Source organism: Terribacillus sp. JSM ZJ617, from assembly GCF_044383785.1.
Lineage (GTDB): Bacteria > Bacillota > Bacilli > Bacillales > Amphibacillaceae > Terribacillus.
Map to the genome: position 1 here is coordinate 1 of NZ_JBISEQ010000010.1, position 50740 is coordinate 50740.

General features: G+C 42.6%; 83 protein-coding genes. 78 read left to right on the forward strand and 5 right to left on the reverse strand.

Annotated elements, in window-relative coordinates; all coding sequences use genetic code 11:
• Positions 1-102: 102 nt before the first annotated feature.
• The 4 genes from ACH6C1_RS19095 to ACH6C1_RS19110 form a co-directional block, all read right to left on the reverse strand.
• Positions 103-1248: a tyrosine-type recombinase/integrase gene (locus ACH6C1_RS19095; RefSeq protein WP_374079920.1), complete on the reverse strand. Its 1146-nt coding sequence runs from the start codon at positions 1246-1248 to the stop codon at positions 103-105.
• Positions 1249-1252: 4 nt separating this feature from the next.
• Positions 1253-1735, reverse strand: coding sequence for an ImmA/IrrE family metallo-endopeptidase (locus ACH6C1_RS19100; RefSeq protein WP_374079922.1), 483 nt, complete (start codon positions 1733-1735; stop codon positions 1253-1255).
• A gap of 160 nt (positions 1736-1895) precedes the next feature.
• Positions 1896-2744 (reverse strand): hypothetical protein, encoded by an 849-nt coding sequence (locus ACH6C1_RS19105; protein WP_374079925.1) that lies wholly within the window; start codon positions 2742-2744, stop codon positions 1896-1898.
• Between the two features lie 40 nt (positions 2745-2784).
• Positions 2785-3177, reverse strand: a complete 393-nt coding sequence (locus ACH6C1_RS19110; RefSeq protein ID WP_374079928.1) for a helix-turn-helix domain-containing protein — start codon at positions 3175-3177, stop codon at positions 2785-2787.
• 156 nt (positions 3178-3333) lie between these two features.
• On the opposite strand from ACH6C1_RS19110, the gene ACH6C1_RS19115 reads away from it, so the two are divergent.
• The 75 genes from ACH6C1_RS19115 to ACH6C1_RS19485 all read left to right on the forward strand — a co-directional run bounded on the left by ACH6C1_RS19115 (position 3334) and on the right by ACH6C1_RS19485 (position 47585).
• On the forward strand, positions 3334-3573 hold the full coding sequence (locus ACH6C1_RS19115) for a helix-turn-helix transcriptional regulator (protein WP_374079930.1): 240 nt from the start codon (positions 3334-3336) through the stop codon (positions 3571-3573).
• Between the two features lie 164 nt (positions 3574-3737).
• Positions 3738-4517: an antA/AntB antirepressor family protein gene (locus ACH6C1_RS19120; RefSeq protein ID WP_374079932.1), complete on the forward strand. Its 780-nt coding sequence runs from the start codon at positions 3738-3740 to the stop codon at positions 4515-4517.
• The gene (locus ACH6C1_RS19125) at positions 4518-4835 is read left to right on the forward strand and encodes a hypothetical protein (protein WP_374079935.1); all 318 of its coding nucleotides are present in this window, start codon (positions 4518-4520) and stop codon (positions 4833-4835) included.
• A 23-nt stretch (positions 4836-4858) separates the two neighbouring features.
• A complete protein-coding gene (locus ACH6C1_RS19130; protein ID WP_374079937.1) occupies positions 4859-5173 on the forward strand; it encodes a beta/alpha barrel domain-containing protein in 315 nt (104 codons plus the stop codon).
• A 71-nt stretch (positions 5174-5244) separates the two neighbouring features.
• Entirely contained in the window at positions 5245-5826 is a 582-nt protein-coding gene (locus tag ACH6C1_RS19135) for a calponin homology domain-containing protein (protein ID WP_374079940.1), read from the forward strand.
• A complete protein-coding gene (locus ACH6C1_RS19140; protein WP_374079943.1) occupies positions 5823-6113 on the forward strand; it encodes a hypothetical protein in 291 nt (96 codons plus the stop codon). The genes ACH6C1_RS19135 and ACH6C1_RS19140 overlap by 4 nt, the downstream gene beginning before the upstream one ends.
• Before the next feature lie 173 nt (positions 6114-6286).
• A complete protein-coding gene (locus ACH6C1_RS19145) occupies positions 6287-6571 on the forward strand; it encodes a hypothetical protein (protein ID WP_374079945.1) in 285 nt (94 codons plus the stop codon).
• Between the two features lie 34 nt (positions 6572-6605).
• Positions 6606-6869 (forward strand): DNA-entry nuclease, encoded by a 264-nt coding sequence (locus tag ACH6C1_RS19150; protein WP_374079948.1) that lies wholly within the window; start codon positions 6606-6608, stop codon positions 6867-6869.
• Between the two features lie 17 nt (positions 6870-6886).
• Positions 6887-7147, forward strand: coding sequence for a hypothetical protein (locus ACH6C1_RS19155; protein ID WP_374079950.1), 261 nt, complete (start codon positions 6887-6889; stop codon positions 7145-7147).
• Between the two features lie 149 nt (positions 7148-7296).
• Positions 7297-7476 (forward strand): hypothetical protein, encoded by a 180-nt coding sequence (locus ACH6C1_RS19160; protein ID WP_374079952.1) that lies wholly within the window; start codon positions 7297-7299, stop codon positions 7474-7476.
• Between the two features lie 93 nt (positions 7477-7569).
• Positions 7570-7809: a hypothetical protein gene (locus tag ACH6C1_RS19165; protein WP_374079955.1), complete on the forward strand. Its 240-nt coding sequence runs from the start codon at positions 7570-7572 to the stop codon at positions 7807-7809.
• Complete coding sequence (locus tag ACH6C1_RS19170; RefSeq protein WP_374079957.1) at positions 7772-9754, forward strand: coiled-coil domain-containing protein; 1983 nt, start codon at positions 7772-7774, stop codon at positions 9752-9754. The genes ACH6C1_RS19165 and ACH6C1_RS19170 overlap by 38 nt, the downstream gene beginning before the upstream one ends.
• Position 9755: 1 nt before the next feature.
• Entirely contained in the window at positions 9756-10007 is a 252-nt protein-coding gene (locus ACH6C1_RS19175) for a hypothetical protein (RefSeq protein ID WP_374079959.1), read from the forward strand.
• Positions 10008-10027: 20 nt separating this feature from the next.
• Positions 10028-10801: a phage recombination protein Bet gene (bet, locus tag ACH6C1_RS19180; RefSeq protein WP_374079961.1), complete on the forward strand. Its 774-nt coding sequence runs from the start codon at positions 10028-10030 to the stop codon at positions 10799-10801.
• Entirely contained in the window at positions 10798-11499 is a 702-nt protein-coding gene (locus tag ACH6C1_RS19185; protein ID WP_374079964.1) for an MBL fold metallo-hydrolase, read from the forward strand. The genes bet and ACH6C1_RS19185 overlap by 4 nt, the downstream gene beginning before the upstream one ends.
• 12 nt (positions 11500-11511) lie before the next feature.
• Positions 11512-11982 carry a single-stranded DNA-binding protein gene (ssb, locus tag ACH6C1_RS19190; RefSeq protein ID WP_374079967.1) on the forward strand — a complete coding sequence of 157 codons (471 nt, stop codon included), beginning with the start codon at positions 11512-11514 and terminating at the stop codon, positions 11980-11982.
• A gap of 56 nt (positions 11983-12038) precedes the next feature.
• Positions 12039-12191 carry a hypothetical protein gene (locus ACH6C1_RS19195; RefSeq protein WP_374079969.1) on the forward strand — a complete coding sequence of 51 codons (153 nt, stop codon included), beginning with the start codon at positions 12039-12041 and terminating at the stop codon, positions 12189-12191.
• A gap of 27 nt (positions 12192-12218) precedes the next feature.
• Complete coding sequence (locus ACH6C1_RS19200) at positions 12219-13022, forward strand: Lin1244/Lin1753 domain-containing protein (RefSeq protein WP_374079971.1); 804 nt, start codon at positions 12219-12221, stop codon at positions 13020-13022.
• An 11-nt stretch (positions 13023-13033) separates the two neighbouring features.
• Positions 13034-13846, forward strand: a complete 813-nt coding sequence (locus ACH6C1_RS19205) for an ATP-binding protein (protein WP_374079973.1) — start codon at positions 13034-13036, stop codon at positions 13844-13846.
• Positions 13846-14127 (forward strand): hypothetical protein, encoded by a 282-nt coding sequence (locus ACH6C1_RS19210; protein WP_374079976.1) that lies wholly within the window; start codon positions 13846-13848, stop codon positions 14125-14127. Before ACH6C1_RS19205 ends, ACH6C1_RS19210 begins: the two co-directional genes overlap by 1 nt.
• A 159-nt stretch (positions 14128-14286) precedes the next feature.
• Positions 14287-14442 (forward strand): hypothetical protein, encoded by a 156-nt coding sequence (locus ACH6C1_RS19215; RefSeq protein WP_374079979.1) that lies wholly within the window; start codon positions 14287-14289, stop codon positions 14440-14442.
• Positions 14426-14701: a hypothetical protein gene (locus tag ACH6C1_RS19220; RefSeq protein WP_374079982.1), complete on the forward strand. Its 276-nt coding sequence runs from the start codon at positions 14426-14428 to the stop codon at positions 14699-14701. The genes ACH6C1_RS19215 and ACH6C1_RS19220 overlap by 17 nt, the downstream gene beginning before the upstream one ends.
• Before the next feature lie 81 nt (positions 14702-14782).
• The gene (locus ACH6C1_RS19225) at positions 14783-14983 is read left to right on the forward strand and encodes a hypothetical protein (protein WP_374079984.1); all 201 of its coding nucleotides are present in this window, start codon (positions 14783-14785) and stop codon (positions 14981-14983) included.
• Positions 14984-14987: 4 nt separating this feature from the next.
• Complete coding sequence (locus ACH6C1_RS19230; protein ID WP_374079986.1) at positions 14988-15662, forward strand: dUTP diphosphatase; 675 nt, start codon at positions 14988-14990, stop codon at positions 15660-15662.
• Positions 15662-15997 (forward strand): hypothetical protein, encoded by a 336-nt coding sequence (locus ACH6C1_RS19235; RefSeq protein WP_374079989.1) that lies wholly within the window; start codon positions 15662-15664, stop codon positions 15995-15997. Before ACH6C1_RS19230 ends, ACH6C1_RS19235 begins: the two co-directional genes overlap by 1 nt.
• 13 nt (positions 15998-16010) lie before the next feature.
• Positions 16011-16409: a hypothetical protein gene (locus ACH6C1_RS19240; protein ID WP_374079992.1), complete on the forward strand. Its 399-nt coding sequence runs from the start codon at positions 16011-16013 to the stop codon at positions 16407-16409.
• 11 nt (positions 16410-16420) lie between these two features.
• Positions 16421-16606, forward strand: coding sequence for a hypothetical protein (locus tag ACH6C1_RS19245; protein WP_374079995.1), 186 nt, complete (start codon positions 16421-16423; stop codon positions 16604-16606).
• Between the two features lie 33 nt (positions 16607-16639).
• The gene (locus ACH6C1_RS19250; RefSeq protein WP_374079997.1) at positions 16640-16825 is read left to right on the forward strand and encodes a hypothetical protein; all 186 of its coding nucleotides are present in this window, start codon (positions 16640-16642) and stop codon (positions 16823-16825) included.
• A 22-nt stretch (positions 16826-16847) separates the two neighbouring features.
• Positions 16848-17276 carry a DUF1064 domain-containing protein gene (locus ACH6C1_RS19255; RefSeq protein ID WP_374080000.1) on the forward strand — a complete coding sequence of 143 codons (429 nt, stop codon included), beginning with the start codon at positions 16848-16850 and terminating at the stop codon, positions 17274-17276.
• A gap of 3 nt (positions 17277-17279) precedes the next feature.
• Positions 17280-17504 (forward strand): hypothetical protein, encoded by a 225-nt coding sequence (locus tag ACH6C1_RS19260; protein ID WP_374080003.1) that lies wholly within the window; start codon positions 17280-17282, stop codon positions 17502-17504.
• A gap of 13 nt (positions 17505-17517) precedes the next feature.
• The gene (locus ACH6C1_RS19265) at positions 17518-18111 is read left to right on the forward strand and encodes a hypothetical protein (RefSeq protein WP_374080006.1); all 594 of its coding nucleotides are present in this window, start codon (positions 17518-17520) and stop codon (positions 18109-18111) included.
• The gene (locus ACH6C1_RS19270; RefSeq protein WP_374080008.1) at positions 18101-18253 is read left to right on the forward strand and encodes a hypothetical protein; all 153 of its coding nucleotides are present in this window, start codon (positions 18101-18103) and stop codon (positions 18251-18253) included. Before ACH6C1_RS19265 ends, ACH6C1_RS19270 begins: the two co-directional genes overlap by 11 nt.
• A gap of 1 nt (position 18254) precedes the next feature.
• Entirely contained in the window at positions 18255-18473 is a 219-nt protein-coding gene (locus tag ACH6C1_RS19275; protein ID WP_374080011.1) for a hypothetical protein, read from the forward strand.
• Position 18474: 1 nt separating this feature from the next.
• Positions 18475-18837 carry a beta barrel domain-containing protein gene (locus ACH6C1_RS19280; protein WP_374080013.1) on the forward strand — a complete coding sequence of 121 codons (363 nt, stop codon included), beginning with the start codon at positions 18475-18477 and terminating at the stop codon, positions 18835-18837.
• Position 18838: 1 nt separating this feature from the next.
• Entirely contained in the window at positions 18839-19063 is a 225-nt protein-coding gene (locus ACH6C1_RS19285) for a hypothetical protein (RefSeq protein WP_374080016.1), read from the forward strand.
• Complete coding sequence (locus ACH6C1_RS19290; RefSeq protein ID WP_374080019.1) at positions 19063-19263, forward strand: hypothetical protein; 201 nt, start codon at positions 19063-19065, stop codon at positions 19261-19263. Before ACH6C1_RS19285 ends, ACH6C1_RS19290 begins: the two co-directional genes overlap by 1 nt.
• Positions 19264-19311: 48 nt before the next feature.
• Positions 19312-19548, forward strand: a complete 237-nt coding sequence (locus ACH6C1_RS19295; protein WP_374080022.1) for a DUF3954 domain-containing protein — start codon at positions 19312-19314, stop codon at positions 19546-19548.
• A 214-nt stretch (positions 19549-19762) separates the two neighbouring features.
• A complete protein-coding gene (locus tag ACH6C1_RS19300) occupies positions 19763-19948 on the forward strand; it encodes a hypothetical protein (protein ID WP_374080025.1) in 186 nt (61 codons plus the stop codon).
• Positions 19932-20435 carry a sigma-70 family RNA polymerase sigma factor gene (locus ACH6C1_RS19305; protein ID WP_374080028.1) on the forward strand — a complete coding sequence of 168 codons (504 nt, stop codon included), beginning with the start codon at positions 19932-19934 and terminating at the stop codon, positions 20433-20435. The genes ACH6C1_RS19300 and ACH6C1_RS19305 overlap by 17 nt, the downstream gene beginning before the upstream one ends.
• A gap of 190 nt (positions 20436-20625) precedes the next feature.
• Positions 20626-20757, forward strand: coding sequence for a hypothetical protein (locus tag ACH6C1_RS19310; RefSeq protein ID WP_374080030.1), 132 nt, complete (start codon positions 20626-20628; stop codon positions 20755-20757).
• Between the two features lie 91 nt (positions 20758-20848).
• Entirely contained in the window at positions 20849-21340 is a 492-nt protein-coding gene (locus ACH6C1_RS19315; protein ID WP_374080033.1) for a hypothetical protein, read from the forward strand.
• A 26-nt stretch (positions 21341-21366) separates the two neighbouring features.
• Positions 21367-21693 (forward strand): hypothetical protein, encoded by a 327-nt coding sequence (locus tag ACH6C1_RS19320; protein ID WP_374080034.1) that lies wholly within the window; start codon positions 21367-21369, stop codon positions 21691-21693.
• 36 nt (positions 21694-21729) lie between these two features.
• Positions 21730-22632 carry a terminase small subunit gene (locus ACH6C1_RS19325; RefSeq protein ID WP_374080036.1) on the forward strand — a complete coding sequence of 301 codons (903 nt, stop codon included), beginning with the start codon at positions 21730-21732 and terminating at the stop codon, positions 22630-22632.
• Positions 22589-23902 carry a PBSX family phage terminase large subunit gene (locus ACH6C1_RS19330; protein WP_374080038.1) on the forward strand — a complete coding sequence of 438 codons (1314 nt, stop codon included), beginning with the start codon at positions 22589-22591 and terminating at the stop codon, positions 23900-23902. The genes ACH6C1_RS19325 and ACH6C1_RS19330 overlap by 44 nt, the downstream gene beginning before the upstream one ends.
• A gap of 12 nt (positions 23903-23914) precedes the next feature.
• Positions 23915-24214, forward strand: a complete 300-nt coding sequence (locus ACH6C1_RS19335) for an ImmA/IrrE family metallo-endopeptidase (RefSeq protein WP_374080040.1) — start codon at positions 23915-23917, stop codon at positions 24212-24214.
• 33 nt (positions 24215-24247) lie between these two features.
• Positions 24248-25900 carry a hypothetical protein gene (locus ACH6C1_RS19340; protein WP_374080042.1) on the forward strand — a complete coding sequence of 551 codons (1653 nt, stop codon included), beginning with the start codon at positions 24248-24250 and terminating at the stop codon, positions 25898-25900.
• Entirely contained in the window at positions 25881-26159 is a 279-nt protein-coding gene (locus ACH6C1_RS19345) for a hypothetical protein (RefSeq protein ID WP_374080044.1), read from the forward strand. The genes ACH6C1_RS19340 and ACH6C1_RS19345 overlap by 20 nt, the downstream gene beginning before the upstream one ends.
• Positions 26143-26382, forward strand: coding sequence for a hypothetical protein (locus tag ACH6C1_RS19350; RefSeq protein WP_374080046.1), 240 nt, complete (start codon positions 26143-26145; stop codon positions 26380-26382). The genes ACH6C1_RS19345 and ACH6C1_RS19350 overlap by 17 nt, the downstream gene beginning before the upstream one ends.
• A complete protein-coding gene (locus ACH6C1_RS19355) occupies positions 26375-27820 on the forward strand; it encodes a phage minor capsid protein (RefSeq protein WP_374080048.1) in 1446 nt (481 codons plus the stop codon). Before ACH6C1_RS19350 ends, ACH6C1_RS19355 begins: the two co-directional genes overlap by 8 nt.
• Positions 27820-28038, forward strand: coding sequence for a hypothetical protein (locus ACH6C1_RS19360; protein ID WP_374080051.1), 219 nt, complete (start codon positions 27820-27822; stop codon positions 28036-28038). Before ACH6C1_RS19355 ends, ACH6C1_RS19360 begins: the two co-directional genes overlap by 1 nt.
• Positions 28039-28124: 86 nt before the next feature.
• The gene (locus ACH6C1_RS19365) at positions 28125-28382 is read left to right on the forward strand and encodes a hypothetical protein (RefSeq protein ID WP_374080054.1); all 258 of its coding nucleotides are present in this window, start codon (positions 28125-28127) and stop codon (positions 28380-28382) included.
• A 141-nt stretch (positions 28383-28523) separates the two neighbouring features.
• Entirely contained in the window at positions 28524-28703 is a 180-nt protein-coding gene (locus tag ACH6C1_RS19370; RefSeq protein ID WP_374080056.1) for a hypothetical protein, read from the forward strand.
• Between the two features lie 170 nt (positions 28704-28873).
• On the forward strand, positions 28874-29563 hold the full coding sequence (locus ACH6C1_RS19375; RefSeq protein WP_374080058.1) for a hypothetical protein: 690 nt from the start codon (positions 28874-28876) through the stop codon (positions 29561-29563).
• Between the two features lie 3 nt (positions 29564-29566).
• Entirely contained in the window at positions 29567-29926 is a 360-nt protein-coding gene (locus ACH6C1_RS19380) for a hypothetical protein (protein ID WP_374080060.1), read from the forward strand.
• A gap of 17 nt (positions 29927-29943) precedes the next feature.
• Entirely contained in the window at positions 29944-30930 is a 987-nt protein-coding gene (locus ACH6C1_RS19385; protein ID WP_374080063.1) for a major capsid protein, read from the forward strand.
• 59 nt (positions 30931-30989) lie between these two features.
• Positions 30990-31283 carry a hypothetical protein gene (locus ACH6C1_RS19390; RefSeq protein ID WP_374080065.1) on the forward strand — a complete coding sequence of 98 codons (294 nt, stop codon included), beginning with the start codon at positions 30990-30992 and terminating at the stop codon, positions 31281-31283.
• Between the two features lie 13 nt (positions 31284-31296).
• On the forward strand, positions 31297-31683 hold the full coding sequence (locus ACH6C1_RS19395) for a hypothetical protein (RefSeq protein ID WP_374080067.1): 387 nt from the start codon (positions 31297-31299) through the stop codon (positions 31681-31683).
• A complete protein-coding gene (locus ACH6C1_RS19400; RefSeq protein ID WP_374080069.1) occupies positions 31683-32039 on the forward strand; it encodes a hypothetical protein in 357 nt (118 codons plus the stop codon). The genes ACH6C1_RS19395 and ACH6C1_RS19400 overlap by 1 nt, the downstream gene beginning before the upstream one ends.
• Before the next feature lie 3 nt (positions 32040-32042).
• Entirely contained in the window at positions 32043-32534 is a 492-nt protein-coding gene (locus ACH6C1_RS19405) for an HK97 gp10 family phage protein (protein WP_374080072.1), read from the forward strand.
• Positions 32531-32965 (forward strand): hypothetical protein, encoded by a 435-nt coding sequence (locus tag ACH6C1_RS19410; RefSeq protein ID WP_374080074.1) that lies wholly within the window; start codon positions 32531-32533, stop codon positions 32963-32965. The genes ACH6C1_RS19405 and ACH6C1_RS19410 overlap by 4 nt, the downstream gene beginning before the upstream one ends.
• Complete coding sequence (locus ACH6C1_RS19415; protein ID WP_374080076.1) at positions 32952-33533, forward strand: hypothetical protein; 582 nt, start codon at positions 32952-32954, stop codon at positions 33531-33533. Before ACH6C1_RS19410 ends, ACH6C1_RS19415 begins: the two co-directional genes overlap by 14 nt.
• A 66-nt stretch (positions 33534-33599) precedes the next feature.
• A complete protein-coding gene (locus ACH6C1_RS19420) occupies positions 33600-34094 on the forward strand; it encodes a hypothetical protein (RefSeq protein WP_374080078.1) in 495 nt (164 codons plus the stop codon).
• Between the two features lie 74 nt (positions 34095-34168).
• Positions 34169-34426 carry a hypothetical protein gene (locus tag ACH6C1_RS19425; RefSeq protein WP_374080081.1) on the forward strand — a complete coding sequence of 86 codons (258 nt, stop codon included), beginning with the start codon at positions 34169-34171 and terminating at the stop codon, positions 34424-34426.
• A 14-nt stretch (positions 34427-34440) separates the two neighbouring features.
• Positions 34441-38808, forward strand: coding sequence for a transglycosylase SLT domain-containing protein (locus ACH6C1_RS19430; RefSeq protein WP_374080083.1), 4368 nt, complete (start codon positions 34441-34443; stop codon positions 38806-38808).
• Between the two features lie 16 nt (positions 38809-38824).
• Positions 38825-39670 carry a phage tail family protein gene (locus ACH6C1_RS19435; RefSeq protein ID WP_374080119.1) on the forward strand — a complete coding sequence of 282 codons (846 nt, stop codon included), beginning with the start codon at positions 38825-38827 and terminating at the stop codon, positions 39668-39670.
• Positions 39671-39678: 8 nt separating this feature from the next.
• Complete coding sequence (locus tag ACH6C1_RS19440; RefSeq protein WP_374080086.1) at positions 39679-42045, forward strand: phage tail protein; 2367 nt, start codon at positions 39679-39681, stop codon at positions 42043-42045.
• Positions 42045-42275, forward strand: a complete 231-nt coding sequence (locus ACH6C1_RS19445; protein WP_374080088.1) for a hypothetical protein — start codon at positions 42045-42047, stop codon at positions 42273-42275. The genes ACH6C1_RS19440 and ACH6C1_RS19445 overlap by 1 nt, the downstream gene beginning before the upstream one ends.
• Positions 42276-44114 (forward strand): pyocin knob domain-containing protein, encoded by a 1839-nt coding sequence (locus ACH6C1_RS19450; protein WP_374080091.1) that lies wholly within the window; start codon positions 42276-42278, stop codon positions 44112-44114.
• An 11-nt stretch (positions 44115-44125) separates the two neighbouring features.
• On the forward strand, positions 44126-44491 hold the full coding sequence (locus ACH6C1_RS19455) for a hypothetical protein (RefSeq protein ID WP_374080094.1): 366 nt from the start codon (positions 44126-44128) through the stop codon (positions 44489-44491).
• Positions 44492-44504: 13 nt separating this feature from the next.
• Positions 44505-45026, forward strand: coding sequence for an XkdX family protein (locus ACH6C1_RS19460; RefSeq protein WP_374080097.1), 522 nt, complete (start codon positions 44505-44507; stop codon positions 45024-45026).
• A 67-nt stretch (positions 45027-45093) separates the two neighbouring features.
• Positions 45094-45279 carry a hypothetical protein gene (locus ACH6C1_RS19465; protein ID WP_374080099.1) on the forward strand — a complete coding sequence of 62 codons (186 nt, stop codon included), beginning with the start codon at positions 45094-45096 and terminating at the stop codon, positions 45277-45279.
• Between the two features lie 117 nt (positions 45280-45396).
• Entirely contained in the window at positions 45397-45825 is a 429-nt protein-coding gene (locus ACH6C1_RS19470; protein WP_374080101.1) for a hypothetical protein, read from the forward strand.
• The gene (locus tag ACH6C1_RS19475; protein WP_374080103.1) at positions 45798-46202 is read left to right on the forward strand and encodes a hypothetical protein; all 405 of its coding nucleotides are present in this window, start codon (positions 45798-45800) and stop codon (positions 46200-46202) included. The genes ACH6C1_RS19470 and ACH6C1_RS19475 overlap by 28 nt, the downstream gene beginning before the upstream one ends.
• A gap of 68 nt (positions 46203-46270) precedes the next feature.
• Entirely contained in the window at positions 46271-46528 is a 258-nt protein-coding gene (locus ACH6C1_RS19480; RefSeq protein WP_374080121.1) for a holin, read from the forward strand.
• 13 nt (positions 46529-46541) lie between these two features.
• Positions 46542-47585: a peptidoglycan recognition protein family protein gene (locus ACH6C1_RS19485; protein WP_374080105.1), complete on the forward strand. Its 1044-nt coding sequence runs from the start codon at positions 46542-46544 to the stop codon at positions 47583-47585.
• A 74-nt stretch (positions 47586-47659) separates the two neighbouring features.
• Here ACH6C1_RS19485 and ACH6C1_RS19490 read toward each other — a convergent pair whose 3' ends face one another.
• Positions 47660-47998: a YolD-like family protein gene (locus ACH6C1_RS19490; protein WP_374080108.1), complete on the reverse strand. Its 339-nt coding sequence runs from the start codon at positions 47996-47998 to the stop codon at positions 47660-47662.
• 267 nt (positions 47999-48265) lie between these two features.
• Here ACH6C1_RS19490 and ACH6C1_RS19495 point away from each other — a divergent pair, with 267 nt between their 5' ends.
• The 3 genes from ACH6C1_RS19495 to ACH6C1_RS19505 are packed head-to-tail and all read left to right on the forward strand — an operon-like array spanning position 48266 to position 50562.
• On the forward strand, positions 48266-49612 hold the full coding sequence (locus tag ACH6C1_RS19495; protein ID WP_374080111.1) for an FtsK/SpoIIIE domain-containing protein: 1347 nt from the start codon (positions 48266-48268) through the stop codon (positions 49610-49612).
• Positions 49548-50135: a replication-relaxation family protein gene (locus ACH6C1_RS19500; RefSeq protein WP_374080114.1), complete on the forward strand. Its 588-nt coding sequence runs from the start codon at positions 49548-49550 to the stop codon at positions 50133-50135. Before ACH6C1_RS19495 ends, ACH6C1_RS19500 begins: the two co-directional genes overlap by 65 nt.
• Before the next feature lie 13 nt (positions 50136-50148).
• On the forward strand, positions 50149-50562 hold the full coding sequence (locus ACH6C1_RS19505; protein WP_374080117.1) for a hypothetical protein: 414 nt from the start codon (positions 50149-50151) through the stop codon (positions 50560-50562).
• Positions 50563-50740: the final 178 nt, after the last annotated feature.

The following is a 50740-nucleotide window of genomic DNA, read 5'->3' on the forward strand; positions in this document are numbered from 1 at the left end:
AGACTGGGCATATTGAGTGCGTGGCTGAAATAACCTTGAGATAGAGGGGTTTTAGAGGTACTATAAAAGGAATTGACCACATTTTGACCACATCGGTCGTGGTCAGCTCCTTTTTTTCATATATTCTTCGTAATTTTCAGTGGATCTCTTCTTCATTTTTTCAGTTACATGAGCATAAACATCACTGGTTGTTCCCATACTTGCATGTCCAAGCCTTTGCTGTAACTCTTTCATAGTTCCTCCAGATTCAAGGAAAAGAGTTGCATGCGTATGGCGTATATCGTGTATACGTATTTTAGGCACATTTGCCTTTTTAATCATACGATTAAAGATTGTGGTCAATGTTCTTGGATAAATCGGTTGACCGTCTTCTCGACAGAATACTAGATTATGATCTTTGTACTGATTTCCGAAATATATTTTCATTTCATTTTGGCGTACCCGGTGCTTGCGCAAGCTCTCGAATGCGGTACTTGTACATTTTATGCTGCGTTTTGATGATTCATTCTTGGTAGTTCCAAATCTAAAACCTTCATCATCATATACTAAACTTTCATCTATACGGATTGTCTGGTTCTCCCAATCAATATCATCCCACTTAATTGCTAACAGCTCACCACGACGAACGCCAGTATCAAGACAGATTTCGATTGCTGTTGCATAGTCGATATCAACAAACTTACCCACAGTCAGGAAAGTATTCACTTCTTCTACAGACCAAGTAACTTTCTGGCTGCGTCTTGCTCTAGGGACATCTACACGACTCATTGGATTCTTTCGCATAAGATCCCATTCTACTGCTTTGTCTAAAGCGCCATAAAGAATACCGGATATATACTCGACGTATCGAGGGGACAACCCCTCATCGACCAGACCATTAACAAAGACTTGCAAATAAGGAGGAGTAAGCTGTGAAAGCTGCTTCTCGCCTATTACTGGCAGAATGCGAAAGTCAATTGCTCGCTGGTAACTTTTTATCGTTGTATCTCTTAATTTGCGCTTGCAGTATAATTCAACCCACTTCTCAAGATACTCTTTCAATTTCATACCTGAATCAACAATGAACGTATCCATGTTAATTTCGTGTTGCACCTGGGCTGCATATTTTTCTGCATCTTTCTTCGTAGCAAAGCCCCTTTTAGTGGTCTGTTTACGTTTTCCCTTATCATCGCGACCGATGTCAACAGTAACAGACCACGTATATCCTTTACTACTCTTCTTAGCCGGTACCTTACGATAATAGGCCATAATATCAACTCCTTATCTTTTCGAGAAACATTCGATATCTTTTTCGGGCATGAGCATCGCAAACACGATAATTCTCACATATGTAAAAGGCTGCGGAATTCTCGTCAGGTGGCAGTTTGTCCCGAATAAGAATAAACGTCGGCATAAGACAATGTAAAGCGAATAATTCTGCCTTGTTCTCCTGATACTGGTACATGCTTTTGCTTAGGTTTTGTTGAGTGCCAGCGTGATGCAGTAGATGAGCCAATTCATGAAAGAAATCCGCCTGCTTTTGAATCTCTGATAGCTCTTCGTCCAAGAGTATTAGTTTTCGCTTCCTAGTCTTTACAGCTTGACTAGCAAACTCCCATTCTAGCAAATGGATGCCTAGCTTCTTTGCGATTAAATAACGATCAATCATGTCGGGTGAGGATATCCCCATCTCTTCGTAGATTCTCTGCACATTACTTTCCATGTAACTGTAGCTATAGGTTGCTTCATTTCTCATCTTGTTGCTCTCCCTCCCTAATGCGCTAAAGGCATCACATTTACATTATAGGAAAGATTATGCAGTATTTTCAGCAGTAAAATATGGTGTATATGGGATATAGATTCCAAGTGTAGGAACATATGTTCTTTTTTATTATAAAAAGAAAAGCCGTAAAAGGCTATTCTTGATATTTTATAGAGTATGCTGCGCCTTCGAAAGAATCGGCTTTCGCGGCTGCTTCGGTAGGGAATGGCGGATAGAACATTTCTACACCTGACTTAGCGTCAGCATCTAAACTTGTTTCAACTCCGCCTTCCAAAACGCCAAGGAATTCGTCACCGCTATAGACGCCTACAACCGTGCTTACTTCTTCTTGCTTCTCACCTGTAGTGTTTTCAACTTCTGCTGTAACGTTTAATCCTGTTCCCTTCACTTTACCATTTACGTTTGTGAAGTCGAGCCATTGAACCTCAGCCGTAGCAGGTATCAAGTCTATACCTAATTCAGCAGAAACATTTGTATCAATTTCAAGATCTCCAGCTGGTTCATTAACAGTAACATAAGCTATTTCCCCTGGACCAATGACATTCGGTGCCACGCTAACTGTATTCGATACAGTTGCAATACTACCATCATCTTCATTCTTAAAGGTAACTGAAGCGGCCCCAATGTCTACAGCTTTATCACTTTCGTTTTCTACACCAGCATAGTAACTGAGGTATTTAATGCCAGAGGCATCATCTTCCCAAAGGTAAGTTTTCTCAACGCCTAATGTTAGTTCAACATCAGATACATCTTCTACACCTTCCATAAATTCAGCTTGAGATTCAGCAGATCCTGTATCTTCAGTCTCTGAAGCGTTTTCCTCAGTTTCGGCATCTTTGGTTTTTTCTTCTTCAGTAGTTGCAGCATTCTTAGGTTCATCTGTGGAAGATTTATCTTCGGATGCGCTTTCGTTTCCACAAGCAGCTAAGAAAAAGGCAAGCAACGTCATTAACATCAAAGCAGACACTTTTTTCATATACACTAATGACCCCCATTGCAATAGATTTGTTTAAGCAAAATGGCTAATTATTACCCTCATCATCTTTTCTATCTAATTCCCTATTTATCTCGAAGATACGTTTTAATTGCCGAAGGTTTTCTTCAGAAGTCTTCGGTAACTCTTTGTACCAACGCTCTAATTCGGGATCACTAATGAAACTTTCGAGTTCATCTTCTTCGGTCTTTTTAGGGCTATTTGATTTACCAAGGAGATAGTCAGTAGTCACATCGAAAAAATCGGCCAGTTTTACAATAATATCTGGGTCAGGATTTGAATGACCTTTTTCATATCTATTTAATTGATACTTGGTTAATCCGATTCTATCTGCTAAGTCATACTGTTTTATATCTTTCTTCTCTCTTAATGCGGCAATTCTTTCACCTAGTATATTTTCCACAATTAACGCTACCTCCAAAAGAAATCCTCCCTTCAAATATATCACTATTGCATATTTAGCAATCATAAGTTGCTAAAAACACAATTTTTTTTATATTTTCTCTTGACGTTGCATAAAACGCAATGTAATATACAAGTATGGTTATTGCAATTTATGCAACTAGGGGGTGGTAATATGACGACTGTTGATTTAACAAAGATAAAATCTTTACGTATTAAAAACAAGATGTCTCAAGATGACATGGCAAATTTACTCGGTTTTAATACAAAATTTCCGTACCATCGAAAAGAAATTGGAAAACAAGACTTTACTGCTTTGGAGCTCCAGACAATTGCTAATCATTTTAAGCAACCAATGGAGGTTTTTTTTACGAGTAGTGTTGCAGAAAATGCAATAAATCAAGAAGTCTGCTAAATAGCAACTTCGCACACTGCACAGAGCGCCTGTAGCGAGAGGGAGCCATGACAGATGTGGTGATTAGTCGTCACCTTATAAATAGCCCCGCCAAAATACATGCAGGCCATTGCCTAGACCGGACGTTCTCTGCAGTGTGTGAAGAAAACGACAGGAGGATAACAATGAATGATTTGAAAGTTGTCGCTGATGAAATACTTCCAGTCTATGAAACAAACAAAGGTAACAAAGTTGTTAATGCTCGGGAGCTGCATGAACAGTTAATGGTTGGCAAGAAATTCGCTACATGGATTCAAGATCGAATCAATAAATATGGATTTATCAAGGGAGACGACTTTTTCCCAATTTTGGGACAAACCCATAACGGTAGGCCAAAGCAAGAATATCTGTTGCTTATGGATACAGCAAAAGAGATAGCCATGGTCGAGAACAACGAACAAGGTCGGGCTATTCGAAAATACTTCATCGAAGTCGAGAAGAAATCAAGACAGATTACAAAACCTCAATCTCAGTTAGAAATCTTGCAAGGAACGATTAATCAACTTGTCGAGCAGGACAAGCGTGTAACTCAACTAGAAAACTCTGTTTCCAATATCTCAAACATCGTTTCTATCACGAGTGTTGGTTGGAGAAACAAAGTAGAAGTGATACTTAAGAAAATCGCTCAAAAGTGGACGGGCATCGAGCCATACAGAAGCGTTAGAAGCCTTAGCTACGATCGATTTGAAAAGCGAGCAGGCTGCAATCTTAATATCCGATTAAACAATCGTAAGGAACGGGCTGCTGCTCAAGGAATGCCTAAATCATATGTAAACAAAATCAACCGACTTGATGTCATACAGGAAGAGAAACGCTTAGTCGAAATTTACATCCAAGTAGTAAAGGAAATGGCATTAGAGTTCAGAGTTGATATTAATGACTTCCAAATGGAAGAGGTCATGTGAATGAGCAATGTAGTCGAGTTTAACAGTTTTGATACTTCATCTAATGAACTTTGGAAGAAGTTCGGTGAAAGAAAGAACTTTGAAGTAAGTCTTTATCATCACAACAGGGATTCCGAACCTCACATCCACATAAATGACAGGCCCAGTTCTATAGAAATTGATCACGACGATGAAGACGGAACAATTATTGTTCTGAACTACAAAAGCTTATCGTTCACCTGGTACGAAAAAAATCACCACACCAATCTTTCGAACGGTGCAGTGGTGTTTAGTTCAAAACATGATTCAGATACTTACTGGATCATCGACTTCCACTAATACTCACAAGGGAGAGTGAGAATATGACAGCCGAAGAAATGTTGCTACTTAAGAAGCTACTACATGAGACCGTCGAACCTTTGCAAAAAGAAGTAAGGGAGCTTCGAGCAAAAGTCAGCGGCCAGCAAGATAAAGTTCTTACTAAACAGGATTTAAAGGATCGTTATCAGATAAAGGATACCAAAGCTGCTGAGCTTTTAAATCGCAAGGATTTTCCTCGCATGCCTGGTATAGGACCAGCAAAAGTAATGCTGCGGCATCTGGAAGCTTGGGAAGATCGCAATGTTGAGTGGATAAGAGAGAATGCTCTCGAACATCCAAAACTAAGTGTTATCTAATTCCATTTTATCGCGAATCAACATGAACATATACAAGCAACATTTAGCAACATTGGGAGCATGTCACTCAATTGCTTATACATTCATTATATCTACTAATCTACCAAACAATGGCAGAAAGGAAGCTGGAATTCATGTCAAAAGGAAGAGCTGGACAAGCAATTAGACAAGGGAGGAAATTACTTGATAAAACGCAACTGCAAGCCTCACTGGATACTGGCTACACACGGGAAGCAATTGGTCAGCAAGAACGAGGAGACTACAAGGTACAACCTCACATGGCTCGCTACTTTATTGAGAATGGTAATCCGTGGCCAGGCTTGGAAGCCTCCAACGAGTATCTTGGTTGGGGATTAAAAAAGCTGGACGGACCTGCAGCAGACCTTCACCGAAGCGCGGTAAAAGAGAAGGTCATCGAAGAAGCTCAAGAAATGGTGTCTGCATTAGCCAAAATGGCGACTTACAAAAGACCAAGCACACTATCGGCATTTGAACACGACAACATAGAACATGGCATGGATCAGTCAGTGGATGCTGTCAAAGCAATACTTACCTTCATCGCTGTCTGTTGCGAGGATTACGGTCTTAGCTGGAGCGACATTTGGGAGGAACACGATATGAAACTTAAATCGAGAGGATATGTGATGTCATGAATAAGATCTTAGTTGAACAATTCAAACCGTCGGACATTGTCGCTGCTGAAAAAGAGATTGTATGTATTAAAGACTTGTTACTCGAAGCAAATATGGATGTGGATGCAGGCTTTTATGAAGGTTTAATCCTCCGATTGGAGAACGCCACACGATCTGCTAAGCAACTGATGAAGATGCAAGAAGAAAAGAAGCAATCTGATGAAATCTTGCAGTTAGTCCAGGAGATAGAAGAGCAGGGACGAGTCAATGAAATGTACAGACGCTTTAAAGGTAAGGAAGCGATATGAGTCCTAAAGTTTTCTTCCCAGTAGCTTTTGGTCTGACACTTGCATTCTTATACTGCTGCATTCGATTTTTTGCATAAGAAAAGACGCGTAGCGGCGGGCACCACTAGCGTCCTTGGTTATCTCAACAAACCGATTATAACACGAATTGATTCTAATATACAGGAGGTTCTTTCATGGATAAAAAAGATGCAAAATTCATGGCTTGGAACTGGGACTATGGAAAATTTCAATTATTACCTTCTAACGAAATAGCTGAAGCAATAAATATCGCATGGAATTACGAATTTGACGTGTATGAAAGAGAAACGGAAGACCTCATATTCTCAGGAAACGATGACAACGAAGGTAACAACGACCGACTAAAAAAATACGGAATACAAGTTATCGATGATGGAAAGCATCGCAATTTGCAAAATCTAGAGACTGGAGAAATCTACAAACCAGACTGGCAAAAATAAAAAAGCCTATTAGCTGCCAAGGGAGGGCAGAGGTATGGAAGCCTTTGACGTAATAGAGGTTGAATACGACCAATTTGGCAGGATGAAAAGACATCCACTGTACCACCACAACAGCTACAATCGCACTCCTTTTACACAGGAGGAACTTGAATACATTTGCAAGTATTGGCATGCCGATCACATGGATGATCTTGGACTAGCGTTAGGGAGAACAGGCGTAAGCTTGGCGCAGCAGGTATCAAAGCTTAAGAAACAAGGTTTGTTCGATCATTACAAAAATATGAATCGTCACTGGTGACGGGATGGAGGAATCAATTGGATATCCAAAAACTAAACGAAATAAGAGCTAGTCTCGTGGCTTACCAAGAGGATGGTTCACACAATAAATACCTTGGCAGATATGTTGATGCAGAAGAAATTATCGAAATAGTGGACTTACTCAATGTATATAGAAATGCACTCATCTTTTACGCAGCGGAAGGCACATACTGCTTCGATAAGTGGGGATCACCAATCCAAAGAGATAGCGGTAATTATGCAAGGAAAGCTTTATCACTTGAAGAGAATAAGGAATGACCATCCGGTCTTCCTCAGTGAGCATAGCAGCTGGTGTGCTTACTGAGGGAGGTAGCGGAAACTGCGTCCCACGATACTGGCTGTTCATGCATTTGCAAAGGAGGGTAGTGGTTGGACCATTTTTATTTCATCGAAATAGGAGGGGTTTTATGACTGAGAATGAGAAACGCCAAGCGCAACTTATTTACTGGCAGGATGAAAGAATTAAGACCTTAGAAAAAGCACTTACGGTTTTATATGAGCAAGTTGAGATTGCAAGAGGCTCTGTAATCCCGGCTGGTTCATTTTATGCAGGCATGCAAAAAGCTGAGGAAGCATTAGGCAAATAAAAACCACCCCAAAGGGTGGCAGTCAATTACTTTTCTAATGTTCGCACCTTTAGAATAGCTGATTGGCTGGAAATTCGCAAGGGAGTGAGCTTTATGAAGGCTCCACAACATGGAGATCGTTACATTCGAATCTACTACATGCACGTTCAAGGCGGCATGAACCCAAGGGAAGCGCTGGCGGTTGTCACTAGAGTTATAGCTGGTTCATACGGGACCATGAATGACATTCGGCAGCTGATTGATGCTCATGATGCTTATCAACTAAACCAATTTAAAGAATGGGAGACGAAGCGCAATGTCCAAGATTATCAAACTGCAGCAGTTGGTTCTTAATCATTTCAAAGGGGTGAAGGAATTCACTCTTAGTGTAAACGGCCGTGATGCCAAAGTATTCGGCGACAACGAAACAGGCAAGACAACTACTTATGACGGCTTCTTATGGGCTTTGTTCGATAAGGACAGCCAGAACAAAAAGGAGTTTGGTATCAAGACAGTGGATCAGGACGGCAAGGAGCAGCATTACCTAAATCATGAAGTCGAAGTAACGCTTGTGATCGACAATAAGCCACTGACGCTGAAAAAGGTGTTCAAAGAGGAGTACACCAAAAAGCGTGGATCTGTAACTGCAGAATTCAAAGGTCATAAGACGGACTACTATTTGGACGGAGTACCAGTTAGGAAGAAAGATTACACGGACAAGGTTGCATCGATTGTGGACGAGGACATCTTTAAATTACTAACCAATCCTTCCTATTACAATGAACAGCTGAAATGGCAAGACAGAAGGGAGCTTCTTTTGGAAGTAGCTGGTGACGTATCTGACGACGATGTAATCTCCAGCAAAGAAGAGCTTGGAGGGCTGCCAGCAATCCTAAACGGACGGAGCATCGAAGATCATAAAAAAGTTATTGCTTCTAAGAAAAAAGAGATTAATAAAGAGCTCGAACGTATCCCAGTTCGGATTGATGAAGCGCGCCGTTCCTTGCCGGACACTTCTGGTTTGAATAAAGAAGAAATATCAACGGAAGTGAAACGCATTCAAAGCGAGAAAGAAGCCAAGGCAGATGAATACAACCGAATCAAGAACGGTTCTGAGGTCAGCAAGAAGCAACGCGAACTTGTTGAACTACAAGGCAACCAGTTGGACCTGGAGAATCAGCATAAGGCGAAAGAACAGCAAGGCGTGTTGGAGCTTCGCAGACAACTAAACGCTCATCAAGATAACTTGGATGATTTCAAACGTAAGCAGCGTACTGCAAAAGGCGACATCGAGGAAATGCAACATGATATTAACCGAAAAGCCGAGAAAATGAGTCAGTTGCGTACCGAATGGGGCGAAGTTAACGCCAAAACATTCAACTTTGAAGAAGACACGGTATGCTCCCTGTGCGGCCAAGCATTACCAGAAGAGAAGCTTGCGAGTCAGAAAGAAGATGCACAGGCGGCATTCAATATAGAGAAGTCAGACAAGCTTGAATTCATTCAAAGCCAAGGGCAGAAGTTGAAAGCCGAGAAAGAAGCGATCGAAGCCAAGCTTAAAACTAAGCAAGAGGAACTAACTGGACTCACAGAAGCAGTATCGCTCGAACAAAAAGACATCGATTCCCTACAGGAAAAGATTTCGAACACTGAGAGCACGTTCACAAACGTTCAAAGCACATCCGAATACCAAGAGCTTCAAGACCAGAAAAAACGTCTGGAGGAAGAGATACAGGAACTTAAACAGTCTTCTCAATCGGCTCTGGATAAAGTAACAGAGGAAGGCAAGAAGCTAGCTGGTGAAATTGAAGTCTTGCAGGCTGATCTGGCTAAGTTTAAACAGTCTGAACAGACTGCTGCCCGGATAGAAGAACTAGAACAGCAGCAACAGGAACTATCTGCTGAATTCGAAACGCTGGAAGGTGAAGAGTACCTTGCTAACGAGTTCATTAAAGCTAAAGTGAACCTTCTGGAAAGCAAAATCAACTCCAAGTTCGAGCATGCCCGATTCAAACTATTCGAGCCACAGATTAACGGCGGCTTACAAGAAGTGTGCGAGACATTGTACAAAGGCGTGCCTTACAGCAAGGGACTTAACAACGCTGCTAAGATCAATGTCGGTTTGGATATCATCAACACTCTTTCCAAGCATTACGGTATCTCAGCACCGATCTTCATTGACAATAGCGAGGCTGTCACGAAGCTGGCAGAGATAGATTCACAGGTTATCAGCTTGATTGTTTCAGAGCAGGACAAACAGCTACGAGTTGAAACAGACAAATTGCAGGAGGCTATCTGATATGACGTTTGATGTTGAAAAAGCTGTAGAGGCACAAAAAAAGTTATGTGATGAAAAGGGTTTGCCCCATTTCGCTCCTAGATTCGGAACTTGTTATAACTGCAGGACCAATATCTACGAAGAAAAGCAAAAAACACGCAAAGATTTTCTGAGCGGTGAAAATGTTTCTTACATGACTGGAATCACGGTAGAAAAAGCAGCTAGTGAATTAATTACTGGTTGCCCACATTGCAACCGAACGTACTGCGACTAAAAAATAGGAGGCTATCTAATATGTCAAATCAAGTGGCGCAACAGCAAGAAGAGAAAGTAACGGTCTGGAATAAGCAAGTCGGATTCACCGTGAATGGTGAAGAAGTTAAGTTGTCTGGAAACACAGTGATGAAGTATCTAGTTCGTGGTAATGGTCAAGTTTCTGAACAAGAAGTAGTGATGTTCACTAACCTGTGTAAATTCCAAAAGCTCAATCCGTTTTTGAATGAAGCATATCTCGTTAAGTTCGGTACTCAGCCAGCATCGATCATCGTATCGAAAGAAGCCTTTATGAAACGTGCCGAAGCCCATGCAAAATATAAAGGTTTTGAAGCCGGTATTGTGGTTGAGCGGAATGGAGAACTAGTTGATGTGGAAGGTGCAATCAAACTCAAAAATGACATCTTGGTTGGAGGCTGGTGCAAAGTTTATCGAGAAGATCGCTCTGCAGCAGTAACATCAAGGATTTCACTAGAGGAATTTTCAAAAGGCCAAGCAACTTGGAAGCAGATGCCACTAACAATGATTCGTAAGTCAGCTATTGTAAATGCTTTGCGTGAAGCTTTCCCAGAGACTTTGGGAGCTATGTATACAGAAGATGATGCTGATGTTAAACCGGATGCGGAAACGACTGCTCAGCAAGATATTAAAAGAAATGCAAATACAGAAATCATCGACATTGATCCAACAGATTCACCTAGTTTCAACACTGCAGCAGCAAAAGAAACCGAACCAGAAGATTACCAGCAGCAGGACGAGAAACAACCAGAAACATCAGGCGGTCCAGGGTTTTGATTGATATAAAGGTGCTGGCAACCGGAAGTACCGGTAACTGCTATCGGGTGACCGATGGCAGCACGCCTCTCCTTCTGGAATGTGGCATACGGTATAAATCCATCCAACAGGCACTCAATTTCAAAGTTTCGGAGATAAAGGGATGCTTAGTCACACATGAGCACAAGGATCACTGTGCTGGCGTTACGGAAGTGATGAAGCGCGGCATACCGGTTTACATGTCGCAAGGAACAGCAGAAGCGATAGATACCGATATCTATCATCCGAGGATTGTACGAGCGAAAGAACAATTCACGATCGGTACATGGACTATCCTACCGTTTGACGTACAGCATGATGTTTCAGAGCCAATGGGGTTCCTGCTAATGAATCAAGCTGGAGAGAAGCTGCTATTCGCTACAGACACCTATTACATCAAGTACAAGTTCAAAGGGCTCACGCACCTTATGGTCGAGTGCAACTACTCTATGGACATTCTCAATCAAAACATTGAGAGCGGCCAAGTGCATAAGGCAATGAAGAACAGGCTTATCAGATCACACTTTAGCTTAGAAAACATGAAGGAGTTCCTGCATGCAAATGATCTCAGCAAGCTGCAGAGCGTGCATTTGCTCCATCTGAGTGACTCTAACAGCGACGAAGCATTATTCAAAGAAGAAGTACAGAAGATCACTGGCACTATTGTGCATGTGGCATAGGGAGGAATTCAATTGTTGAACAGAGTGGTCCTTGTAGGGCGCCTGACGAAAGATCCAGATTTACGATATACACCAAATGGAGTAGCAGTAGCCAACTTTACACTGGCAGTAAACCGGCCATTCAAAAACCAATCAGGGGAAAGTGAAGCAGACTTCATCAACTGCGTAGTGTGGAGAAAGCCGGCCGAGAACCTAGCTAACTACATGAGCAAGGGTAGTTTGGTTGGAGTTGATGGAAGAGTACAGACACGCAGCTTCGATAACCAAGAAGGTAACCGGGTCTATGTAACTGAGATTGTTGCTGATAGCGTACAGTTCCTCGAATCAAAGGGTGGTAGCGGCGGTACCAACCAAAGTAATAACTCTAATTACAACAATAGCGGCGGACAGTCCAGCAGTAATAACAGCAATCAAAATGACCGAGATCCATTCAAAGATAAAGGTGAACCAATCGAAATTTCTGATGATGATTTGCCATTTTAATGCCTAGCTGTATCGGGAGCTGCAGCTAGCACTGATTCTCGAAAGGAGGGAGGGTCGTGAAGTGGACTATTAGGATTCCGGCACTAGCGGTGATGTTCTATCTAATCGGCTTGATGTTATTAGTAGTCGATTGGACATTGATGGATATACCGGAAATAGCAGAACCATTTAAACAGATCCAAGATTACGTAAGAGGATTTATGCAATAACACCTAAAGGGAGAGGTGAAAGGGAGTATGAAAGAAGCATATTACTTTTCGCACGACTCAAATGCGAGACAAGACGAAAAGATCCTTATGCTGCGAGCAGAACATGGTTGGGAAGGCTACGGTATCTATTGGGCCTTAATCGAAATGATGTTCGAAAGCACAGAAAGCGCATTACATCACAGCAAAGTTAAGGGAATTGCTGTTAGCTATAACATCGACATGGCACTGCTAAAGCAAATCATTAACACGTGCATAGAGGAGAATCTATTTCAAACAAAAGATGATCTCTTCTGGAGTGATAGTTTAATAAGACGTAAAGAGAAATTTCGTGACATAAAGAATAAGCGGTCTGAAGCTGGTAAAAAAGGTGCTGCTAAGCGGTGGGGAGATAACGAAGAAGATGGCAATGCTATGGCAAAGCCATCACAAAATCATAGCGATGATATAGCAAAAAATAGCAAAGTAAAGGAAAGGAAAGAAAATAAAAGTAAAGGAAACGAAAGTAAAGGACAGGAAAGCAAGGTCGAGAACGCTACCTCCTACCTGTCCGAAAACTTTTTCAATGCATCCTTAAAAGAAAAAGAATCCTTGTTCAGCTTTGTCGATGATCTCGGGGATGAGTTGTGCATCGAAGCTATGACACGAACTCGTATTGCTGAAAAGAAGTTGTCCTATGCTCTGGGTATCTTAAGACAATGGTATGCAAAAGGTATCCGAAATATGAAAGATGTTGAGCGTGATGATGACTTGCACAACAAAAACAGTAATATACGACAGTTCAAGCCTAGACGACAACAGCACGAATATGATCCTGCGTCTGACGCATTTTGAGGAGGTAGACTATGAAATCATTCAAAGACGCGTTCAAAAGTAGCAGTTTTGCTCAAAAGATCAAACCAGCTGGAAGCCGTAACTGCGAAACCTGCGGTAATGAATACAAAGTCTATGAAACTCCTTTTGGTGTGCAGGGTGCATGCAAGACTTGCTCTGATAACGAGCTGAAAAAGGGTCTCCCATTTATCGAAGACCTTCAAGAAAGACGTGAACGGAACTTCATCGAGAAGTTTGAGCGGGTGCCGTGGGATCTTCAAGAAGCTACTGTAAATTCATTCAAACCGGATTCCGATTATGCTTCGCAAGGAGAAGCTAGAAATTTAGTTACTCGATTCATTCAAGGGTTTGCCAACAATGAAGGGGCGTCGCTCGTATTGAGCGGTTCCCCCGGTCTTGGCAAAAGTCATCTTGCGTATGCTGCAGCTAAAGCACTGAAGAATCAGAACTACAAGGTCCTTTATATAAAAGCTTCGGATTTACTGGAATACGTCAGAGGTACCTTTTCGCCGAAATCGGAGCTTACTGAAACGCAGATATTCGACATGATATCAGGACTTGACTTGCTCGTGATGGACGATGTAGGCGCTGAGTACGTGAAAATGAACGATAATGGCTATGAAACATGGGTGTCAGATGTTCTGTGTAAAGTGTTCGATCTAAGACTCGATAAGCCAGTTATTTGTACAACTAACTATACAGAGCGGGAGCTAGCAACCAAATACGGGATGCACGGCAATCGAATTACTTCCCGGATGCTGCAGAACGCAAAAGGGATACGAATGGAAGGCAAGGATCGCAGAAAAAGGGAGGATGCATTCTGATGAAAGACCTAATCATTGCAAACAAGTACAAACTGGACGGAGACCACCTCTCAGTAACGGTAACAGAGAAGTCAGAGCGTACTGACGAGGAAACCAAAGAAGTAAAAGTGTCTTGGATTAATCCGAAGCACTACGGTTCCACAGAAAAAGCACTGGCAAGCATTCCTGATCGTGAGATTCGCAGTGGTGATGCCAGCAACATGTTTGAACTATTGGGACAGTTGTCTTGGATTAATGGGGAAATCGCCAAAGCTCTGAAAGGCGAACCAGCCAATGTGTAACATCTGCCATAAGGGAGTATTCCATTACAGGGTCGGGGCTGTAACGCAAATAAGTCCTTGCCCTAATGGCTGCCAGAAAGCAACGCCGGAAGAGTTGGATGCCAGGATTGAAAGACAGATGCAGCAGTTGCTGGCTGCTATGAGGGAGGCGCAAGCGGTATGATTCGTGTTATCGGTTTACATCCAGAGGGAGTACCCGTGGATTACGGATTCCAGGAAGGCACAATCGAAAGTGTAAGAAAAATCATGGAACAGAACGGATACAAGATTTATAGCATTCAAAAAGAGGATTCTGAAGATGCCAGCTTCAGCTGAAAAATTCAATCGAGAGAAAGCTAGTGACAAGCCGATGCTGCCACTAAAGGGACCGGGTTATTGGACGAACATGCTTGAGGACCTCGAATTCATGATTGAAACGGAAAAGCTCAATGAAATAGCAAGGCTGCATAACGAAGGATACAGACCAATGCAGATCAGCAAATGTGTAAAGAGGTTCTATCCTGAAGTCATAATTGCGCTAGTTCATCTTGCTTTGGAAGGGAAATTGGAGCGGGAGATCGCTTATGTGAAATGAACACCATGGATTATGTGATTGTCATCGTGATACCAGTAGCATTGTTTATTATCTTATGGCTTACGACAGGGGAGTGGAGGAATGAAACAAAACCTCTGGGTATGGACCGAGCTGACCCAACAAAAGAAACCGAACAGAAAAGCGGGGGATGCGGTACCGATCGGTTATTTGATCGAAGGAACGACAGAGTACCATCCACCGGCTTCCTGGATACAGAAAAACTACGTGATGAAAGTCGAAATGGAACAGACCACAATATTTGATTTTATGGACGGGAGATGAAGAGATGGATCTAAAAGCACTTTTTGAAACACAAGCAAAGTTGGATGCAGATATTTTGGTGAAACATCCAGTGCAGGATGGTGAGGACAGACTCAGTAAAAAGATACTGGCGTTGCAAGTGGAGCTAGGTGAATGCGCGAACGAATGGCGCGGGTTTAAGTTTTGGAGTAACAGACAATCTCCTACAAAGGACATGTACAGTTCCTGCTCGGACAAAGAAGCGCATTACTTTTTATGTGGCATGTGCAAAAAGAAGATTACGCCAGATAAAGCTAAAGAATTTGATTTTCAGTGTGATTATGACGGAAATTATCTGACTGGAATGAAACCTAAAAACCCACTACTCGAAGAATACGTTGACTGCTTGCATTTCATTTTGAGTATTGGGTTGGATATTGGGTTAGATGATATTTCGGATGGTGTAAAAGATATTGATTTCGGTTTAACGACTATTGTGGATCTATTTTCAGAGTGTTACACGGGGATAAGTGAATTTAACGCTTCTGTAATTTGGAATGGCGACATACTGGCGGACAAAAGCACTCACTATTGGTTTGATTACACCTTTAAAGCGTTCTTGCTACTAGGAATCACATTTGGATTCACTTGGGAGCAGGTAGAGACTGCTTATTTCGAAAAGAATAAAATCAACCTGAAACGCCAGGAGAGCGGATACTGATGAAAGTGATGACACAACACCAACTGCTTAAAGCTGATTACGATCATGCTTGTAAAGAGCTTAAGAAACGTCGGTTAATGGTCGAGGACTTACGGGAAGAAAAAGCGCTTCTTGTCGAGCTAGCTTCAAAGCAGTATAACTTGATCAAATTCGTAAACAAAATAATGTTTGATACCACTAGACACCAGAGGTCATTACCGGAAGACGAGCAAAATACGGAGGTGCTTGACTTAGCTTGGTCAACGAATGACTGCTTGGCAGATACTTCGCAACAAAGCCAAATAATCGAGATGTTAAAAGCTAAAGGGATAGATGTTACACAGCATTCCAAATAAGGGAGAGATCAACATGAAAATTTCGGTTAATGAAAAAACACAGAGATTCTACTTGGCTGCTAATGAATGGGTTCCGATGGTCGGCCATGAAATAAAGGTTGGTAAGTATAAATTCTTCGCCATCCCAGGAAGTACAGCAATAAGAATCTCTGAAGTGGAATCCGGTTGCAAATTGTTCGATATTCCAATGAGTATGTCAGTGATGGCTCAAACAAGCACCAAAGAGGATGCATTGAACTATTTATTAGAAGTTGGCGCATCGTTGGAAAGGATCATAAAGAAGAGACCTAAATTTGATGTAGAGCTAAAAAAAGTTAAACAAATTGCTTTCGATAAGTTAGGAGAAAGACCGCCAATCGAAGACGTTGACACTAATTGGATATTCGAAGAAGAGAGCGCTCGGAAGCACTAGGAGGTGATCAAATGCCATTACTAAAAGAATACGCCGGCAGGCAGAGGCAAGCAGTCATAGTTCGACGCTGGTACCTGATAGACAAGCTGAAACGATTTGGCGTGAAGGAATACAAAGGGAAGCCGATCGAGCAAGCAGGTTTGGTGCAGCTGGAGGATATGCATATCAAAGTGATGTGTGAAAGAGCGAGAGGCTAAAGTTAGAAAAATAAATAAAAAGGAGAATGCAAAATGATATTACACGCCGTACGTTGGAAAGAAGCAGAAGACAAAAGTTTCATACGATCCGAGTTTGTTGTTCCTGAGGAAGCTATTGCTAAGGCTAAAGAATTAAAAGAAGCAGGCAAGCACGATGTAAACATAAAGCTTGTAGATACCCGAACAGATAAATTCGTTGGCAATCTATCACTTGAGTAAGGATACCGCGGGGAGGTAACCAATGCCAAGAAGTAAATACGGATCCAAGAAGGTTAAGCTTGATGGCCATACATTCGATTCCAAAGCCGAAGCACATTTCTATCAATATACGAAACTACGGTTAAAAGCCGGAGACATACAATCATACGAACTACAACCAAGATACTTACTACAAGAAGCGTTCAAGCACCAGGGTAAGTCAATTCAGAAGATGGAATATGTTGCGGACTTCCTGATTACGCACAATGATGGCAGCCAGGAGGTAGTCGATGTAAAAGGTGTGGAGACAGAGGCTTTTAAGATCAAAAAGAAACTATTCTACAAGCGGTACCAGGATTTGAAGCTATCACTGATGACTTACAAGCATGAACTTGGCGGCTGGATTGAGTTGGACGAGCTTAAGAAGCTGGAAAGGAAGGCGAAACCAAAACGGAAGAAGAATGGAGCGTAATGTGTGGGTAAAACGTTATTTAACAGTGATATACAAGTTATTTTGTACAGGCCGATTGAGCCGTATGATGATAGACCGTTCAAGAAAGAAATCCATTACATCAAAGGGATTATGAAAGCTTTGCACTACGCTTTTGGAGTAATGGAGGATAAAAGCAATGATTTGACAGGAGCTTTTTTCTACACAAGAGACGGGGAATTTCTTAAGGATATCCAAATGAGCGTGTGAGGGGTGAATATTGATGGCGAAGACAGAACTCACTGAAAAGCTTGAGAATCAAATATATGCTGCTACCTGCAAGCAAGGTATATTCGGATGCTTTGAGGTAACGATCGGCTGGTTTGGAAGAGAACGAGTTGATTACATGACCTATGACACTAAAGGGGTATGGCGCTGCTATGAAATAAAGGTATCAGTAGCCGATTTCCGTAGCAAAGCAAAGAAAACATTCTGTGGTCATTTCAACTATTACGTGCTCACCAGAGAGTTGTACGAGAAAGTAAAAGACGAAATACCGGCACATATCGGAGTTTACATCGGTGGAACATCTGTAAAACGCGCAAAAAGACAGGAATTAACCGTTGAGGAAGAAGTTTTAAAGGATTCAATGATTAGATCGCTATGCAGGGAGTCCGGAAAGCTTCGAAAGAGTGAAAACCCAAAGTTCATTGAAAACACCAATAAAAGAATACGCAGCTTAGAGGATGAACGCAGCGAGTATCGCAGACGTTATCAAGAAATAAGTAATCTTCTTTATGCAAAGCTTGGTCGTGGCTGGAAGGAAAATTTGGAAGCTATGGAAACTATCCCGAGGAGGGTTTTACATGCGGAATAACGATCCACTTATGCTAAGCAAAAACACGCGTGTAGCTGCATTTATCGAAATATTGAAAACAAAGAAGGGTGAACCGACAGTTGTGCTGATTGATGGAGTGGAATTCGTGAAAAAGCCAGCAGGTCAGAAGGGGAGGAAGTAGGGTGAAGCAAGCCGAACGCGACCGATACCAGCAACTCAACTACTTTTACCGAACCTGTAAGAAACTTGGCGAACCATTCCCAGAATCTTTGAAAGACGAATATCGCAATCTGAAGGCCAAGGACACAGCAGAAAGGGACTTCTTAATGCGGGCTATGGAGAAACGACCTAAGCCTGTAGAGCCATGGTTCCCGCCGATAAAAAGAAGAAGGAGGAAGTAATGTGCCGAAGAAATTCGTTCCTGAAGTAGGGCAAATAATATATGTAAACACGCAATGGTTCACAAGAAATGAGCCTAATTTAACAGAATACCGGGTTACCAAAGTAAATACTGCAAGTGTTTATGCAGTACGGGCTGACAAAACACGCGAGACAGAAACAAGATTTAATAAGCGGACAATGACAGCCGACGATGGGTTTGGTTTCGACTATATAGCTTATGAAACTGCTGAAGAGTATTGGGATCAGGTGAAATCAGCCAAGGAAAAGCGAGAGAAGGTTGAGTGGATACTGCAAAACATAAAAACCGTTCCGATGTCGGGATTAGTTCAAATAGAAGAAGTAATTAAATCGGGGAGGAAATAACATGGACTTCAAGCTAATGGATTACAAATTCGCATACAAGTTGCCGGACGGTGACGGTGGGGAGAAAACAGTTTACAAAAAGGGAAGTGAAGAACAGGCGAAGGAATTTGCTATCAACGAAATCTCAATGTTTGAGGATATTCCGCAGGATCAGATTGAACTGACACTTATTGCTAAGGGTGATTTCTCGATGGGTAGGTATTACACATGCGAGGGGTGCACCTGATGCCAAAAATAGTGAAAACAACGATAACCCTCGAAAAAGAACTTGATCCGGTGGTTGAAAAGATCGTTGGTTCTTTATCGGAAACTGAACTGCAAAGTTTCTTGCAAAGTCCTATACGGCAATATGAGGAGTTCATAAAGGACAGCATGGCCATAAACGGCGAAACTGTTAAAGTAACAATTAACTATATTGAAAAATAGTCCATATTTGCCATATATTACGTGCCATACAAAGGGAGAAGTGGTATAATGAATACAGCTAGAAACGTTGATATGATGCAAAATGTATCGATTGATAAGCAGCGAATGATCGCGGAAGTACCACTTGTAGACGGCATGATTTACACAGTTGTTGATGGTAAGCTGCAAGTAATCGAACCACCAACAAGCGGTCATGGAAATTACAACTTCTGCTATCAAGAAGGACAAGTAATTGACGTTGTAAAATCAGAGCGTGTCCGTTATAAGAAAGCCAAAATTAAATAAGTCTGAGCGAAAAACGCAGGACATGAACCAAATCCTAAAGGGAGGATTCGGTTTGTGTCCTTTTTTATTTATCCAAAAAGGGAGCAATGGATATGAACATGACATACAGAATTTTAATGAGGAAGAGTCCTTATCGTAAAGACCGCGACAAACCAGTACAGCAGCCGATTCAGCGTAGTAGATATGCTCAGTCTTTGTGGGAGGTAGGTGCAGGGTGGAAATGAGCTCAAAAGAACTGATTGAGTTGTCTTTGAAAGTAGCTAAGCCCTTTTATATCTTAAACAGGACTAAGAACAAGCGGATTCAAAGAAAGCAGCTCAAAAAGCTGGAACAAGTATCTGGCGGCACATTCTCTTACTTCGAAGACGAGGAGGAAATGTATTATGCTGACGGCAAATAGGGAGCTTGCTGTACACGATAACTGGGCGGACAGGATGATTATTGAGTATGAAAAGGGTCGTCGTGGATTGAGCCAGATGAAAAACGCTCTGGATCCCGAGGATATTCATGATCAGAATGATAAATCGAAGCTTAGCGAAATGGTAAAAGATATGTCCGAAGCCATTGAATGGATGAAGGTCGGCCATCATCCAGGAGCAAGAGGGATTGAAAAGAAGTCAGCTTATCAGAAGCGCTCACTGGTGAATATGGACTTGATGCCTTCCTTGGATATAGAACCCAAGCAAAGAGAGCTGACAGAGGATGAGAAGCATGCTATACGAGATGTTCTTATCCTGCTGTCACATCGTGAAAGGGAATGTTTCCTTCTGCATAAAGCACAAGGCTGGTCTATGTCGGAGATTGCGAGAGAGCTTCATATCAGCAAGCCGACGGTGCAAAAGTACATCAATAGAGCAAAAGAGAAGATAAAAGAAAAAATAAATTAAAAATTTCTTGTCATACGATTGTCATACGAACCCCCCTAAGGGTGAAGGGGTTAGAAAATAAGCTGTATATAGTGGTTAGTCAAGGAACTTCGTTCCTCTAAACCTACTCTCATTCGAGATAGAATTGGATATGTTTTCTACCATTCATGCTCTAGATTGGCTGCTAACCTTGTAGGGAGGCGGTGAATCTATGAAGCTCACTCTATCAGCACAGGTGATTTCGAAAGGGAGAGATCACGTGGTGCTGAATACACAAGTAAATAGCAAGGATATCGGCGACGAGAAGCCGAAAATGAGGATCATTGCGCGAAGCAGTGACTGAAAATAAAGGAAAGCGTCCATAGTGGCGCTTTTTTAGTTAACAAATCCTTCCTAAAATCCGATAAAATGGATAAAAGAGCGGAGGGTGATTTATGGCGACAGTTATTAATCATTTGAAAGATGTATTTGGAAAATCGTTAAGTTCTGCCAATATGAACATTAAAGAGAACAACGACATGTATGAGAACGGATTGTATGTTGGCAGGGAAAGAACTATATTTATTAGCGAAAAAAATGTGGCTGAATCTGCAGCTGATCTCGGCATGGATAAACTTAAATATGGACGGTTTATTTTCCTCCATGAATTAGGACATGCAATAGATCCTGAGTTGAATGTTATCGACAAACAAATTACAAAAAATAAAAGGTTATTTAATATCAAAGGCTATTCAGAAAGGTATTTTAATGAATATTACACTGCGAGCATGAAAGCTGAAAAGAATGCCTGGAACATTGCTGAAAAATATGTTATCGATGAAGATAAAGAGGATTTCAAAATTGTCATGAAAACTTCACTAGAGTTACACCAAGAAAGTCTAGAGGAAGAGAAGGAACTATTAATAATTAAGGGCAGCATCCGTTAAGGGTGCTTTTTTAATGGGGTGAAAACATGGATATCGTTGTGACAATCCCTAAAAGCGAATATGCGAATGATGATTTCGAAACAAAAGACATGATGGAAAATGATTATGTTCAATTCTGGACTCTAGCGAGAATGCCGAAGAAGCTGAAAATAGGTGAAAGGATATTTTTCGTTAAGAACCAGGTGATTGAATCCTCCATGAGAGTGATTGACATTAAAGCCGAATCAGAAATGATATGTAAAACAACCGGACGAAGATGGGTTGGTAAATGTCAGATTGTCATGGATGATCTAAAAGAAGAAGGTCATATTGCTGCTAAGGGGTTTCAAGGATTCCGGTATCGGTGGTGGTAAACAAATAAAGCGCGGAAGGTGCTGGTGGTGATGTAGATGAACTGGGATGAGATAAGAGAAGAATACGAGACGTCTGATATTACACTGAAAGCATTAGCTGAAAAGCATGATATAAAGCTTGGAACTTTGAAAAGCAGAAAGAGTAGGGATGGTTGGTCGAGGGATGCAACTCCTGCTAAAAAGGTTGCAACCCAAAAGAAGAAGGATGCAACCAAGAAGAAAGAACAGCAACGAGAGATTGTTCCAGAGATTCAAGAAGAGGATTTAACTGAGAAACAGCAATTATTCTGCATTTACTATGTTAAGTCATTCAATGCAACACAGTCAGCAATCAAAGCAGGATATAGTCCAGACACAGCTCATGTGCAGGGAAGCAGGCTGTTAAAGAATGATAAGATTGCAGCTGAAATTCGCCGCATAAAGCAGGACTTAACTGATAGCCTGTTTATCGATGCACAGGATGTGCTAGCCAAGTACGCTGCTATCGCCTTTGCTGATATAACCGACTTTACGACCTTCGGTAAGAAAGAAGTCGAAGTCATGGGGATGTTCGGTCCCATGGAAGATGATGAAGGCAACCCAATCATGAAGGAAGTCAATTACGTGGACTTTAAGGAATCAAGCATGATTGATGGCACGATCATTACCGAAGTGAAGCAAGGTAAAGATGGCGTGGCTATTAAAATGGCTGACAAGATGCGAGCTTTGGACAAGCTGGATAAATACTTCGAGCTGTTGCCAGATAGCTATAAACGTAGATTGGCAGAAGAGAAGATGCAGCTTGAGAAAGATAGATTCGCATTCGATAAAGCTAAAGCTAACCTTGATGATGACGAGTACGAGGATGATGGATTCATGGATGCATTGGATAAGGCTGCTGAAGGAGCGTGGGACGATGACAGTGACGATGGAAGCAATACCGAAGCCGAAGAAGCTTAAGCCGGCGCTGTTTAAGTTTCAGCCGTTCTCCAGAAAGCAGATGAAGGTGCTGACATGGTGGAACAAGAAGACTCCTGTTCATGATAAAGATGGAATCATTTGTGATGGATCGGTTCGTGCTGGTAAAACAGTCGTGATGAGCCTTTCTTACGTTATGTGGGGCATGCAGACATTCAACGAAGAGAACTTTGGTATGGCTGGTAAAACTATCGGAGCGTTGCGGCGTAACGTAATCACTCCGCTTAAACGGATGCTTAAATCCAGAGGATACAAGGTCAAGGACCATCGAGCAGACAACTATCTGACAATATCGAAGAATGGGGTAAGCAATTACTTCTACATCTTCGGTGGTAAGGATGAAAGCTCGCAGGATCTTATTCAGGGTATCACGCTGGCTGGCATGTTCTTTGATGAAGCAGCACTGATGCCACAGTCATTCGTGAGCCAGGCCGAAGCGCGTTGCTCTGTTGATGGCTCGAAATACTGGTACAACTGCAACCCTGGCAGTCCTTATCATTGGTTCAAGACAGAATACATCGACAAGCTGCAGGAGAAGAACTTGATTCGCCTACACTTTACGATGGACGACAATCCCTCGCTATCAGAGCGCGTTAAAGCTCGTTATAAGCGCATGTTTACCGGTGTCTTCTACAAACGGTTCATCCTAGGATTATGGGTGCTTGCTGAGGGTGTTATCTACGATATGTTCAACAATGACAAGGGTGGTCACGTCGTAGAGACAATACAGCGCCGTTATACCGATTACTACGTCAGTATTGACTATGGTACTCAAAACCCTACGACCTTCGGGCTATGGGGCAAATTCGAGAAGAAGTGGTACAAGGTCAAGGAGTATTACTACAACGGCCGCGAGAAGTCCAAGCAGAAGACAGACATTGAATACAGCAAAGACTTGCAGGAGTTCACCAAAGGTATTCGGGTCAAGGGTGTTATCGTGGATCCATCCGCATCTAGCTTTATTGCACAGTTGAAGAAGGATAGGTTCCATGTGATCAAAGCCAAGAACGATGTGCTGGAAGGTATCCGGAATGTACAGTCAGCTTTAAGTGATTACTTGATTTACTTCAATGACTGCTGCAAAGAGACATTCAAAGAGTTCTCTTCTTACATCTGGGACGAGAAGGCAGCCAATCGAGGCGAGGACAAGCCAGTGAAGCAATTTGACCACACGATGGATGCTGACAGGTATTTTATAAATACGATTGTATTCGCTCCGCAAGCGGGTATAAGCAGTGCGAATGTATGGTAAAGGGGAATGGATATGATACCTACGAATGTAATCATCGGCGGCATGAACTATACAGTAAAAGAAGTAGAGGATCTTACAGCTGATAACGACATATATGGTCAGGTGACTTATCACAATAACAAGATTTCCATAGATGAGTATATGGCAGACGAACGAAAAGAAGCTGTCTTCGTACATGAGATGTTCCATGCTGTAATGTTTGAAGCTGGTTACGATGAGCAAGACGAAGAGATGGTGAGGCGTGTCAGCAATGTCTTATATCAAGTGCTTAAAGATAACGACTTCTCATATATGAACGCAAAAGCCGAATAGGCTTTTTTATTTTGCACGAAAGAAGGTGAGACAATGCCAAATGGTCCAATCGAATGGACGAAATGGGATAGTGGGGTGATTGAACAATACCACGGACCCATCGCGGACTACCGCAAATTATACGACGGTGAACACATTGACCTGTTCGGTCGAGCGAAAGACTTGGTCGAGAAGGGTGAAATCGTCGATAGCATAACAGAAGGCAAGCGGCAGGCGAAGAACGTCCGTCCGCCTTATATCATAGCCAATGTATCTAAGCTAATACCTGAGATACCCGCAACCCTCGTATCACGGTCTATCGGCAAGATACAGTCGTCTGTGAAGTCCACGGATGAGCAGAATGAGAGCCTGGACGAAGGAACAGAGGATTTAATCGATGGACCCAATGATAATTCGTTCAATGGGACTGTCATAGATGTGCAGAATGAACTGATCAAGCAAATCGATAAGAACAGCAAGCTGCAATTCGAGCATTGGGCGAATATCGTTGCGCATCAGGTAGATGGTGGCCTTGTTGGCTGTGTATGGAAGGATGAGCGCGGCTTACGTATTGAATTCAAGCAAAGAGATGTCTACTTCCCGCATGAGGATGATCTAGGCTGTGATCTTGCCTATGAATTCGAGAGAGACAATGAAAAATACCTGCATATTTACAGAGAGCGTGTTGAGGAGGACGGATTGCGAACCACGAACATGCTTTTTTCTGTTGGTAGTGATTCCAAGGCTGAGCAAGTCGATGAGGAAGAAGCGAAAGAGATCCTTGGTATGAAGGATACAGATAAGCTGGAAGTATTCTATCCCGGCCGTAACCGTCCATTCATCCAATATTGGGCGAATGAAAAGACTTTCTCTAATCCATATGGCAGATCTGCTTTAAACGGACAGTTTGGCAAGCAGGATGAGATCAACTGGACACTGACACGCAGTGGAATCACATTCCAGAGAAACGGTAAGCCAAGAATTGCTGTATCTAAGGAAATCATGCAAGAACTACAAGCTAAAGCTCTTGAATTGTATGGTGATGAAAACAAGATTCCGAGCGAATGGTTAGAAGTTACGACGTTCGATGAACAAGGTAAGGCATTAGAAGTCATCCAAATCGACATCACAAAGATCGGTGACATTCAGTGGGTTAAAGACTTGATGAAGCTTATGTTCGTCGAGACCAGGACATCTGAGAAAGCAGTGGATTTCTACATGGACGAAGGCGGCAGCGCGGCGCAGTCTGGCGTTGCTAAGTTCTATGACCTGTTTACATCCATCTCCAAAGCTGACCAGTTGCAAAAGGAGTACATTTACTTCCTACAGCAGCTGTTTGAAAGTGCATTGTGGTTAGCTAATCAAGATGATCCGGCGGTCATTATTGAGGAACCGGAGATCACAATCCAATCCATGGTGCCGGTTAGCCGTAAGGAGCTTATTGAGGAGAACATGATTCCGTTCAATGGCAGCAAGCAAGCGCAGTCGCTCGAAACAACTGTCCGCCGTATTAATCCTCACGCATCCGAAGAATGGATACAAGAAGAGCTTACGAGGATAGAGGAGGAACAGCAGGGTGATGACAGTACGACTTTAGCAGCTGGTCGAATGACACTGGATAACTACATGGACAATCCTAGTTCACGAGGACAAGATACCACTGAGGAAGAAGAGGAGGAAACAGAAGATGAAGAATCCGTTTCGTAATGGTGGAGTGGTAAATGAAGCTCTGTTAAAGAAAGCAATGGAACCACAAATAACGTTCCAACGAGACTCAGGAATGCCAAAAGTACAAATCAATCTTAGTCCAGTTGCTAAAGTCCATTTTCTGCTGGAGTATCTTGAAAGTTTGAAAGATGAAGAATATAACATGGATGATAAGTGGCAGCGCATTGAGAAAGTAACCAACGAAATCGAGAGCATTCTACTAGAAGAGGAGGATGCGGAAGATGCCGGCAATTCATAATGGCCCAGGAGAATTGTATATAGATGGTAAAAAGGTGGCTGAATCTATTCAATCTATCCATGTATCGTTGCCTCCTGCTGTTGAACGGAAGATACAAAGAGCAAAAGCTGTGATAGATATTTCACAATCATGGATTGAACTTTGCAACAATGGTCTTATCTCTGAAGAAATGGCTGAACAAAGGATAAAAGAAACGCTATCAGTAGTTGTTTTTGATGAATGAAGAACAACTGCTCAGATTCATTGATGAACAGATTGCTAGGATCCATCAACTGATACAAGATGCCGGCGACCTACTGGACGGCAAGGAAACACAGCGGCTGATAGCTGCTATTATCCAGGTCCTTAACCAACTAGGAGTTGCTATAGAAGAAGTTATCCCTGAAACGGTTCTGCGTGCTTATTATGCTGGCGTAGACGAGGCGACACAGGCGCTTATTGAAGAAGGCATGCCAATAGCCGAAGCAGCTGCATTAACTGCAGCAGGCGCAGTCTCTAAGCCATTTCAGACGAAGATTCATCTTGAGGCTGTTCAAAAGGCTGTTAGTGATACGCTGAGCGACCTCACAGCAGCTATTCGCACTGCGAAGGTAAATGCTCAAGGAACCATCGAAGAAGCGCTCAGCGAGGTGCAAGTCGAGATTACACGCGGTCTTTTAGTCGGAGATAACCGGAGAGTTGCAAAGCAACGAGTAGCAAAGGCATTTGAGAAGCATGGGCTCACATCATTTGTGACGAAGGATAATAAGCGGCTGCCGCTGGATTTCTATGCTGGCGTAGTGGCGGCAACGAAACTTCGAGACGCAACGGTTACCGGTAGTGTTAATCGCTATATTGAGAATGGTGTGACACTTGTACAGGTGAATGAGCGTGCTGATACCTGCAGCATATGCGCAAAGTTCCGGGGCATGGTGGTCAGCCTTACTGGTGAACACGACGGATTTAAATCAATAAAAGATGTTGGAATCAAGCTACCTCCATATCACCCGCATTGCCGCGGTACAGTTCGACCATTCCCGCTGTCTTTTCGTACAGAGGAACAGATACAGCTTGAGAAGGATAAGTGGACAGACTGGAAGCCCACGGATGACCCGAGGTCGAAGACAGCCAAGAAACAATATGAACGTGATCAGGAGAAGCGCAGGCAGGCTAATGCAGAGAAGAAAGAGTACGCTCAATGGAAAGCGATGTTTGGTGATGAAGCGCCTAAAACCATTGGATCATTTCGGCGCATGAAGAGAGCGAACTCTACTAATTACCAGCAGCTTGAAAAAAGATTTAAGAAAGAGAACATACTCTCTTCTCAACGAGAAAGAATCAATAGTGGATATTATCCTAAATCTATCAGTAAGGGTAAGCAAAACAAGCATATTGAAGGCACTAACGAATATAAGATGCATATGTTAAAATTAGGAGAAAAGGGATTTAAGCCGTCAATCCTAACCGCAGATCCTGAAAAGTTAGTGAATCAATATAGTGGAACTGGTCGTATTATTGCTAGCAGCTTGAGGACTCCACCTAAAGAGGCGATAACTGCGGGGAAAGTTATTGGTCAGTATTTTGATCCTGGATCCATGGAATATGTAGATACAAGATCATTTATGATTGTTTATTCAAGTAATGGGGTCCATTTATATCCGAAGAAGGAGGATGAATATTGATGGCCGCGAAAATGTTAGTTAAATTAGCAGAGAATATCGATAAAAAAGTAGAAGTCCATCTGAAGAATGGAGAAAAGCTACGTTGTAAACCACAACAGTATTTAGAAGAGGATTATGAGTCCTTTTTGGTGGAGACATATGAAAATTATGGGTCATATTCAGCTGGCATGTTAGTTGAATTAGAGGAAAACCAAATATCAGCTGTGAAAAAAATCTAAAAAGTCATCTCTCGCACATTTGAAGAGGTGGCTTTTTTGTATGTCAAAGTTGTTCAGTAGGAATAGTAAAGCGGGGGAGAATGTTTATGTCAATCGAAAAGAATCTTGAGTTGGTGAAGGTAGCTTTGGAGAATGGTGCTGATATTTCGATTAACTTCCATGCTGCTAAGAGCAAAGAAGAAGCGTTAGAAATCGGTAAAAAGATACAAGATTTTTATGACGAAAAACCATATGAAGAATCTGGTCAATACGATGGCGGAGAAAAATACGAGTGGCTTTCGTTCGAACCTCCAGAAGAAGAAACTAACCGCATCGAAACAGCTATCTTTTATGACGGTGACTGAAAGGAAGTGATCACACATCTCGCTTAGCTACTGCGTTATGTAGCTGCTGAGAGGTGGTGGTATTGATGAAGCGTAAGCCACTGTATGATGCGCTGCTTGCTATCGCGTATATCAAAGGCAGGTACAGCGAAAGAGGCATTTATGGGTGATGTTACTAAGCTAAGACCATGGAGAGTGCACAAATTCCCTTGGGGAAGCGCTGTGAAGCATGCTGGCGGTCGCTGGGAAAGGGTGTATTTACATCCAGATGGTCAAGAGATCGATGTATCGAAGCTAAATGTAGTTTTAACTGAACAAGGAATTAAATTTATGAGCCGATAAGGCTTATTTTTTATGCCCATAACCATGCCGGCGGCGTAAAACTGCATGAGTATTGGTTCCTGCACCATAAAGCAGAGGAAAGGAGCAACACTATGAAGCTATTCACCGTTATTTATCTATGGATTATCAGTCTATTTACTCCGGCAGTCGCGCCTGCTGTTGAACGTCGTATGCCTTACAAGCTAGATTTGCAGTTCTTTGCAGATGGAGACGATGACGAGGGCGGCGATGAGGATGACGGAGAAGACGACGATGATCAGGATGATGACGAGGGCGAAGATGAAGAACTTGATCTGCAAGAAATGATTAAGAACGATCCGAAGCTCAAAAAGCAGCATACCCTGCTGATGAAAAAACAACTCGCCCAGAGAATGAAGAGGTACAAGGATGTAGATCCAGAAGAGTATCGCCGACTCAAACAACAGGCAGAGAAAGGCAAGGGGAAAGACGCTGGCGATGATGAAGGCGACGAATCCCTAAACAAAGAGCAAGAGCAACGCCTCCTGCGGGCGGAACGCAGAGAAAAGCGAGCGCTGGTAAAAGAAGAAGCGCTGAATCGTGGCTATGATCCCAAGTTGGTTGCCCGTCTTATCGACTTGAATGAAGTAGATCTCGACGAAGACGGAGAATCCGACAATCTGGACGAGCTCATTGATGGCTTGGAGGAAGAATTCGGTCATGTGCTCGGCGGTCGTCGTGATGAAGATGATGACGATGAGGAAGAAGACGAACCTTCGCCAAAGAAGAAAGCGTACAAGCCTGGTCGGAAGCAGAAGAACAACAAGAAGACGAAGAAAGTAGACTTAAGCGCTCTTGGTGCTGCCAAGGCTGCAGAGCGTCACAAAAAGAAGGAGGCATAAACTATGATTCTACGACCACGAAAAGAATCTATCACGACTCAGAAAGAGATCCTGAAAACAACGCAAGGACTTGTGTTTAAAGTTGGTGGTATCACATTGGATGGTACTCAGTTCGATGCTGGTATCGTTCCTGCTGGTACGCCGGTCACTGTTGCTGATGGAGCGAAAGCCGTTCCATTCGAAGCGCCTGCTGATGGTGCTGCACTTGCTGGTATTCCTTATGTCACTACACATGACGTGAAGGTGGAAACTGGTGCAGACACGATTGTTGGTGCTTTTGAAGAAGCTTATTTTGACAAAAACAAAGTAGAACTATCAGACGCATTCATTACTGCTGCTGGTGGACGCTACAAACTTCGATAAGAGAGGAAGAATAATATATGCCATTGCATCAGGATGAATTCCAAAGACCAGCCCTAGTATCATACGTGGAGAATGTACCACCCACAAAAGCTTATTTGCTACGAAATGTTTTACCAAACCGTAATGTGATCGACATGGACTTCGCTTTTAACATTTACCAAGGTAAATACGGTAAGGCAGCAAAGATTACAGCACTCAACGCTGGTGCGCCATTGGCGGACAAACGTGGGCTTGAACGTGCATTCGGACAGCTTGCGAAGATTCAAAACTCCTTCCGGTTGGACGAGAAAGAGATGTTCCGTTTTAACAACCCTCGTAATGATGCTGAAACAGCGGAAATTATCGAGTATGTCTACAACGAAACTGATGATCTTGTAAACTCTGTATATGATACAGAAGAGTGGATGCGCGCGCAGGCAATCTATCAAGGAGGGTTTGATTACAGCAAAGACGGTGTGGAAATCGATTTCCCTTATGATATTCCGGCAGCCAACAAAATGACTGCAGCTGTCGCTTTTAGTGATCCAACATCTACTCCATTGAAAGAATTACAAGCGGCTGTAAAACAGTTTCGTAAAACTAACAACAATCAGCGCCCTACAGTGATGCACATTTCAGAAGCTATGGAAGCAGATCTGTTGTCCAATCAACAAATTAAACTGCAGGTACGTGGTACAAGCGACAATCGCCTTATCACTACGGCCGACTTGCAAAATGTATTTGCTGCACTTAGCCTTCCACCTTACCAAGTGCAAGATGACATGGTCGACATTGATGATGGAAACGGCATGCAGCCACTTCTTCCGGAACGTCGTATTGTTCTAATCGGGGCAAACCTTGGATTCACTGGTATCGGTCCTACAGCTGAAAAGAACTGGGAGCCAGGTATCTATGCGATTCCAGAAATCAAGGAAACTAACCCACCAAGTCAACAAGTATTTGTTGGTGAAACTGCATTTCCAGCGCTACAACGCCCTTCTGGTGTTGTTTGGCTTGATGCATAAGCAAGGCTTCTCACGAGGCTTTGCTTTTTTCTTTATCAAATTAAAAGGAGGGCATATAAATGCCAACATATGAAGCGAATGCTTATCTAGTTAAAGGTGGAAAAACAATCGAACCAGGGCAGGAAGTTGAACTGACAGAAGAACAAGCAATTCGCTTGGGTGATAAGCTGAAAAACGCCCCAGGAAAAGAAAGCGACAAAGGCGGCAATGGTGAAGAAAAGTTCACCGAAGCATCCTTGAAAAAGCTTGGATCTGAGGCTCAAAAAGCGATCGTTGAACAAGCAGGCGGCAACTTAGAGGAAATCACTAACGAAGAAAAGCGAATTGCCTTTATCTTAGAAAATCAAAAGTAAGCAGGTGATCCAAATGGATTTCACTGTAATTGATACGTACCTTCATAACCTTTTCTACTCTGATCCATACACGAGCATTGAATCAGCGGAAGAGCGGCAGAAGCTGGTCTTTACTGCTAACGAACTGCTGCTGAACTTCTATGATGAGTCTCTGCTTACCGATAAGCTCATAGCAAGACAGGCTTTGTATATGGCGGAAGGTGAAGGTGAGGAGTTTGCAATGTTTAAACGGCAGGGCGTTAAGTCCATGGGTCTTGATGGCATGAACTTCACTTTTGACCTAAACAACATTGCTCCTGATGTGCAGGCTGCTGTCTCAAAAACACTTGCCGAGCGAGCTGCAGAAGAGGCAGCAGAGCAAGCGAAGAATAAGCGGGCAGGTATCGGGAGGCTGATTTAATGCCGAAACCACCGATGAATGACACTATTTTTATAATGACTCAGCAGTTGGATGATAACGGGCAGCCAAAGAAGGATGGTTATGGTCGCCCTATTCCAGCTAAAACGGTCACGTCTAAAGCTCGCGTTAAAAACGAAGCCAAGACGAATATCGCTTCTGATAGCCAAACCACTGACAACATTCTGGAGATTGCAGTCCCTAACACCACTGTGGTGGAAGAAGGGCAGTCGATTGAATGGATAGACAGGTTCGGCGAAAAGATAATCGGTCAAGTCGACGGCATCACCGAAGTGCTCAACTATTCCGGCAAGAAGGTATATTACCGGAAACTCATCGTCAATAAGTCGGGAGGGTGACCTATGGCAAGGAAAAAGGGACTCCTGAGCATTGAGTGGGATGGATTAGCCGATCTGGAAGAACAGTTCGAGAAGATGGACAAGGAATTCGAGAAGGCTCTTATTCAAGGTTATACCGAATACGGCATGCTTGTAGAAGAAGGTAGCAGGGCATTGGCGCAGCGTGATACTGGAGATATGGAGGAAACAATCATCTTCGATAAGGCTCGTATGGAAGGGGATACGGTCATAGTCGAGGGTGGTTCAAATTCCCCTTATGCACTTAGAAGGCACGAGGAACCATACCGAATGGGTGTCTATGACAAGTATGATAACGGCGCTAAGTTTGAGGACTACTATCTTAACGGCCGCGGGCGTGGCACCTATGGGAAAGGTCCTTGGATGGGTGAGAAGCCAGGTCGTAAGTTCATGGAACGCGCTATTGCTGCCACTGAAACGAATTACAACGATATGCTGCAACAGATCATAGACATAACATTGGGTGATGACAAATGATACAGCGTTATCTGGCAGAATTGCTGGGAGAGAAGTTTCCCGAGCTCACCTGGACATATGGCTTTTACTCTAACGATGACAATACCGGAACAGTCTATTACGAAGGCGGAGGCAAGCCTAGCACCTACGAAGATGGTACAAGGTATCCTCGCTATATGATATGGCTGCGGTCGTCTGCGTGGTCTTATGTCGAGAGCCTAGGAAGCCAAATACAAGAAGAATTACATAGGAAGGGCGACTTTGATGTCACCGTTCCTATTTTTAATGCTCAAGAAGAGCAGATTGGCGAGGAACAATATCACGTTTATCTCATTGAGGCTGCAGGTGATCCAAACCAGATTGGAGTGCAGGATAACGTGATGGAGTACTCGCTCAATTTTGATGTAACACTTACGAAAATCAAAGGAGGAATTTTGAATGGCAACAGTTGATCCGATTCACATCCCTTTCGGCCTTGCGAATTTTTACATTGGCGAAGGGGCAGATGCAATTAATTTCGATGGAAAAAGTAATTATCAGGCGGATTCCGGCGAGCTGAATCTTACACCCCAGTTTGAGGACATCGTGGTACAAGATTTCGGCACAGGAGCATACGATCAGCGTCTTGTAGGATGGGAAGGAACAGTAACAATCGTTGCATCCCATCAAAGCATCAAAATGCTGCAGGCAGCCCTCGCAGTAACAGAAGAAATCACTGATGCAGAATCCGGACAGATGATTGGTCTTATGGATTCAAAGCTTGGTACTTCTATTCGGACGAAAGGAAAGAAAGTTACAATCCACCCACGCCAATATGATGCCAGCTTTAAAGATATGGACATCACAATCTACAAGATGGCTTCCAATGGTGAAATGGCTCGTACATTCGGTAATGAGCAAGGAAACGTTACGATCACGCTTAACATGTTTGTGCGAGACAATGCTGATGCTAACAAACCAGGTAACTATTTCTACATCGGCGGTACTGATCCAAACGCTGGCGAAACGCCTGCTGCCTAATCACACAAGGAGAATCCACATAGGGTTCTCCTCTTTTTATATTCCAATAATCAGGAGGACTAATACATGTCTACTACAGTAACGCTCGTACAAAAGAATGAGGATGAAATCAAAAAGATTCATCATGAAATCGAGGATATAGACTTGGTGCAATTCCAAAATACAATGCAAATCATTCAGGACATTGTGGTTGAAGTACAGAAAAAACCGGAACTTAAAGCACTTGTGCAAAGTCTGTTTGCAAGTGAAGGAGAAGAAGATCAACTTCAGCTAGATGCGCAATTTATTCAAAACATAGTGGGATCATTCGATTTGTTCCTTACTCACCTGCCGGAGCAAGCATTTAAGCTGCTATCTACGCTAAGCAATATAAAATTGGATCTCCTTAAAAAACAGAAGGTCATGGCAGTATTCGACATCTATGATGCCGTACTTGAGGAGAACGACATTGAAGCTTTGGTGGAGCGAGGAAAAAAGTCTTTGGCAAAAAGCAAAGCCAAGCTAGCATGGAGGATTGGCGTCGGCAAAGTGACGGGAGCCCTAAAAGCAGGCCAACATTAAGCGAAGCGTTTGTATTTAAGCTGGGCAAGGACTTAGGCGGTGCTAAGGAAGTCATGCATGGAAGTGCCTCCTCGATGTTCATGTACATGGATATGGCGCTTAAGCGGGATGAGGATGAAGCGGAGAAGAAGAAAGCTGAGCACTTCATCAATTACCTAATTGCTATGTACACGCAGCCTAGCTTCGGTAAAACAGATCAACAGTTCGAGAACAACAAGAAAAAGTTTATAGAATCGATTACACCAAAACTTGAAAGCAAGGGACCTGCCAAAGTGTATCAGTGGGACGAGGAGCTTATGAAGCGACTGAAAGCTCAACAAGACAACCAATAGAAAGGAGGTAACCAATGGCGACTATCAGGGAATTACGGACGAAGTTTGAAGGAACCGCAAAAGGACTCAAATCTACAATCCAAGGCGTGCGTAAGGATTTAAGCTCTATCGGTACTGAATCTGAGAAGGCAACAAAGAAAGCGAATCGTAGCTTCGATGAATTCGAGAAGAACATCAACAAAGTTGATACATCGCTTAAAAAGCTGGACAAGATGGACGGCTTTAAGCGGCTGCAGTCATCCATTAAGAACGCTAGAAATGAAGTTCAGAAATACGGGAAGATCAGTGAGACTACACTAAAATCATTACAGAAGAATATTGCTGCCAGCGAAGCGCGCTTTGACAGAATGGGAGACAGCCAGCGGGAGAACTTCCGTGATGTAGAAGCTGCTATCAACGAAACCAAGCGCGAGTTAAACACACTCGCAGCCGAAGGCGTTATCAGTATGAAAGTCTTAGGCGCTGCGGCAAATGATGCGGCTGATGAGATTGACGACATAGGTAATAACAATGGTTTCGGTGATCTTACAGATGATGTTGCTGATTTAAATGGTGAATTGGGCGACACAAAAGTTCGCTTGAAGGACACAAACCAAGAGCTAGAAGGCACAGAAAGTGGCATGGATAAGCTGCGCGGCGTTGTTTTGGATACAAATATCGTTGTGCGAGCTCTTCGGATGTCTTTGGTGGCGCTCGTTCCAGCGGCGGTTCCAGTTTTCGCTACTCTAACTACAAGTGCTATGGGATTTGTCTCTTCATTAGGAGCAGGCGTAGCTGGACTTGGTGGATTTGCAGCAGTTGCTATACCAACGCTAACAACAGTTTTTGAAGCCACTGATGAGCTTCAGAAAGCGCAAGAAAAGTATAACGAAGCTGCCACTGATGAAGAGCGCGATAAGGCACTGGAAGAACTGAATCAAATCTATGCCGGGTTAACCGAAGGACAGCTGAAGGCTGTGAAGGCACTACAGGAGTTCAAAGATAATTTCGCTGACTTTCGGAAGCAATATGATGATCCTGTAGCCAATATCTTTGCGAAAAGCCTAGAGACCGTGATGAACCTGTTGCAGATGTTCAGTCCAGTCATTGACAGCACGATTGAAGGCATTAACAATCTGATGTCTGGGTTCGATCGTTCCTTGCAGACAAAAGACATTGAGTCTTTCTTCGGATTCCTTTCAAGCCGTGCCGGACCATCGATAGAGGCATTTGGTCAGTCGTTTGGTTACGTGTTACGCGGTATTTTTAATCTGATGACGGCATTTTCCCAGCAGGGGCAGTCGATGGAGCAAGGGTTACTTAATCTGTCTAAGCGATTTTCTGAGTGGACGAGTAACCTGCAATACACGAAAGGTTTCCAGGAGTTCCTTGATTATTCGGCGACTACAGCGCCACTTGTTTTAGGACTCTTTTCTAACTTATGGGATATCTTGGTCAACGTTTCTAAATTGCTAGCTCCCGTAGGACAAGGAATGCTGATTGTACTTAACTATGCGACTGCCGGTATATCTAAGCTAACAGAATTTGCAAACAACGTGAAGAATGTGTTGGCTTCATTGCTATCGGATAACAAGGCAGAGGGAGCAAGTATCCTTGCTCAAATGGGATTCGATGATAAGACGATCCAAATGTTCATTCGAGCTGCTCAGCTAATCGAAATAAATATTAACCGTATTCGAACGGCCATCGCTTCCATGTTCTCTGATGATAAGGGAGCGGCAAAGGATCTACTGCAACAACTTGGATTTAATGAAACAGCAATAAACTCCATCTTGTACATGGCTGATCTTATTCGGTCAGCTGTCAAGAGGATTCCGGAAGCTTTCAGCTTCATGGTCGATGCAGCAAAAGGCTATATCAACGGATTTATGCGAGTGTTTGATGTTGTTTATCCGTACATTCAGCCTTTGCTAAACGACGTTGTTACATTCATCGGAAATATTGTTGGACAAATAGTCTCATTCTGGCAGTCTGATGGACAACAGATTATGGATGCTGTTAAGAATGCATTTGACTTTATAGTAGGAGTCATTAAGTTCGCCATGCCTCTGGTGATGGCGATTATTAATACTGTTTGGGGTTCTATTAAGAACATCATACAAGGTGCAGTAAATGTAATTAAAGGGATCATTCAAGTATTTACGGGAATATTTACTGGTGACTTTAAGAAGATGTGGGAAGGTATCAAGAATATCTTCTTCGGTGCCATAGAGCTTATCTGGGGTTGGATAAACCTTACATTCATCGGACGGATACTGAAGGGTGTCAAGTTATTATTCACTGGTTTTAAGACTGCAGCACTGGCAGGTTGGGCAGCTATCAAAAACCTGTTCTCTGGTAACCTGGGCGCTATAATAGGAAATTTAAGAACAGCTTGGACGACAGCTTGGAATGCAACGAAAACAGCATTTACAAGCATATGGAACTTCCTAAAAGCTACCTTCAACACGCTGAAAGCATTATTTACTGGAACATTTAACTTCTTCAAAACCGTTCTAACAACTAGTTGGAATGCTATTTGGAACACAACAAAGACAGTTTTTAACGGTATCTGGAATTTTTTGAAGGGCATTTTCAATTTCCTTAGAAACACTTTTAACACAGCATTTAACGCTTACTTCCGATTAGTTACAACCATTTGGACAAGAATCTGGAATACAACAAAGACTGTCTTTAATGGAATTTGGAACTTCTTAAAAGGTATCTTTAATTTCTTAAAGACTACATTCACCACTGCCTTTAACACGTATTTCAGATTAGTGAATACTATCTGGAATCGTATTTGGTCAGTAACGAAAAGCGTGTTCCAAAGTGTATGGAACTTCTTAAAAGGGATATTCAATACTGTTCGAGATTTCATATCAGGTCGAGTGAGCAGTATCTATAATAGTGTAAAAGGTGCCTGGGACAACATATATAACAGGACTAAGAGTATCTTCAAGAATGTCTACAATACCGTGAAAGATTGGTTTAACAAAATAGTTGATCGTGCTAAAGAGTTACCAGGTAAGATTGGTGATGGAATTAAGAATATGGCCAGCAAAGTTAAGAGCGGTATAACATCCGTGATTAATACGATGGCTAGTATTCTCGGTAAAGGTATAAATGGTGTAATTGGCGGCGTAAACTGGGTGCTCGGCAAAATCGGTGTCGATAGCAAGGTACCAGAATGGGAAGTTCCACAGTACAAGCGAGGCACTAAGCCCGGAGGACACCCAGGAGGTCCTGCAATAGTTGGGGACGGTGGTAAGCAAGAGCTTATCGAAACACCTGACGGACGATCTTTCCTGTCTCCTGATACAGATACGTTGGTTAACATGCCAAAAGGCACTAAAGTATATTCCGGAAACGTAACCGAGGACATTATGGGTATGTTCCCAGCTTATAAATTCGGTGACAAGCTTCGTTCAGCTAAAGATTGGGTTGGAGATAAAGTTGGCAGTGCAACTAGCGCAGCTAAAAGAGGGGCTAGCTGGGTGTGGGATAAAACCAAGCAAGTGGCTGGCAAGGCGAAAGATATTGCGCTCGATGTGTGGGATTATGCATCTAACCCTTCCAAACTACTGGATAAAGCACTCGACTTACTTGGCGTTAAGAAACCATCCTTTGATGGCATACTCGGCAATATGGTTTCTGGTTTCTGGAACAAGATTAAGAGTGGAGCTAGTAGCTTCATCAAGGGTAAGTTCGATGACTTTGGTTCGTTCGATAGCAGTGCTCCAGGTAATGTTAAGGGCTGGATATCTGCTGCTATTTCTCGTACTGGCGTTCCAACATCATGGCTTGGTCCATTGACTACAATTGCTATGAAAGAATCTGGAGGGCGCACTGGACCTAGCACAATAAACAATTGGGATATTAACGCTAAGCGCGGCACACCGTCCATGGGTCTAATGCAGACTATCCGTCCGACGTTTGATGCTTTTAAGGTAGATGGTTGGAACAACATCATGAATCCAATTCACAATGCTGCCGCTGCCATTAACTACATCAAGTCGAGATACGGTAACGTGTACAACGTACCTGGAATCAAGGCGCTGCGTGAAGGTCGTAAGTATGTCGGTTATGCTGATGGCGGCATAGTCGATACAGCCCAGCTAGCGTGGATTGCTGAAGGCGGATGGGCAGAGAGTATCATAAGTCATGATCCTGCTAAACGACCCAGCCAGCGCGCCATTTGGGAGCAGACAGGTCGTGAACTTGGATTCTTCCAAGGTGGTCAGAATAACCAAGAAATTATTGATTTGTTGTTGCGTATCGCCAATGCAACAGAGGGAGAGCGCGCTATATTGCTTAATGACGAAAAGCTTGGTGAATTTGTGAAAGATACAATAGATCAAGCCAATGGTGAAAATTATGCTGTATCCAAATTCAAATTGTGAGGTGATCTAAGTGACGATGTTTGTACCACCAAGAACTTCCCATAACTTCAAAATAGCTAGGAAGGATGGGAAAACCTATGATATGTACGAGATTGGTTTGCTGGTGAATAAGCTTTCGCTTAGATCACCCGCACCCAATCACGTAAGAGAAGAAGCTGAAGGTAGAAATGGGTTTTGGGATATGGGAACAACCTATGGTGGAAGAGTAATAGAATCTGAACTGAGTATGTTCCCGTCTGACCTTCCTGATTACGCATTGCTTCAGAATGAGATCTTTTTTATGTTCGATAGCAGGGAACCATTTTACTTAATACGTGATCGGGAACCAGGTAAGCGTTGGTTAGTGAAAGTGGATTCGGAATACAGTATGGAGGAACTAGTGCTGCGGGGAGACTTTTCCCTGACATTTATAAGCCCATCACCATTCTGCGAATCTATTAATACAACTGAAGATTTACAAAGTTTTGATGTTCCAAACTGGCAGATTGGAATGGGGTTATCAAGTGAAGAGGGAAGTAAGGATTATAGCTTTAAAAGTACGAGTTTCAAACTTTACAATCCAAGCAATGTAATAGTTGATCCGTTGGAGCATGAGCTTGCAATTACCATCAAAGCTGTTGCAGGTACTTATTTTCAGATGCAAAACGAAACTACAGGAGACGTTTTTCGCTATGAAGGGAAACTAAGTGCTGGTGATGTCTTAATATTAAATAGAAGTGAGTATGAGCTTAACACAGCCAACATAATTCGCAGTACTAACAGAGAGTTAATTCAACTGGCTCCTGGATGGAACACTTTCACCGTTACAGGAACATCTTCTATCGATGAAATAAAATTCCTGTTCCGTTTTTATTATTTGTAGGTGATTATATGAAACGAATAACGGTAAGGGACTTATATGGCAATGAACATTTTGCGCAAGGTACAGTGGATGTCACTCAGTCATTGAATGGACAAGAAGAAATTACACTGAACTTTGCTCAAACCACACTTAATGAGAAGTGGATTCAAGATATAAGCAATTACTGGCGAGTAATATTTGACAACAAAGAGTATGTGGTTGTCTTAGCCGGCAAGAAGCCAAGAGGAAAAAAAGTGATGCGTAGCATAAAAGCTATTCATCACTTTTTTGTATCTCTTGCAAATAATTGGATTTATGAAACCCATGATGGTTCTATGACTTTTGAAAACCGATTGAAATTCTTATTCAAGGGGACTTCACTTAGTTATAGCGTGATAGACGGTTTTTATGCTGCCAGCATTGATGGGTTTGGGAACAGTAGCAGTCTCGATCTTCTTTCAAAGACATTGGATGCTCACGATGCTGAGATAGAAGTGAGCGGTAACCGCGGATATTTCAGGGCTCAAACAGGTTCAGATAGTGATTTCCAGATAAGAAGAAGGCTTAATTTAAAGGATATCTCTATTGAAGAGGATGGTTCAGGTTTTGGTACTTACGCTAAGGGATTCGGAGAGATTCTCAATGAGGAAACAGGAGAAAGATTAGAAGTAGAGTATCAATCCCCTTTGGCAGACATACCTGGCTTTGGGGTGATTCACATCCCTCCTGTTGATGATGAAAAGTATACGATAAAAGAAAATCTACTTGCTGCTGTTAAAAAACAAGTTGATGAATCAATATCTGTATCCATGACAGTGGACATGGTGGATTTAAGGGCACAGGGTTATAACAAAGCGCCATATATTGGTGATCGTATCTTTGTTTATGACGAAGTGGTAAAAGTAAACATCGAGACTAGGATTATTGATATAAACACGAAATACAACGAACAATTAAAGCCTGTTTCTGTAACTGTCACACTATCCAATCAGAGCATAAAAGAAGCTTTCCGTTCACAATTAAACAACACGGTTAAACAATTGAAAGACATTGCGGAAGGGCGCGGGCAAATCCCTTACTCGGTTTTGCCTCCTGCAGCTAAGCGTGCCGCTGAAGCTCTTAATAACAGTTTAACTCAATTGGAGTATCCTCCTAATCTAGGAATAATTGCGCGGGATCCGAAAGATGCGAACCGTTACACCATCTTTAATTCCTCGGGGTTGGGAATAACTCGCGATGGGGGTAACACCTATGAACAGGCTATTACGCCCGATGGAATAAATACAGCATTGTTAACAGCTGGAGCAATACTTACGAACAACATCACCATTTTTGGCGGTGATTCTGAAACATATGCTTCTATTTACGGCGAAATTATCGAGACCAAAGGTACTTATGACCGAACCTGGTTTGGAAGCACGGAAAAGATTGAATCAGAGATTACTATGGGGCGAGGATATCTAAGGCTCAGTAAACTGAATGATGAGCGAGGAAGGCGAAATTTATACCTTACTAATAACGGCTTAGCGACATTTATTGGAGGGGCTAGTGAAGATGATGGTTTTGGGTCGGGAGTAATTGAATTCTGGTCATATATGTTCGAAAGCGATAGACGTGGCCTTACATTGTATTCAAACCTAGGAACGGTAGGTTTTAAAACAGAATCTCGGGACATTGTTTCGGATTCCTATCGTGACGTTATCATGAAGGCTCAAATCGGGCGAATAATCATGCGCCCAAGAGACTCTAACAGATCTGGAGATAATGAGTTCTCCTTTAACGTTAAAGAGAACCCTGACAAATGGGATCAGGATGGAGTGATTCAGTATGGTTCTGAATCTAATGGATATGCCTCAGCTATTCGAATGTCTAAAGACCCTTCCGATCCGGTCATTTATATAACAAACGGTAACGGTGATTTTTTCACAGGCGATTTACACGCTAAGGACATAACAGCTCATGGAAGATTCTATGGTGATGTGGTTGGTTCATTGATAGCCAGCGCAGATAATTCCTATGCCATGGTCAATGGCAGCTTTCGTGTGACCGACACGAGGGGCTATAACAACGGAAATATCACATATAAACCGATAACTGCTAGTGAGTTCAATACAGCCTCTAGCAAGTTCTTTAAAAAGAATATCGAAGACGTTCAACTAGATGCCACAGATCTGATAAGGTCCACACCAGTAAGGGAATATCACATGTTAGACGATATTGATGAAGTCGATATGAAGCGAATTGGCTTGATAGTACAGGAGTCACCTCTTGAGATCATCAACATGAACGATGGAGAATCGATTGACATATATGCTATGGCTTCATTGTTGTGGAAATCTAACCAAGAACTTAACGAGCGTATTGCTACGTTAGAAGGTAAAAGGGAGGCTTCATAATGGAAACTAATAGACAAGATTTAATCATTCAAAATTTAAGAGCGCAAATTAATGATTATTCCGGCCGGCTAGCATCTGTTGGTGCTGATTATGTTTTGGCAAAACAGGAAGCAGATGAGGCAAAGCAAGAAATTAGTGATTTGAAGGATTACATCAAGGAACAGGATGACGAATTAAAAAAGCTTCGCGAGCAAACAAACGGACCTTTGGAAGAAAAAGAGGTGGAATAGATGGCTGATTACACCCAACAAGCTCTACAAGGAACCCCTTTACCAAGTGAGTTTAACCGGGACTACAGAGAGCTGCTAAATGCTTATCTTAAACTATGGCAGGATGGGAAGATTAGTTTAGATTTACTACACAAAAGGGTTATGGAACTTGCTGACGAATCTAACAAGCTAGCAAATCAGGCGTTGGATAACTCAGGTACTGCCATCGAAACTTCAGAATCAGCAGAAGCCACTGCTAACTGGATAAAGTCACAATTTAACGCAATAGTCGGTAAAGCAACAGATGGCCCTGCATCATTGCAACTGAAGTTTGGTTATGACAATAAAGAGTATGCATCGCCACAAGCCAGGTTCCTTGCTGAGTGGGAGCTTATCGCTAAAAAGAACCAGGCGCAAATGTTTAAAGTTACAAACGATCTAGGATATGCAATTTCTATTCCTACAGGAACGGACTTGAACAACTTTTTCGAGGGTGGTTTTTATAAAAGCAACAATGCTGTAAATGCTCCTACTTCCGGTTGGTATTTTTACGAAATCATCCGACAAGGTGAAAAAGAATGTTTGCAAATCGCAACTAACTTTGGCACTAAAAAGCGTTACATTCGATACAGCAATAATCTAGGGGTATTCAATTCATGGGACGACACGGCATATAGGAAAGACGTGCAGCAAATGCTAGATGACCAGGTGAAGTCGTATGGATTGGGTTCTAACCCTACTAACACCGTAACGAATGGAACAGATCTAAATACACTTACCGACAGCGGATTCTATAGACTGAACGGTGAAACATTCTTAAACCAGCCTACAAATGTAGCCTTTTGTCAGATGCTTGTAATGCGGGGCGGTGGTGATACAGTTACACAAATTATAGTTAGGTATTATGGGCAGGATGTGTGGGTTCGTTCTGGAAATCCTTTGAACGCAAATAGCGGAAAATGGAATGAATGGTGGAGACTAGCTTCCGTAACAAATGATATACAAAATTTTGGTTTGGGTGTCGCGGCTGCTTCTGGTGTCGATTGGAACACGTTAACTAAAACTGGTTTCTATGCGGGTTCAATTAATGGTCCTTCGAGTTCTGTTTATATCGGAATGCACGTTCAGCATGGTTCAGCTTACGCTTATCAGATTTCCGGAAGAAATGGAAATCAGTATTTCCGAACGAATGAGAATGGCGTATGGTCAGCATGGGAAGCTATCGCGAAACAAAGCGATATTCAAGCTTTGAAGGATATTGGTATCGGTGACGTAAGGTCAAAAGGCTCTTCTGATTTAAACAATATCAATAAATCGGGTTGGTATTCTTACACGACTTCAAGCCTCAACATACCTTCTACCACAACCGGCGCGGGCGTGGTGCAGCATATAGCGTATGACGCGAATAGCCATGCACAAATAGCTTATTCGGTTAGTATGCGCGTTCAATGGATGCGAACTAAATTGATTAATCAAGAATGGACACCGTGGCTACAAACAGCAGGTTCGGCGGCAAATGCGAATTGGGAAACCTTAACGCCGCGCGGTGGTTCAGCTGTTTATGACACAGCGAACCCGCCACAGGTATTGCGTTTGGGTGATCTGGTCATGTTACGCGGAGCGCTTAAAGGAATCACCGGACGCAGCTTTCTGGCCCTTACGCTTCCTGGTCACGCTAGACCCCAAAAGGACACGGCAGCACAAACTAATATTTCTATCGGTGCAAACTTCGTGGCGAGGTACGCGCGTTGGAACATTGCACCGAACGGCGATATAACTATGCTATATACAAGTGATAATAGTTTTGATGCTACATGGTGGAGCCTAGATGGTATGTGGTTCACCGTTACTTCATCATAAGGAGGATATGGATGATGGCAGATACAAAAACGGCTTACTTTATTGATCCGGAAACATTGCTTCATAGTTATGATTATGTAGTTGTGACCGCTGATGAAAAAGGGAATTTTGCACTTCCTGATAATGCTACTTGGATTGAACCGAAGAAAGGTGAAGATGAATTCTTTATTCACGCTCGGTGGAATCCAGCGGAGCAGGCGTGGGAAGAAGGAGGAGTCGCTCCTCTACCTTCACCAGAGCCAGTCGATGATATTGATTTATTGAGACAACAACTTGCAGCAGTTCAAAAGCAAAACCTTACCCTCATACAGCAAGTCGCCACGCTTTCTAAAAGTGTGCAATCGATGGTTCTAGCACAAGCTACAAAAATACAATAAGGAGCGATGAAAATTGGCACAGTATGAAGAATGGGAGTTTTATGTCGGCCGCGTAAATGCTTATGTATGTTGGTACAAAAGGGATAATTTCCCTTCAATTGAAGATATGCGCTTGTTTTATGAATTCGGACTCTTCACAGATCAGGAAATGATTGACGGAGTGCATTATACATTCCTGGAAAAAGATGAATATGCTTATATTACAGGCAAAGAATATACAGGACCTGAGCCAGTTCAGCCGCGGCCAGTTCCTGAGCCAGCACCGCCGGTTACTGATTGGGAAGGGCCGCTTGTACAACCAAGTCCTGGTGATGCTTTGGCAGAAGAAGAAACACCTGAGGAACCAGAAGTGCCGATTGAGGATGAGACAACTCCAGAGGAACCTGAACATGATCCTGCTGAAGATATAAATGATAATCCGTACCAGGAACCGGAAGAGACAGAAGAAGCGTTAGCCGAAGAAGAACCTGCCTCTAATCCTAATAATGAAGAGTTAGTGCCAGAGGTAGAAACATCCACCAATCAAAACGGATAAGGTGTTTTTTTTATGCAGGAATATCCTCCTGATCTGTCGAAATAAGACGAAAAAGGAGGAATTTTATATGAAATTTAATGTTACTTTTGTTTTCAATGATGGAACCTCATACAAGTTTAAAGAGTTTGAAAAGCCATCTTATAATGCGCTGCTTCATTCTATATGCGAAAGTCACGATGGATGGTTTGGGAAAGATGAAAATTTCGTCCATCTAGCAAATGTTACTAGGTTCCACATTCAAACAATCGAATAAAAAAGCCAGGAGGACAAGCTCCTGGCTACCACCAGCCTGAAAGGGATAGCTGGTGGTTTTTTATTTACGCTGACTTTACAGAAAGGATTCATAAATTTTGAAAGGGGTGATCAAATTGTGAGGAGAATGCTCATGGAAAACCGATCATTGGATGTAGCGATGGATTGTTTTGGTGCTGTGCTTGCGGGGATATCAGTTATAAACGGGATAGGGTTCATATGGTTGGGAGGTGACAAGCAATATAGCACGCCAACTTATGAAGTGATGACCAATCTAATGCCTCTACAACTGTGGGGCATTATTTTTGTGGTTGTAGCTGTTTTATACCTCATGGCAATTATTATCGAAATTCCAAGAGGACATTTCATTATATTTGCTGTAGCTGGTGTCATCGGGGCAATAATGCAATTACTGTACACTCTGGCAACCTACGATGCATCAACGTATCAGATTCATACGATCCGATATCTGTTCTTCAGTTTATTACATTTGGTCATAGTTGGTTTGGGGGTATACGCATGGCTGAAAACGCGGCAGAAATTGTAACTAGGGCAGAGTTATTAGAGAGAGAGATAAAACTCAAAGAAGATTACAATGGAAAGCTGGACACTGTTAACGGTAAGGTGGACAGGCTGGAAGAAATTATCTTGCCATGGACACAAACATTGAAAGGAATAGAGGAAAACACCAGGAGAACTGCAGACAACTACGAGAAGACCAACGAGAAGCAGGATCAGATTCTTGCCAATTACCACAATCAAAATCTCAGAATTGAAAAGTTAGAGGGAGCTACAACGCTTAAGGGAGAACGGATTAAAGGTAAGACAGCAATAATTGTCGCTAGCATCACTGCATTGGGCGCAGCAGGCGGTCTTATTGGATTATTCGGTGAGAGGTTAGCTGCTGCAATATTCGGAGGATAAAGCCTTACAGGACAAGCTGTAAGGCTTTTATTATGCACAAAAAAGGAGAGGTTCACATGGAAGATGCAATGACACAGGTACTTATTCTGGCAACACTTATCGCTCCGATCGCGGCAGCATTAATGGAATTAGTTAAACGGACAGTCAACTTGCCGAACAATCTTATTCCGTTGGTGACAGTGGTAGTCGGCTTAGTTGTAGGTGTTGTTTTCGAGCCATTCACAGACCTTGATTTGATTCTAAGGCTATGGGCAGGTGGACTAGCCGGTCTTGCTGGTACAGGCCTATATGAGTTACTGGTAAAACGTTCTGGAACATCTAAATAAGGGGGAATTATCCATGGCTATAAAAGACAAATACGCTATTGAGCAAAAGTATATTACAAACAAAGTCGCTCGTCCTCGTAAAAAACTTACCGGCAGCAAACCAAGTTTTCTTGTATCGCACGAGACTGCAAATAACAGCGCTGATGCCCACGATCATTACAGCTATTTTCAGAATACAAAGCTTGCAGCGTCTGCTCACACATTCATTGATGACGAGGTTATCCTTGAAATCATCCCTCTTGATGAGGTTGCTTACCATGTTCAGTACCAAAAACCTTATGACAACCAGCGATTCGGTGATGATGCCAATGACGATGCAATCGGAACTGAATTGTGCCGGACGGGCAACTTCGCTAAAGCGTATGATCGTTTTGTTTGGTATCATGCCTATCTATGCAAGAAGTTCGGAATCAACCCAACTACTCATATTGCCAATCATAAATCATTGGATCCTGAACGACGCAGTGACCCGGACAGCTGGCTGAATCCTAACGGAGTTACATGGAAAGAGTTCCTTGCTGATGTTAAAAAGTATTATGACGCATGGGAAGGCGATGCAAAAGTCAAAATCAAGCAGCCAACTAAAACAGCGTCTGCAGTAGTATCCAATCCGGAAAAAGTATTGCGTAAAGGTAGCAAAGGAGAAGCAGTTGAGGATTTACAAGAAAAACTTATCTCCAAAGGATTCTCGCTTCTTAAATACGGAGCAGACGGAGACTACGGTGACGAGACAGTATCAGCAGTTAAACAATTGCAGAAAGCAGCTGGAATCACTGTAGATGGTATATATGGACCTGCATCTGCCAAGGCTCTTGATTCTTATAAGAAGCCAGCTGCGAAAAAATCATCTGGATCAGCTGTTGTACCCTATCCAGGAAAGTTGATTCGGACAGGTTCCCGAGGCAAAGATGTAGAGCGTATACAACGCGCGGTAGGTGTAGCGCCAGACGGCATCTTCGGGACTAATACCAGAAACGCAGTAATCGCTTATCAGAAGCGCCATGGACTTAGTGTTGATGGCATCGTTGGCAAAGATACTTGGAATAAAATGTTCTAATTAAAAACCCCCTCCTTAATTGGAGGGGCTTTTTCTATGTTTGCGGAGAATGTCTTGCTTTATAATCTTTTCCATTACATTAATTCTGTATCCACTAATTTGTCATAAGAAATAAAAACTAATCCATATTCCTCTGGCACCAGCATGTCCAATCTACGCTGCAGATGGTTAACTGATGAGACCCTACCTACAACAGTATCCATGTACTTTCCGTCATGGTAAGTAATACGAATCGGCTTATCAAACCGGATTGCGTATTCAATATCCACCTGCATATCTTCCTGCTTATCCTCGGCTATGATTGGCATCTCTTTATCAAGTAAACCCGACCACATTTTCTGCAACATTCCATGATGTTCGGGCATCATCAAAGATGTCCACTTTTTGGTTCCTCGCTCGTTTACTTCTACCACTTTCATCACTCCTAAATAAGAACGTTTGTTCTTATTTTATACCCAATTCAAAATAAATCCAACCTTTATTTTCTGGAATTAGGTAATAGGACGTGTTCCAGATTCGTATCCTGTTGTATGACCTGATGAAATTCCACCCTACCAGCCTGTTCTGGAATGTTCCAGATGCCGTAACAGCAATTGATGTACAGCCTTTTCAAGAATACTCGATCACTACAACTCTTATTCCATAAGATAACAGGGTGGCGCATTGAAAGGAGTGAGGGAATGCTGTTGGAAGGAATCACTACGTTATGCTTTGGCGGTATTGCTATCTGGGCTAAATACAAACAGACCGGTATGAAGAATGATTCCGAAAAGATCCAGAAGATATTCACACTGGCCAATCTTAATGTGCAACATGGTAAACAGCATTATACAACACAGCTGCTTAAAAAGAAGAAGTATGACTGGGGTATGGAATACCGGTACCGTATACCGCTCGGACGATCATACCAGGACTATGTCACGAAGAAATCTGTACTAGAGGATGGGTTGAACCGACAACGGGTGAAGCTTAACATCCAGGACCTTGCAGAGTTAAAGCATATCAAGCTGGATAAGAACCTCATTCGTAATGTGCAGGATCTATTTAAGAAGAAACTGAGCAACCGAAAGGAAATCGAATTGGATTTTGATGGTGTATTAATCATCAGAGTGTATGATGAACCACTGCCAATCAAGGTCCCGTATGATGCCGGCGATGGATGGAAGGTTCCCGTAGGAGTCACTAGAGAGAAGAACCAGTACTTGTATCATGATTTTGAAAAGGTCCCGCACATCGTAGAAGGCGGCGCTACACGTTACGGGAAATCCAATTTGATCAATGTCATTTTAACTAGTCTGTTGACCACTAAACCAGAACATACCCACTTGTATCTAATCGATCTCAAAGGCGGCGTAGAGTTATGTGATTACGAGAACATCAAGCAGACTGAATCCATTGCATATGAACCAGAGGAAGCGCTAGAAACGTTAAAAGCTGCATACGAAAAGATGCGCAGCATGCAGGAGACCATTAGAAAGAAAGGCAAAAAGAATGTTCAGGAAGCAGGCATACCCGATCGTTATTTTGTAATCATTGATGAGGCTGGAGAATTGAACCCAGAGGAAGCAGTGGATAAGAAGGACATTCGAGAAAACGGGATTATCGTTCACAAGAGCGAAAAGACAATTAAGGAAGAATGTCAGAAGTATATGAGTCAGATAGCGCGGCTAGGGGCTGGCTTGGGGTTCCGTCAAATTCTTGCTACTCAATATCCAACTGGTGATGTTATTCCTCGCCAATGCAAACAGAACAGCGATACAAAGATCTGTTTTCGGGTCCAGAACGGCACAGCAAGCCGTGTGGTTTTAGATAATGAAGGGGCTGAGAAGCTGCCGCAAATAAAGGGGAGAGCAATTTATCAGACAGCAGATTCCAGCGTCATCGTCCAGACTCCAGTTATTACACCCACCGATATTGATGCAGTTCTAAAGCTTCATATCGTAGCAAAAAAGGAGAAGGACAATGAAGAATTTGAGCCAGAGAGAAGAGAACATACTGTTACTTTTGAAGAAACTCGACTTTCTTAACCGTGATCAGCTTATTCGCTTGTTCGGGTTAGGAAGTATACGGAATGCCAATAGGATACTCGGAGGCATGAAAGAGTATCTTAGTTCATACCGCGACGGCTACCAAACAGTTTACTATCTAAATGCAGCTGGAAGGGATGCTGTCGGGAGTGAGAAAGTTAGGAAAAAGGGTATTTACTCTAATCATTGTGTTGTTAGGAATGATTTCTATATATTCGCTGGCAGACCCATTGAATGGAAGAACGAAATTAAGATATCTGATGGTAAGGGATCCGTCATATGCGACACGATGTTCAAGCAACAAGGCAAGTGGTACTTCCTTGAAGTAGATTTGAAGCAAAGTATGGCGAACAACAGAAAAAAGATCGCTTCATATAAAGGGCTTTATGATCGCGGACTACAGAAAGATGGTCAGGTTCCTAATATAGCTTGGCTGACGACAACTGAATTAAGGCGGAAGCAGTTGATAGAAGCGAGCAAAGAGCTTCCGTGTAAAGTATTTACTCAACAAGACATCTCCTAGGGGGTAGGACAGCATGAAGACGCACAGCATGAGCATAAGGGAGTTTATGCAGCGGGAGCCAGAAAGTAAAAAAGAGTCATTTAAGAAGGTAGCTAAAGTAGCTGTACCAGTAGCAGCACCATTTACGTTCGTATCACATAGTTATGCTGCGCCTGCAGTTACAGCAGTACCAGCGAACGCGGCGGTTGAGAAAATATCTGAAGAAACAATGAAAATGTTAATGCACATGTTGGATCCGGTTATTGATTTAGTCGTGGCAATGTCACTTCCAATTTGCAGTCTATACATCCTGGCTGCTTGCTTCTACTTTTTGTCCAGTTCACAGAAAGCGCTGGAGAAGATTTCAAAGGGAGCTATCACATATGTAGTAATTCAGATGTTTCCAATCATACAATCAATTTTGTACCAGGTTGGTGAAGCAGTTTAATAGATAGTAGAAACAGATATGCAAAAATGACCACTGACCACATTTTTGACCACAAGTTGTTCGTTTGAATGTGAATGCGTGCGTTATGTAGATAAGCTGTGGATAAAAAAAGCAGACGAAAATCAATAAAAGATGAACGTCTGCGAATACCCCCGAATCCCGCACTCTAGACTGGGCA

Coding starts and splice junctions, on each gene's coding strand:
- ACH6C1_RS19095 (WP_374079920.1), bottom strand. CDS start 1,248: ATGGCCTATTATCGTAAGGTACCGGCTAAGAAGAGTAGTAAAGGATAT.
- ACH6C1_RS19100 (WP_374079922.1), bottom strand. CDS start 1,735: ATGAGAAATGAAGCAACCTATAGCTACAGTTACATGGAAAGTAATGTG.
- ACH6C1_RS19115 (WP_374079930.1), top strand. CDS start 3,334: ATGACGACTGTTGATTTAACAAAGATAAAATCTTTACGTATTAAAAAC.
- ACH6C1_RS19120 (WP_374079932.1), top strand. CDS start 3,738: ATGAATGATTTGAAAGTTGTCGCTGATGAAATACTTCCAGTCTATGAA.
- ACH6C1_RS19125 (WP_374079935.1), top strand. CDS start 4,518: ATGAGCAATGTAGTCGAGTTTAACAGTTTTGATACTTCATCTAATGAA.
- ACH6C1_RS19130 (WP_374079937.1), top strand. CDS start 4,859: ATGACAGCCGAAGAAATGTTGCTACTTAAGAAGCTACTACATGAGACC.
- ACH6C1_RS19140 (WP_374079943.1), top strand. CDS start 5,823: ATGAATAAGATCTTAGTTGAACAATTCAAACCGTCGGACATTGTCGCT.
- ACH6C1_RS19145 (WP_374079945.1), top strand. CDS start 6,287: ATGGATAAAAAAGATGCAAAATTCATGGCTTGGAACTGGGACTATGGA.
- ACH6C1_RS19150 (WP_374079948.1), top strand. CDS start 6,606: ATGGAAGCCTTTGACGTAATAGAGGTTGAATACGACCAATTTGGCAGG.
- ACH6C1_RS19160 (WP_374079952.1), top strand. CDS start 7,297: ATGACTGAGAATGAGAAACGCCAAGCGCAACTTATTTACTGGCAGGAT.
- ACH6C1_RS19165 (WP_374079955.1), top strand. CDS start 7,570: ATGAAGGCTCCACAACATGGAGATCGTTACATTCGAATCTACTACATG.
- ACH6C1_RS19170 (WP_374079957.1), top strand. CDS start 7,772: ATGTCCAAGATTATCAAACTGCAGCAGTTGGTTCTTAATCATTTCAAA.
- ACH6C1_RS19175 (WP_374079959.1), top strand. CDS start 9,756: ATGACGTTTGATGTTGAAAAAGCTGTAGAGGCACAAAAAAAGTTATGT.
- bet (WP_374079961.1), top strand. CDS start 10,028: ATGTCAAATCAAGTGGCGCAACAGCAAGAAGAGAAAGTAACGGTCTGG.
- ACH6C1_RS19200 (WP_374079971.1), top strand. CDS start 12,219: ATGAAAGAAGCATATTACTTTTCGCACGACTCAAATGCGAGACAAGAC.
- ACH6C1_RS19205 (WP_374079973.1), top strand. CDS start 13,034: ATGAAATCATTCAAAGACGCGTTCAAAAGTAGCAGTTTTGCTCAAAAG.
- ACH6C1_RS19210 (WP_374079976.1), top strand. CDS start 13,846: ATGAAAGACCTAATCATTGCAAACAAGTACAAACTGGACGGAGACCAC.
- ACH6C1_RS19215 (WP_374079979.1), top strand. CDS start 14,287: ATGATTCGTGTTATCGGTTTACATCCAGAGGGAGTACCCGTGGATTAC.
- ACH6C1_RS19220 (WP_374079982.1), top strand. CDS start 14,426: ATGCCAGCTTCAGCTGAAAAATTCAATCGAGAGAAAGCTAGTGACAAG.
- ACH6C1_RS19225 (WP_374079984.1), top strand. CDS start 14,783: ATGAAACAAAACCTCTGGGTATGGACCGAGCTGACCCAACAAAAGAAA.
- ACH6C1_RS19230 (WP_374079986.1), top strand. CDS start 14,988: ATGGATCTAAAAGCACTTTTTGAAACACAAGCAAAGTTGGATGCAGAT.
- ACH6C1_RS19235 (WP_374079989.1), top strand. CDS start 15,662: ATGAAAGTGATGACACAACACCAACTGCTTAAAGCTGATTACGATCAT.
- ACH6C1_RS19240 (WP_374079992.1), top strand. CDS start 16,011: ATGAAAATTTCGGTTAATGAAAAAACACAGAGATTCTACTTGGCTGCT.
- ACH6C1_RS19245 (WP_374079995.1), top strand. CDS start 16,421: ATGCCATTACTAAAAGAATACGCCGGCAGGCAGAGGCAAGCAGTCATA.
- ACH6C1_RS19250 (WP_374079997.1), top strand. CDS start 16,640: ATGATATTACACGCCGTACGTTGGAAAGAAGCAGAAGACAAAAGTTTC.
- ACH6C1_RS19255 (WP_374080000.1), top strand. CDS start 16,848: ATGCCAAGAAGTAAATACGGATCCAAGAAGGTTAAGCTTGATGGCCAT.
- ACH6C1_RS19265 (WP_374080006.1), top strand. CDS start 17,518: ATGGCGAAGACAGAACTCACTGAAAAGCTTGAGAATCAAATATATGCT.
- ACH6C1_RS19270 (WP_374080008.1), top strand. CDS start 18,101: ATGCGGAATAACGATCCACTTATGCTAAGCAAAAACACGCGTGTAGCT.
- ACH6C1_RS19285 (WP_374080016.1), top strand. CDS start 18,839: ATGGACTTCAAGCTAATGGATTACAAATTCGCATACAAGTTGCCGGAC.
- ACH6C1_RS19290 (WP_374080019.1), top strand. CDS start 19,063: ATGCCAAAAATAGTGAAAACAACGATAACCCTCGAAAAAGAACTTGAT.
- ACH6C1_RS19295 (WP_374080022.1), top strand. CDS start 19,312: ATGAATACAGCTAGAAACGTTGATATGATGCAAAATGTATCGATTGAT.
- ACH6C1_RS19305 (WP_374080028.1), top strand. CDS start 19,932: ATGCTGACGGCAAATAGGGAGCTTGCTGTACACGATAACTGGGCGGAC.
- ACH6C1_RS19310 (WP_374080030.1), top strand. CDS start 20,626: ATGAAGCTCACTCTATCAGCACAGGTGATTTCGAAAGGGAGAGATCAC.
- ACH6C1_RS19315 (WP_374080033.1), top strand. CDS start 20,849: ATGGCGACAGTTATTAATCATTTGAAAGATGTATTTGGAAAATCGTTA.
- ACH6C1_RS19320 (WP_374080034.1), top strand. CDS start 21,367: ATGGATATCGTTGTGACAATCCCTAAAAGCGAATATGCGAATGATGAT.
- ACH6C1_RS19325 (WP_374080036.1), top strand. CDS start 21,730: ATGAACTGGGATGAGATAAGAGAAGAATACGAGACGTCTGATATTACA.
- ACH6C1_RS19330 (WP_374080038.1), top strand. CDS start 22,589: ATGACAGTGACGATGGAAGCAATACCGAAGCCGAAGAAGCTTAAGCCG.
- ACH6C1_RS19335 (WP_374080040.1), top strand. CDS start 23,915: ATGATACCTACGAATGTAATCATCGGCGGCATGAACTATACAGTAAAA.
- ACH6C1_RS19340 (WP_374080042.1), top strand. CDS start 24,248: ATGCCAAATGGTCCAATCGAATGGACGAAATGGGATAGTGGGGTGATT.
- ACH6C1_RS19345 (WP_374080044.1), top strand. CDS start 25,881: ATGAAGAATCCGTTTCGTAATGGTGGAGTGGTAAATGAAGCTCTGTTA.
- ACH6C1_RS19350 (WP_374080046.1), top strand. CDS start 26,143: ATGCCGGCAATTCATAATGGCCCAGGAGAATTGTATATAGATGGTAAA.
- ACH6C1_RS19355 (WP_374080048.1), top strand. CDS start 26,375: ATGAATGAAGAACAACTGCTCAGATTCATTGATGAACAGATTGCTAGG.
- ACH6C1_RS19360 (WP_374080051.1), top strand. CDS start 27,820: ATGGCCGCGAAAATGTTAGTTAAATTAGCAGAGAATATCGATAAAAAA.
- ACH6C1_RS19365 (WP_374080054.1), top strand. CDS start 28,125: ATGTCAATCGAAAAGAATCTTGAGTTGGTGAAGGTAGCTTTGGAGAAT.
- ACH6C1_RS19370 (WP_374080056.1), top strand. CDS start 28,524: ATGGGTGATGTTACTAAGCTAAGACCATGGAGAGTGCACAAATTCCCT.
- ACH6C1_RS19375 (WP_374080058.1), top strand. CDS start 28,874: ATGCCTTACAAGCTAGATTTGCAGTTCTTTGCAGATGGAGACGATGAC.
- ACH6C1_RS19380 (WP_374080060.1), top strand. CDS start 29,567: ATGATTCTACGACCACGAAAAGAATCTATCACGACTCAGAAAGAGATC.
- ACH6C1_RS19385 (WP_374080063.1), top strand. CDS start 29,944: ATGCCATTGCATCAGGATGAATTCCAAAGACCAGCCCTAGTATCATAC.
- ACH6C1_RS19390 (WP_374080065.1), top strand. CDS start 30,990: ATGCCAACATATGAAGCGAATGCTTATCTAGTTAAAGGTGGAAAAACA.
- ACH6C1_RS19395 (WP_374080067.1), top strand. CDS start 31,297: ATGGATTTCACTGTAATTGATACGTACCTTCATAACCTTTTCTACTCT.
- ACH6C1_RS19400 (WP_374080069.1), top strand. CDS start 31,683: ATGCCGAAACCACCGATGAATGACACTATTTTTATAATGACTCAGCAG.
- ACH6C1_RS19405 (WP_374080072.1), top strand. CDS start 32,043: ATGGCAAGGAAAAAGGGACTCCTGAGCATTGAGTGGGATGGATTAGCC.
- ACH6C1_RS19410 (WP_374080074.1), top strand. CDS start 32,531: ATGATACAGCGTTATCTGGCAGAATTGCTGGGAGAGAAGTTTCCCGAG.
- ACH6C1_RS19415 (WP_374080076.1), top strand. CDS start 32,952: ATGGCAACAGTTGATCCGATTCACATCCCTTTCGGCCTTGCGAATTTT.
- ACH6C1_RS19420 (WP_374080078.1), top strand. CDS start 33,600: ATGTCTACTACAGTAACGCTCGTACAAAAGAATGAGGATGAAATCAAA.
- ACH6C1_RS19425 (WP_374080081.1), top strand. CDS start 34,169: ATGTTCATGTACATGGATATGGCGCTTAAGCGGGATGAGGATGAAGCG.
- ACH6C1_RS19430 (WP_374080083.1), top strand. CDS start 34,441: ATGGCGACTATCAGGGAATTACGGACGAAGTTTGAAGGAACCGCAAAA.
- ACH6C1_RS19435 (WP_374080119.1), top strand. CDS start 38,825: ATGTTTGTACCACCAAGAACTTCCCATAACTTCAAAATAGCTAGGAAG.
- ACH6C1_RS19440 (WP_374080086.1), top strand. CDS start 39,679: ATGAAACGAATAACGGTAAGGGACTTATATGGCAATGAACATTTTGCG.
- ACH6C1_RS19445 (WP_374080088.1), top strand. CDS start 42,045: ATGGAAACTAATAGACAAGATTTAATCATTCAAAATTTAAGAGCGCAA.
- ACH6C1_RS19450 (WP_374080091.1), top strand. CDS start 42,276: ATGGCTGATTACACCCAACAAGCTCTACAAGGAACCCCTTTACCAAGT.
- ACH6C1_RS19455 (WP_374080094.1), top strand. CDS start 44,126: ATGATGGCAGATACAAAAACGGCTTACTTTATTGATCCGGAAACATTG.
- ACH6C1_RS19465 (WP_374080099.1), top strand. CDS start 45,094: ATGAAATTTAATGTTACTTTTGTTTTCAATGATGGAACCTCATACAAG.
- ACH6C1_RS19475 (WP_374080103.1), top strand. CDS start 45,798: ATGGCTGAAAACGCGGCAGAAATTGTAACTAGGGCAGAGTTATTAGAG.
- ACH6C1_RS19480 (WP_374080121.1), top strand. CDS start 46,271: ATGACACAGGTACTTATTCTGGCAACACTTATCGCTCCGATCGCGGCA.
- ACH6C1_RS19485 (WP_374080105.1), top strand. CDS start 46,542: ATGGCTATAAAAGACAAATACGCTATTGAGCAAAAGTATATTACAAAC.
- ACH6C1_RS19495 (WP_374080111.1), top strand. CDS start 48,266: ATGCTGTTGGAAGGAATCACTACGTTATGCTTTGGCGGTATTGCTATC.
- ACH6C1_RS19500 (WP_374080114.1), top strand. CDS start 49,548: ATGAAGAATTTGAGCCAGAGAGAAGAGAACATACTGTTACTTTTGAAG.
- ACH6C1_RS19505 (WP_374080117.1), top strand. CDS start 50,149: ATGAAGACGCACAGCATGAGCATAAGGGAGTTTATGCAGCGGGAGCCA.